This is a genomic window from Paenibacillus sp. NMA1017, assembly GCF_058895805.1.
On record NZ_JBZXYR010000006.1, the window covers coordinates 1 to 57,671 of the forward strand.

55 protein-coding genes, 1 pseudogene and 1 riboswitch are annotated in these 57,671 nt (G+C 47.5%); of the genes and pseudogenes, 13 read left to right on the forward strand and 43 right to left on the reverse strand.

Translation table 11 applies throughout. The features are described from left to right. Both lacA and AC5ELV_RS15945 read left to right on the forward strand, forming a co-directional pair. Positions 1-189, forward strand: a pseudogene (gene lacA / locus AC5ELV_RS15940) (galactoside O-acetyltransferase); the annotation flags it as partial. A gap of 762 nt (positions 190-951) precedes the next feature. Then, complete coding sequence (locus AC5ELV_RS15945) at positions 952-1,551, forward strand: site-specific integrase (RefSeq protein ID WP_493430952.1); 600 nt, start codon at positions 952-954, stop codon at positions 1,549-1,551. Positions 1,552-1,624: 73 nt separating this feature from the next. Here AC5ELV_RS15945 and groL read toward each other — a convergent pair whose 3' ends face one another. The 7 genes from groL to AC5ELV_RS15980 form a co-directional block, all read right to left on the reverse strand. Beyond that, entirely contained in the window at positions 1,625-3,253 is a 1,629-nt protein-coding gene (groL, locus tag AC5ELV_RS15950) for a chaperonin GroEL (RefSeq protein WP_013309215.1), read from the reverse strand. A gap of 73 nt (positions 3,254-3,326) precedes the next feature. Continuing rightward, positions 3,327-3,608 (reverse strand): co-chaperone GroES, encoded by a 282-nt coding sequence (gene groES / locus AC5ELV_RS15955; RefSeq protein ID WP_007429271.1) that lies wholly within the window; start codon positions 3,606-3,608, stop codon positions 3,327-3,329. Positions 3,609-3,967: 359 nt separating this feature from the next. Then, complete coding sequence (gene tatC, locus AC5ELV_RS15960; RefSeq protein WP_493430953.1) at positions 3,968-4,735, reverse strand: twin-arginine translocase subunit TatC; 768 nt, start codon at positions 4,733-4,735, stop codon at positions 3,968-3,970. Positions 4,736-4,847: 112 nt separating this feature from the next. Beyond that, positions 4,848-5,099 (reverse strand): twin-arginine translocase TatA/TatE family subunit, encoded by a 252-nt coding sequence (locus AC5ELV_RS15965; protein WP_493430954.1) that lies wholly within the window; start codon positions 5,097-5,099, stop codon positions 4,848-4,850. 103 nt (positions 5,100-5,202) lie between these two features. Beyond that, positions 5,203-5,685 (reverse strand): MogA/MoaB family molybdenum cofactor biosynthesis protein, encoded by a 483-nt coding sequence (locus tag AC5ELV_RS15970; RefSeq protein WP_013309212.1) that lies wholly within the window; start codon positions 5,683-5,685, stop codon positions 5,203-5,205. A 113-nt stretch (positions 5,686-5,798) separates the two neighbouring features. After that, positions 5,799-6,287, reverse strand: a complete 489-nt coding sequence (moaC, locus tag AC5ELV_RS15975) for a cyclic pyranopterin monophosphate synthase MoaC (RefSeq protein WP_013309211.1) — start codon at positions 6,285-6,287, stop codon at positions 5,799-5,801. A gap of 52 nt (positions 6,288-6,339) precedes the next feature. Beyond that, a complete protein-coding gene (locus AC5ELV_RS15980) occupies positions 6,340-6,972 on the reverse strand; it encodes a 5-formyltetrahydrofolate cyclo-ligase (RefSeq protein ID WP_493431134.1) in 633 nt (210 codons plus the stop codon). A gap of 270 nt (positions 6,973-7,242) precedes the next feature. On the opposite strand from AC5ELV_RS15980, the gene AC5ELV_RS15985 reads away from it, so the two are divergent. Then, positions 7,243-9,207, forward strand: coding sequence for an ABC-F family ATP-binding cassette domain-containing protein (locus tag AC5ELV_RS15985; RefSeq protein ID WP_493430955.1), 1,965 nt, complete (start codon positions 7,243-7,245; stop codon positions 9,205-9,207). Positions 9,208-9,754: 547 nt separating this feature from the next. On the opposite strand, the gene tsaD is transcribed toward AC5ELV_RS15985, so the two are convergent. Genes tsaD through tsaE form a run of 4 tightly spaced genes read right to left on the reverse strand, consistent with a single transcriptional unit; the run spans position 9,755 to position 12,668 of the window. Next, positions 9,755-10,819, reverse strand: coding sequence for a tRNA (adenosine(37)-N6)-threonylcarbamoyltransferase complex transferase subunit TsaD (gene tsaD / locus AC5ELV_RS15990; protein WP_493430956.1), 1,065 nt, complete (start codon positions 10,817-10,819; stop codon positions 9,755-9,757). Then, complete coding sequence (gene rimI / locus AC5ELV_RS15995) at positions 10,816-11,331, reverse strand: ribosomal protein S18-alanine N-acetyltransferase (protein WP_493430957.1); 516 nt, start codon at positions 11,329-11,331, stop codon at positions 10,816-10,818. Before rimI ends, tsaD begins: the two co-directional genes overlap by 4 nt. A 17-nt stretch (positions 11,332-11,348) precedes the next feature. After that, complete coding sequence (gene tsaB / locus AC5ELV_RS16000; protein WP_493430958.1) at positions 11,349-12,185, reverse strand: tRNA (adenosine(37)-N6)-threonylcarbamoyltransferase complex dimerization subunit type 1 TsaB; 837 nt, start codon at positions 12,183-12,185, stop codon at positions 11,349-11,351. Between the two features lie 3 nt (positions 12,186-12,188). Then, complete coding sequence (gene tsaE, locus AC5ELV_RS16005) at positions 12,189-12,668, reverse strand: tRNA (adenosine(37)-N6)-threonylcarbamoyltransferase complex ATPase subunit type 1 TsaE (RefSeq protein WP_493430959.1); 480 nt, start codon at positions 12,666-12,668, stop codon at positions 12,189-12,191. A gap of 134 nt (positions 12,669-12,802) precedes the next feature. Between tsaE and AC5ELV_RS16010 the strand changes: the two genes are divergently transcribed. The 5 genes from AC5ELV_RS16010 (at position 12,803) to AC5ELV_RS16030 (ending at position 17,288) form a co-directional block, all read left to right on the forward strand. Beyond that, on the forward strand, positions 12,803-13,333 hold the full coding sequence (locus AC5ELV_RS16010; protein ID WP_493430960.1) for a cysteine hydrolase family protein: 531 nt from the start codon (positions 12,803-12,805) through the stop codon (positions 13,331-13,333). A gap of 614 nt (positions 13,334-13,947) precedes the next feature. Beyond that, a complete protein-coding gene (locus AC5ELV_RS16015; RefSeq protein WP_493430961.1) occupies positions 13,948-15,132 on the forward strand; it encodes an acetyl-CoA C-acetyltransferase in 1,185 nt (394 codons plus the stop codon). A gap of 55 nt (positions 15,133-15,187) precedes the next feature. After that, the gene (locus tag AC5ELV_RS16020) at positions 15,188-15,928 is read left to right on the forward strand and encodes an acetoacetate decarboxylase (RefSeq protein WP_039269579.1); all 741 of its coding nucleotides are present in this window, start codon (positions 15,188-15,190) and stop codon (positions 15,926-15,928) included. A 41-nt stretch (positions 15,929-15,969) separates the two neighbouring features. Beyond that, positions 15,970-16,635: a CoA transferase subunit A gene (locus AC5ELV_RS16025; protein WP_493430962.1), complete on the forward strand. Its 666-nt coding sequence runs from the start codon at positions 15,970-15,972 to the stop codon at positions 16,633-16,635. Beyond that, a complete protein-coding gene (locus tag AC5ELV_RS16030) occupies positions 16,632-17,288 on the forward strand; it encodes a 3-oxoacid CoA-transferase subunit B (protein WP_493430963.1) in 657 nt (218 codons plus the stop codon). Before AC5ELV_RS16025 ends, AC5ELV_RS16030 begins: the two co-directional genes overlap by 4 nt. A 288-nt stretch (positions 17,289-17,576) precedes the next feature. Here the strand turns inward: AC5ELV_RS16030 and AC5ELV_RS16035 are convergent, their stop codons facing one another. Next, positions 17,577-17,756: an H-type small acid-soluble spore protein gene (locus AC5ELV_RS16035; protein WP_493430964.1), complete on the reverse strand. Its 180-nt coding sequence runs from the start codon at positions 17,754-17,756 to the stop codon at positions 17,577-17,579. A gap of 54 nt (positions 17,757-17,810) precedes the next feature. After that, entirely contained in the window at positions 17,811-18,050 is a 240-nt protein-coding gene (locus AC5ELV_RS16040) for a hypothetical protein (protein ID WP_493430965.1), read from the reverse strand. A 211-nt stretch (positions 18,051-18,261) separates the two neighbouring features. Here AC5ELV_RS16040 and ku point away from each other — a divergent pair, with 211 nt between their 5' ends. Beyond that, on the forward strand, positions 18,262-19,176 hold the full coding sequence (gene ku, locus AC5ELV_RS16045; protein WP_493430966.1) for a non-homologous end joining protein Ku: 915 nt from the start codon (positions 18,262-18,264) through the stop codon (positions 19,174-19,176). Between the two features lie 22 nt (positions 19,177-19,198). Here the strand turns inward: ku and AC5ELV_RS16050 are convergent, their stop codons facing one another. From AC5ELV_RS16050 to AC5ELV_RS16085, 8 genes are all read right to left on the reverse strand, one after another. Beyond that, complete coding sequence (locus AC5ELV_RS16050) at positions 19,199-21,022, reverse strand: ABC transporter ATP-binding protein (protein WP_493430967.1); 1,824 nt, start codon at positions 21,020-21,022, stop codon at positions 19,199-19,201. 142 nt (positions 21,023-21,164) lie between these two features. After that, on the reverse strand, positions 21,165-22,658 hold the full coding sequence (locus AC5ELV_RS16055) for a nucleotidyltransferase domain-containing protein (RefSeq protein ID WP_493430968.1): 1,494 nt from the start codon (positions 22,656-22,658) through the stop codon (positions 21,165-21,167). 28 nt (positions 22,659-22,686) lie between these two features. Next, the gene (locus AC5ELV_RS16060) at positions 22,687-23,172 is read right to left on the reverse strand and encodes a lasso peptide biosynthesis B2 protein (protein ID WP_493430969.1); all 486 of its coding nucleotides are present in this window, start codon (positions 23,170-23,172) and stop codon (positions 22,687-22,689) included. Between the two features lies 1 nt (position 23,173). After that, positions 23,174-23,476: a lasso peptide biosynthesis PqqD family chaperone gene (locus tag AC5ELV_RS16065; RefSeq protein ID WP_493430970.1), complete on the reverse strand. Its 303-nt coding sequence runs from the start codon at positions 23,474-23,476 to the stop codon at positions 23,174-23,176. Then, complete coding sequence (locus AC5ELV_RS16070) at positions 23,463-24,506, reverse strand: serine kinase (protein ID WP_493430971.1); 1,044 nt, start codon at positions 24,504-24,506, stop codon at positions 23,463-23,465. Before AC5ELV_RS16070 ends, AC5ELV_RS16065 begins: the two co-directional genes overlap by 14 nt. A gap of 191 nt (positions 24,507-24,697) precedes the next feature. Next, on the reverse strand, positions 24,698-24,826 hold the full coding sequence (locus tag AC5ELV_RS16075; RefSeq protein WP_134902123.1) for a paeninodin family lasso peptide: 129 nt from the start codon (positions 24,824-24,826) through the stop codon (positions 24,698-24,700). A gap of 52 nt (positions 24,827-24,878) precedes the next feature. Further along, positions 24,879-26,804, reverse strand: a complete 1,926-nt coding sequence (locus tag AC5ELV_RS16080; protein ID WP_493430972.1) for an asparagine synthase-related protein — start codon at positions 26,802-26,804, stop codon at positions 24,879-24,881. Further along, positions 26,801-28,069, reverse strand: a complete 1,269-nt coding sequence (locus AC5ELV_RS16085) for a sulfotransferase family protein (RefSeq protein ID WP_493430973.1) — start codon at positions 28,067-28,069, stop codon at positions 26,801-26,803. Before AC5ELV_RS16085 ends, AC5ELV_RS16080 begins: the two co-directional genes overlap by 4 nt. A 214-nt stretch (positions 28,070-28,283) precedes the next feature. Between AC5ELV_RS16085 and ligD the strand changes: the two genes are divergently transcribed. Next, entirely contained in the window at positions 28,284-29,186 is a 903-nt protein-coding gene (gene ligD / locus AC5ELV_RS16090; protein WP_493430974.1) for a non-homologous end-joining DNA ligase, read from the forward strand. A gap of 69 nt (positions 29,187-29,255) precedes the next feature. On the opposite strand, the gene AC5ELV_RS16095 is transcribed toward ligD, so the two are convergent. Continuing rightward, on the reverse strand, positions 29,256-30,200 hold the full coding sequence (locus AC5ELV_RS16095; protein ID WP_165176433.1) for a YitT family protein: 945 nt from the start codon (positions 30,198-30,200) through the stop codon (positions 29,256-29,258). Between the two features lie 195 nt (positions 30,201-30,395). After that, a complete protein-coding gene (gene cls, locus AC5ELV_RS16100) occupies positions 30,396-31,826 on the reverse strand; it encodes a cardiolipin synthase (RefSeq protein ID WP_493430975.1) in 1,431 nt (476 codons plus the stop codon). A 122-nt stretch (positions 31,827-31,948) separates the two neighbouring features. Between cls and AC5ELV_RS16105 the strand changes: the two genes are divergently transcribed. Together AC5ELV_RS16105 and AC5ELV_RS16110 are read left to right on the forward strand one after the other, a co-directional pair. Next, complete coding sequence (locus tag AC5ELV_RS16105) at positions 31,949-32,980, forward strand: M23 family metallopeptidase (RefSeq protein ID WP_493430976.1); 1,032 nt, start codon at positions 31,949-31,951, stop codon at positions 32,978-32,980. 45 nt (positions 32,981-33,025) lie between these two features. Beyond that, a complete protein-coding gene (locus AC5ELV_RS16110; RefSeq protein WP_493430977.1) occupies positions 33,026-33,487 on the forward strand; it encodes a bactofilin family protein in 462 nt (153 codons plus the stop codon). A 39-nt stretch (positions 33,488-33,526) separates the two neighbouring features. On the opposite strand, the gene AC5ELV_RS16115 is transcribed toward AC5ELV_RS16110, so the two are convergent. The 16 genes from AC5ELV_RS16115 to AC5ELV_RS16190 form a co-directional block, all read right to left on the reverse strand. Further along, positions 33,527-34,612, reverse strand: a complete 1,086-nt coding sequence (locus tag AC5ELV_RS16115; protein WP_493430978.1) for an AI-2E family transporter — start codon at positions 34,610-34,612, stop codon at positions 33,527-33,529. Between the two features lie 242 nt (positions 34,613-34,854). Beyond that, the gene (locus AC5ELV_RS16120; protein ID WP_493430979.1) at positions 34,855-35,637 is read right to left on the reverse strand and encodes an ABC transporter permease; all 783 of its coding nucleotides are present in this window, start codon (positions 35,635-35,637) and stop codon (positions 34,855-34,857) included. Continuing rightward, positions 35,630-36,550, reverse strand: a complete 921-nt coding sequence (locus AC5ELV_RS16125) for an ABC transporter ATP-binding protein (RefSeq protein WP_493430980.1) — start codon at positions 36,548-36,550, stop codon at positions 35,630-35,632. The genes AC5ELV_RS16120 and AC5ELV_RS16125 overlap by 8 nt, the downstream gene beginning before the upstream one ends. 109 nt (positions 36,551-36,659) lie before the next feature. Further along, positions 36,660-37,151, reverse strand: coding sequence for a hypothetical protein (locus AC5ELV_RS16130; RefSeq protein ID WP_493430981.1), 492 nt, complete (start codon positions 37,149-37,151; stop codon positions 36,660-36,662). 129 nt (positions 37,152-37,280) lie between these two features. After that, complete coding sequence (locus tag AC5ELV_RS16135) at positions 37,281-38,258, reverse strand: LCP family glycopolymer transferase (protein WP_493430982.1); 978 nt, start codon at positions 38,256-38,258, stop codon at positions 37,281-37,283. A gap of 14 nt (positions 38,259-38,272) precedes the next feature. Continuing rightward, positions 38,273-39,613, reverse strand: coding sequence for a UDP-glucose dehydrogenase family protein (locus tag AC5ELV_RS16140; protein WP_493430983.1), 1,341 nt, complete (start codon positions 39,611-39,613; stop codon positions 38,273-38,275). Between the two features lie 51 nt (positions 39,614-39,664). Beyond that, positions 39,665-40,474: a WecB/TagA/CpsF family glycosyltransferase gene (locus AC5ELV_RS16145; RefSeq protein WP_493430984.1), complete on the reverse strand. Its 810-nt coding sequence runs from the start codon at positions 40,472-40,474 to the stop codon at positions 39,665-39,667. Continuing rightward, positions 40,452-41,693 carry a glycosyltransferase family 4 protein gene (locus AC5ELV_RS16150; protein WP_493430985.1) on the reverse strand — a complete coding sequence of 414 codons (1,242 nt, stop codon included), beginning with the start codon at positions 41,691-41,693 and terminating at the stop codon, positions 40,452-40,454. The genes AC5ELV_RS16145 and AC5ELV_RS16150 overlap by 23 nt, the downstream gene beginning before the upstream one ends. After that, on the reverse strand, positions 41,690-42,922 hold the full coding sequence (locus tag AC5ELV_RS16155) for a glycosyltransferase family 4 protein (RefSeq protein ID WP_493431135.1): 1,233 nt from the start codon (positions 42,920-42,922) through the stop codon (positions 41,690-41,692). The genes AC5ELV_RS16150 and AC5ELV_RS16155 overlap by 4 nt, the downstream gene beginning before the upstream one ends. A gap of 738 nt (positions 42,923-43,660) precedes the next feature. Then, complete coding sequence (locus AC5ELV_RS16160) at positions 43,661-44,923, reverse strand: hypothetical protein (protein WP_493430986.1); 1,263 nt, start codon at positions 44,921-44,923, stop codon at positions 43,661-43,663. Then, complete coding sequence (locus AC5ELV_RS16165; RefSeq protein WP_493430987.1) at positions 44,910-46,253, reverse strand: flippase; 1,344 nt, start codon at positions 46,251-46,253, stop codon at positions 44,910-44,912. The genes AC5ELV_RS16160 and AC5ELV_RS16165 overlap by 14 nt, the downstream gene beginning before the upstream one ends. Before the next feature lie 122 nt (positions 46,254-46,375). Next, complete coding sequence (gene gmd, locus AC5ELV_RS16170) at positions 46,376-47,365, reverse strand: GDP-mannose 4,6-dehydratase (RefSeq protein WP_013309172.1); 990 nt, start codon at positions 47,363-47,365, stop codon at positions 46,376-46,378. A 21-nt stretch (positions 47,366-47,386) separates the two neighbouring features. Then, a complete protein-coding gene (gene fcl, locus AC5ELV_RS16175) occupies positions 47,387-48,325 on the reverse strand; it encodes a GDP-L-fucose synthase (RefSeq protein ID WP_493430988.1) in 939 nt (312 codons plus the stop codon). 36 nt (positions 48,326-48,361) lie between these two features. After that, positions 48,362-49,060, reverse strand: coding sequence for a sugar transferase (locus tag AC5ELV_RS16180; protein ID WP_493430989.1), 699 nt, complete (start codon positions 49,058-49,060; stop codon positions 48,362-48,364). 87 nt (positions 49,061-49,147) lie between these two features. Further along, complete coding sequence (locus AC5ELV_RS16185; RefSeq protein ID WP_493430990.1) at positions 49,148-49,834, reverse strand: CpsD/CapB family tyrosine-protein kinase; 687 nt, start codon at positions 49,832-49,834, stop codon at positions 49,148-49,150. After that, on the reverse strand, positions 49,815-50,564 hold the full coding sequence (locus AC5ELV_RS16190; RefSeq protein ID WP_493430991.1) for a YveK family protein: 750 nt from the start codon (positions 50,562-50,564) through the stop codon (positions 49,815-49,817). The genes AC5ELV_RS16185 and AC5ELV_RS16190 overlap by 20 nt, the downstream gene beginning before the upstream one ends. Positions 50,565-50,890: 326 nt before the next feature. Here AC5ELV_RS16190 and AC5ELV_RS16195 point away from each other — a divergent pair, with 326 nt between their 5' ends. Continuing rightward, a complete protein-coding gene (locus AC5ELV_RS16195; protein WP_025720479.1) occupies positions 50,891-51,259 on the forward strand; it encodes a helix-turn-helix domain-containing protein in 369 nt (122 codons plus the stop codon). Between the two features lie 52 nt (positions 51,260-51,311). Here the strand turns inward: AC5ELV_RS16195 and AC5ELV_RS16200 are convergent, their stop codons facing one another. The 4 genes from AC5ELV_RS16200 to AC5ELV_RS16215 all read right to left on the reverse strand — a co-directional run bounded on the left by AC5ELV_RS16200 (position 51,312) and on the right by AC5ELV_RS16215 (position 57,377). Beyond that, the gene (locus AC5ELV_RS16200) at positions 51,312-51,494 is read right to left on the reverse strand and encodes a hypothetical protein (RefSeq protein ID WP_493430992.1); all 183 of its coding nucleotides are present in this window, start codon (positions 51,492-51,494) and stop codon (positions 51,312-51,314) included. A gap of 309 nt (positions 51,495-51,803) precedes the next feature. Next, on the reverse strand, positions 51,804-54,101 hold the full coding sequence (locus AC5ELV_RS16205) for a hypothetical protein (RefSeq protein WP_493430993.1): 2,298 nt from the start codon (positions 54,099-54,101) through the stop codon (positions 51,804-51,806). Positions 54,102-54,149: 48 nt separating this feature from the next. Continuing rightward, positions 54,150-55,751 carry a glycosyl hydrolase gene (locus tag AC5ELV_RS16210; RefSeq protein ID WP_493430994.1) on the reverse strand — a complete coding sequence of 534 codons (1,602 nt, stop codon included), beginning with the start codon at positions 55,749-55,751 and terminating at the stop codon, positions 54,150-54,152. Positions 55,752-55,764: 13 nt separating this feature from the next. After that, positions 55,765-55,845, reverse strand: a riboswitch (cyclic di-GMP riboswitch). A gap of 155 nt (positions 55,846-56,000) precedes the next feature. After that, positions 56,001-57,377 carry a sugar phosphate nucleotidyltransferase gene (locus tag AC5ELV_RS16215; protein WP_190298795.1) on the reverse strand — a complete coding sequence of 459 codons (1,377 nt, stop codon included), beginning with the start codon at positions 57,375-57,377 and terminating at the stop codon, positions 56,001-56,003. Between the last annotated feature and the right edge of the window lie 294 nt (positions 57,378-57,671).

Below are 57,671 nucleotides of genomic sequence, written 5' to 3' on the forward strand. Positions count from 1 at the left end.
GGAGCGATTATTGTTCCAGGAGTCACGATTGGCAAAGGGAGTGTAATTGGTGCTGGTAGTGTGGTAACCAAGGATATCCCGGCGAATGTAATAGCTGTTGGAAATCCATGCAGAGTTCTTCGGGAGATTACAGATCATGATAGAGAGTTCTACTATAAAGACATGCGTTTTGATCAAGTTGAATGGTAAGAAAAAGTGACCAATAGTTTTATAGAATAAAAATACGGCTCACATAAAGTCAAATGGAACCATACAATCTTCGATCATCTACCTTCCGGAGAGGAGTTTTTCGATGAATATAATTTATTTTTTTATTACAATAATTTCCTCTTATTTTGTCATTACAGCAATTGTGCATTCACGCAACACTCACTTGGTAGCCGATAAAATGCAAAAACAGTTTGAACATTACTTTAATGAAGATGCGCATCAAAATGATCAGCATATCGTATCAAATTAATAGCAATGCATTATTAGCGAAGCAAAACGTCAATTTACAGTTAATAAGTACTTAGAAATATTCGTTGAATATGGCATCCTTCATCTCGAACAAGATAACGAATAATTAAGCTAACAGGAGACGTTAGTTCAATGAAACAGCGACAGTCTAGGGCTTTATTTTCCCGTCCTAACCTACCGTTGTTTCTTTTATTGTAGTTAGCAAAACTTTATTTTCAACGAACATTTAAAAAGTGGACTCATACCAGTTCCACCTAGGTTCGTCTGTAAGCAATTTCTTTAATTAAAAAGCTCTGCCGACCAATTAAGGTTAGCAGAGCTTTTGCTTTAAAATCCTCCAATGGTAACGTTAGGCTGAATACTATGGTGGTGGTTAAAGGCTTGATCCGGCACAGTAACAATAAACAAAAAGCTAGCCGCGATGGCTAAAAACACCATTTTTTTGAAGGATGGTTACTTAGAAAAACATGAGATACAGCGCAGAAACACGGCTTGGATAATGACCTTGAAACTTTTAGAACTTTAGCTTATACAGGTATACGCGTCGGGGAATTGTGTGCCCTCAAGAAAACAGACATAAATTTTGAGGAGCACAGAATGCGTATAATTAGGACACTTTACAATCCGAATAATAATTACAGGTTGTATAAGTTGAACACGCCAAAAACAACATCTTCTATACGAGAAATTGATATTGAGACAGAAGTTATACAAGATTTCATTAACTTACTTACAATTCAAGAAATTGAAAAGAAAAAGCGTCCATTGACATACCACGATGAAGGATTTATGTTCGCAAAAACCGGAGAGTTCGCAGGTTACCCTCAAGTAATAAAAATGGTAGAGCTAAGAATGAAAAGGTTGTTGAAACTTGCCGGACTAAACCAAGAGTTAACACCCCATTCACTTAGACACACTCATACTTCTCTTCTAGCTGAAGCGGGTATCAGTTTAGAACAAATCATGCACCGCCTCGGTCATTCAAGTGACAGGATCACAACAAAAATATATCTCCATATCACGAAACCAAAAAGAAAAGAGGCTTCTCAAAAGTTCGGAGAACTAATGAGAGCCTCTAAAAAAACGGATTAGTTGTTAACAAATCGTTAACAAATCAATACAGAAATCACCTAAACCCTTGTTACAGCAAGGGTTTTTGGCGTTATTACATCATGCCGCCCATTCCACCCATGCCGCCCATGTCAGGCATTGCAGCCTTTTCTGGTTCTGGCTTGTCAGCGATAACCGCTTCAGTAGTCAGGAACATTGCTGCTACAGAAGCAGCGTTTTGCAATGCATAACGAGTTACTTTCGCAGGGTCAACGATACCAGCGTCGATCATGTTTACCCAGTCGCCAGTAGCTGCATTAAAGCCTACGCCAACTTCTTCGCGTTTCAGACGCTCAACGATTACAGAGCCTTCTTCACCTGCGTTAGCAGCGATGGTGCGGATTGGAGCTTCCAGAGCGCGCAACACGATGTTCACACCTGTTTGCTCGTCGCCTTGCAGTTCAACAGCTGCAACTGCTTTGTATACGTTCAGGAGCGCTACACCACCACCGGATACGATACCTTCTTCAACCGCAGCACGGGTTGCGTTCAGGGCATCTTCGATGCGCAGTTTGCGTTCTTTCAATTCTGTTTCAGTAGCCGCACCGACTTTGATGACTGCTACGCCGCCGGACAATTTAGCCAGACGCTCTTGCAGTTTCTCTTTGTCGAACTCGGAAGTGGTTTCTTCCAGTTGCGTACGGATTTGGCTAACACGAGCGTCGATGTCGGCTTTGTTTCCAGCACCGTCAACCACAATCGTATTTTCTTTTGTGATACGCACTTGACGTGCTGTACCCAGTTGGTCTACGGAAGCTGTTTTCAGGTCCAGACCCAGTTCTTCCGTGATCACTTGACCGCCTGTCAGGGCAGCGATATCTTGCAGCATTGCTTTACGACGGTCACCAAAGCCTGGAGCTTTAACAGCTACAGCGTTGAATGTACCACGCAGTTTGTTAACAACGAGCATAGCCAATGCTTCGCCTTCGATGTCTTCAGCGATCAGAACGAGTGGCTTGCCTTGTTGTACGATTTTTTCAAGCAATGGCAGGATTTCTTGTGTGTTTGTGATTTTTTTGTCTGTGATCAGGATATACGGATTGTCCAGTACAGCTTCCATTTTGTCCGTATCTGTAATCATGTACGGGGAAATGTAGCCACGGTCAAATTGCATACCTTCAACCACTTCCAGCTCTGTTGCAAAACCGCGGGATTCTTCAACCGTGATTACACCGTCTTTGCCCACTTTTTCCATAGCTTCAGCGATCAGTTCGCCTACTTCGTCATCAGCAGCGGAAATACCGGCTACTTGAGCAATGGATTGTTTGCTTTCGATTGGTTTAGAGATGGCTTGCAGTTCAGCAACAGCCGCTTTAACCGCTTTGTCGATCCCTTTACGGATACCGATTGGGCTTGCGCCAGCAGTTACGTTTTTCAGGCCTTCTGTGATGAGGGCTTGAGCCAAAACAGTAGCAGTAGTCGTACCATCACCAGCTACATCGTTCGTTTTGGTTGCTACTTCTTTAACCAGTTGAGCGCCCATGTTTTCGAACGCGTCTTCCAGCTCGATTTCTTTTGCAATCGTTACACCGTCATTGGTGATGAGCGGGCTACCGAATTTTTTCTCCAGTACAACGTTACGGCCTTTCGGTCCGAGTGTTACTTTTACAGCATTAGCCAATGCGTCAACCCCGCGCAGCATGGAGCGACGAGCGTCTTCACTGAATTTAATATCTTTAGCCATTTGTGATAAACCTCCCTATGGATTATGAATGATTTGTTTCAATTCCTATATTCAGGTCTTGTCCGGGTTCCGGTTAACCGATGATCGCGTGGATATCGCTTTCTTTCATAATCAAATATTCTTTACCTTCATATTTGATTTCCGTTCCAGCGTATTTAGAGAAAATGACACGGTCGCCTTCTTTTACTTCCAGAGGAATACGGGCACCGTCTTTCAATGCGCCTGCGCCAACCGCGATAATTTTGCCTTCTTGCGGCTTTTCCTTGGCAGAGTCAGGAAGTACGATCCCGAAGGAAGTCGTTGTCTCTTGCTCAATTGCTTCCACCAATACGCGTTCACCCAAAGGTTTGATCATGAAAAAATAGCCTCCTTATTAAGTGTTTTATCCTGTAATTTGGTTGTTATGTTGTATGTATTAGCACTCGACAGTCGTCAGTGCTAACAACCAACTTTATGATACTCAACTTGAGATTGAATTTCAAGTCCCTAATGTATTTTTTATGGGAATTTTTATGGACAGCCCTTCCCGATTATATCCATCTATCTGAAAAATAACCGTTAACTCAAGGCTAATGGTTATTTTTAAGGCAGCTAAGCTGCTGCTGTTCATACTCTGTAAATAGTTATGATATACAAATGCTATTCATCATCTGCAAGTAGCATGTGCTAGCGGACCCAAATAAATTGTTTACTGAGCATTCAGGTCCTGCCTTATTATTCCGAAGCTACACGCAACAGGGCCTCACGTTCCTCCTGTGCACGCAACTGCTTGCGGTACACGACAGAAGACAAATACACGCTCACTTCATATAGCACCAGCAACGGAATCGCCACTAAAAAATCGGAAATAAAGTCCGGTGGGGTAATGACAACCGCAACGAACACAAGCAGAAAATAAGAAATCTTCCGCCATTTGCGAAGCCGCATTGGTGTTAAAACATGTATCCCCGTCAGAAACATGATAAGCAAGGGGAGCTCAAACAGCAGCGCTACAGGCAACACAATATTAAACATAAAGGTGAAATATTGTGCGATCCCGTACGTTTCCTGTAAGCCCATACTTTTGGTAACGGACGATGTAAACTGAATCGCCATTGGGAAAATAATGAAATAGGCAAAAGCTGTTCCAATGAGGAACAATAGCAGCACATAAGGCACATACCGCAAAGTCGCACTCCGTTCCTGCGGCCTTAACCCCGGGCTGACAAACTTCCACAGTTGGAAGCATGCAAACGGTAGCGCCACCGCAATCCCGATGATCATGGCGATCTTCATGTAAATACCGATCCCGTCCCAAAAGGAAAATGCATTTAACTGAAACGCTTGCGCCGAACCGGAGCGAATGAGCCAGTCATAGACAGAACCCGCCGCGAACAAACCACCGGCCAGCGCCAATACAAATACAATTAGCACATAAATAATTCTGCGGCGAAGCTCACCCAGATGTTCCATTAACGGCATTTCATGCTCTGATGGGGTCAAGTCCATTTCTCCTTTCTGAACGGAACGCAGCAGCGCCTCCTAAAAAATAAAGCCCTTCAATGAAGAAGAGGCTCTTGTTTATTGTACAAGCATCAAGAATTGATAACTAAATCTATAACAAGCGTTTATCCTCAGGCTGAGGTTGAACTTCTGAAGATGTCGTTTGTGATGCTTTGACCACACTATCTTTGCTGTCTTTACGCTCAGTCCGTTCATCTTCTGATAAAATATCGCGTGCTCCGTTTTTAAACTCACGGAATGTACGCCCTACAGCTCGACCCAGCTCAGGCAGCTTGTTCGGACCAAATAGCAGCAGCGCCAGAATAATTAACAAAATATAACCCGGTGCTCCAATATTGGGCATGTGTAGTAATCCTCCTTATGTTGACGGACAAAATAAGAATCTTTGTCCGTATACGGCCTTATAAATTCTTATAGGTATCATACCACACACGATGTGCTGCCTTCTACCGGAACTGGCCTGTCACCATAAGCAACGCTTCTGGAAGCTGGTCCATTATCGCTGCCAGATTTTCATGCACGCCTTTGGGCGTTCCTGGCAAATTGACGATCAGTGTACGTCCGCGTATTCCCACGATTCCACGGAATAGCATAGCCGCTGGATTTTTCTGCATCACGATCATTCTCATGGCCTCTGCCATACCCGGCACTTCCCGTTCCACGACCCGCCGAGTCGCCTCGGGTGTCACATCACGAATGGCCAGCTCAGTTCCGCCCGTAGTTAGTACCAGGTCTGCATGAAAATAATCGGTCATTTCGATTAAAGCTGCAATAATTTCATCCGGTTCATCGGGAACGATCCGGTATTCCACAATCTCTCCGCCCAGTTCTTCTTCGATGAGTTCCCGGATGACCTGTGCGCTTGTATCCTCACGCTCTCCCCTTGCCCCTTTATCACTGGCTGTTAGGATCGCCGTTTTCCACACCATAAGATCACCCTTCTCCTATCATGAAAGAATACTTTCTCTTCTGAAAATCAGAAACAGCCACGCTGCATCCTCCATCACATCACAGTACCCTCTCGGCGACAATGTTATCTATGTCAAGGTTCCCGGTGGTCCTCCCTTTGAAAATCCCCATGCTTGCCACCTGTTTTGGATTGCAGCATGGTAGGGCCGATGATCATATCTTTTTGCAGCGCCTTGCACATATCATACACGGTTAACGCTGCGGCTGAAGCCGCTGTCAAAGCTTCCATTTCTACACCTGTCTTACCTTCGGTCTTCACTTCAACTTCAATATGAAGCACATCATGTCCATTATCGGAAAAAGTAATGTTCACGCCTGTCAGGGCCAGTGGATGACACATCGGTATCCAGTCTGACGTTTTTTTCGCGCCTTGAATCCCTGCGACCTGGGCCACAGCAAGAACATCACCCTTGCCGATTCTTCCTTCTTTTACAGCCGTCAATGTAGCCGGATTCATCGTAATCTGAGTCACGGCAACTGCTGTACGAATCGTAGACGTTTTACCCGAAATATCTACCATCCGAGCCCGTCCCTGTTCGTTAAAATGAGTAAAGGAATCCACGACTCCCTCACAGCTCCTTTCACATACCCAACTTTACTTCATTCATCATTTGTCAATAATCACAATCTAAGCGTCCATCCAGAGTAAACAGCACGTCCACTCGCAAATCCCTTGGCTCCATGGGCACCTGTGTCAGCAATTGTCCCGGCAGCAACAGTGAGACATAAAGCGGACCTGCGTAGCTGTTGTTACGCTTCTCTGCCTCTACCTGTACAGTAAAGCGGTCATAATAGCCTCCGCCGTAGCCGATCCTGCCCCCACGACGATCAAAGGCCAAGCCGGGCACAACAACCCAGTCAATTCCAATCCACATTTCAGGCGACCATTCCTTGCATGTCAAAGCAGGCTCAGGGATGTTCCAGATACCGGGTACAATATCTCCGTACTGATCCATCTCCCTCAGCTCCATCGTCCGAGTTACCGGATCCACTCTCGGGGCCAGGACACGATCTCCCTGTGACCAGCAATGCTCAATGAGAGGAGTCGTCGAAATCTCGCTGCCAAAAGAGAGATAACTAAATAAGGTTAGCTTATCTACGTTTCTGTCTATTCTAAGCTGCTCCCATGCCTCGATTGCATGCCGACAGACCACAGCCGATGCCTTCTGCCTTGTCAGCGGGTCCATGGAGTCACGCGCTTCCCGTTGCTGCAAACGCAGCGCGTTCTTCACATTACAGACATCCATCACATCCGCCCTCCCGCACAATCGTCGATAATCTTTAAAACGTTGCTATTGTTCCATTTGTCAGTAAGTGCTGTACGTTGCAAGTTTTTTTCATTCTTTTTCACTTCTCGTTTAAGTTTATCATTGTTTATACAAATTGACTACACGCGGCTCAAGGGTTTACGGGGTGAAAGCAGTGCAATAGTGGGTAATTTCATGTAAACTGGAAGGAAGGTACCTGCGAAGAAAGCAGGTAGAACTGTGCAAAATGTAATGGAGGAACGATACGCTATGCTATTGCAAGTAACCGGAATTACTAAATCCTATGGAATTGAGCCCGTTCTGGACGGGATTAACCTTCAAATATTGGAACGTGAACGTATTGGCCTAGTAGGTGTGAACGGTGCAGGCAAATCGACCCTGCTCAAAATCATTGCTGGTGAAATATCCTATGACGGTGGACAAATTTTTAAGGCGAAGGAGACCAGCATCGGTTATTTGGCGCAAAACAGCGGCTTGAATTCTGACCGTTCTATCTGGGGTGAAATGATGCTGGTGTTCACTCCCCTGATTGAAGCGGAACGGGAACTGCGGCAAATGGAACAGGACATCGCTGACCTGGCCAATGCTCAAAACGAAAAACGCTACGCAGATCTGCTGGAACGCTATGCACGACGTTCAGACTGGTTCAAGGATCACGGTGGTTATGAAATGGAGACCCGTATTCGCAGCGTGCTGCATGGCATGGGCTTTGGCTCATTTGCACCTGAGACGCCTGTAGCTACTCTGAGCGGAGGACAGAAAACCCGACTTGCGCTAGCGCGCATCCTACTGCTCGCCCCAGATGTCCTTATGCTCGATGAGCCTACCAACTATCTGGATATTCAAACACTGACCTGGTTGGAGGACTATTTGCGCGGCTACTCCGGTTCTCTGCTGGTTGTATCACATGACCGTTATTTTCTGGACCGACTGGTAACGACGATTATTGAAATCGAACGCCATCGTTCTACCCGATATACAGGCAACTACAGTCGCTACATGGAGTTGAAGGCTGCCGAGTACGAAACGAATCTTAAACATTACGAAAAGCAGCAAGGAGAAATTGCCCGTTTAGAAGCATTCGTACAACGTAATATCGTGCGGGCTTCCACGACCAAACGCGCTCAAAGTCGCCGCAAGCAGCTAGATAAAATGGAGCGTATGGATCGGCCCATGGGAGACTTGAAAAAGGCTCATTTTTCCTTTGAAACAGCCCATATGTCAGGTAAGGAAGTGCTGGAGGTACGTGATCTCTCCGTGGGATATGAAGATAAAAAGCCTTTATTCCAGCACGCATCGTTCGACTTAAAACGTGGAGATACCGTGGCGCTGATTGGTCCGAACGGGATCGGCAAATCGACGTTGCTCAAATGTCTGACCGGATCACTTAAACCTGCTGCTGGCTCCATCCACTGGGGCACGAAAATCAAAATCGGTCTGTATGACCAGGAGCAAACGAACCTGAACCCTGCCAATACCGTACTGGAGGAGTTGTGGAGCGAGTACCCTCATATGGAAGAAGCACGTATTCGCACAGTGCTGGGTAATTTTCTGTTTAGCGGTGACGATGTACTGAAGAAGGTAGCTGCATTAAGCGGAGGGGAAAAAGCCCGCGTATCTCTGGCCAAGCTCATGTTGCGCGAAGCCAACGTATTAATTCTCGATGAACCTACCAACCATCTGGATCTGTTTAGCAAGGAAGTGCTGGAAGCGGCTTTGATGGACTATGACGGTACACTGTTGTTCATTTCCCATGACCGTTATTTCCTGAACAAAATGGCGGAACGTGTCATCGAGCTTCATCCTGGAGGGATAGAACATTTCCTGGGGAATTATGATGACTATGTAGCCAAAAAGCAGGAGTTGGAGGAAATTGCGCAGGAAGCTTTGGAGGCAAATCAGGCCGCACGCGGCAAAACATCGGCTACCTCTGCATCCGTGACAGACGAGACCACGCCCAAATCACGCGCCGCCACCTATGCGGCAGACAAACAAGCCAAAAGCGAGGAACGCAGCCGTCAACGCAAGCTGGAGGCATTGGAAAACCAGATCAAAACGCTGGAAGAACAAATTTTAGGGCTGGAGGAACAAATGACCCTGCCTGAGATTTATCAGGATTATACAGCGCTTCAGAATATTCAGGCACAACTCGACACCCATAAACAGGAATTGACTGAAACCTATACCTCTTGGGAAGAGCTGTTAGAAGAATAAACACTACTGCATAAAATCTTAGCCTTAAAAATTTCACATTTTCCCATTCTATATTTTTGTACACAAGATTATCCACAGCTTATGTGTATGAATGAGATTGAAAAATGGCCTTTCGGGCCATTTTTTTATTGATAAAAAGCCATTTTCAAATGAAAACCAAATTTATCCACCCTTTTATCCACATTATCCACAGATTTCACAAGAACTAAAGGTGTTACATATCCCCCAACTTGCGATCTCCAAAAAGTCTTAGCCTGCTTGCTTCGGGCTTGGTTATCCACATTCGAAGCTGTGTATGTGGATAACTTTGTTCACAACTTGACAAATCACATCATTATTCGGGCAATATCAAAATTCCAGATTTTTTTGATGGATCATGAAAAATCGTGAACCATTGTGACGAATCATGCGAGTGAATGAGATGCTGCCATTCATTTGCTCAAACTCCTGTATTTTATCCTCTTGAATTTATATTTTTATGATAGTTAGGGTACGGAACAAAAAAGACACGACTCAACTGTGCCGTGTCTTGCTCATTCTTCTTCAATTAAGTTTGGACAGACCATTCTTCCAGAGACAGCCCTGGATCAGCCTTCATATCCAATGAGGTAAATTCCCCGCGCTTCCATTTGGCGTAGGCCGCAGCGCCGATCATCGCTGCATTATCTGTGCAATATTTCATCGATGGTACAAGCAGCTCGATTCCTTCGCGCTCACAGCGCTCCCGCAATGCTGTGCGCAGTCCGCGATTAGCAGCCACACCGCCACAAAGCAGGAGCTGCTTCGCATCGTATTCACGCATGGCACGAATCGCCTTTTCCACCAGCACCTCGACGACCGACTCTTGAAATCCTCTTGCGATCGCTCCGACATGAACGGTTTCTCCGCGCATTTTCGTCTGGTTAATTACATTCAGCACCGCAGATTTCAAACCGCTAAAGCTAAAATCATAAGAATTCGGCTCCAACCATGCACGCGGCAAAGTAACCACTTCCTCCGATTCATGAGCCACACGATCCACATGCGGGCCACCGGGATACGGAAACCCAATCGCTCTCGCTACTTTATCGTAGGCTTCCCCAACCGCATCATCCCTTGTACGACCAATGAGTTGAAAATGACCTTCGGACTCCATCAGCACCAGCTCTGTATGTCCTCCTGACACAACGAGAGCAATGCACGGATATACGATATCATGCTCCAGCTGATTGGCATAAATATGCCCCGCGATATGATGTGTCCCGATTAACGGCTTGCCGAACGCCAGAGCAGCACTCTTAGCGGCGACAATACCAACCAGCAATGCGCCAACCAGTCCTGGTCCTTGTGTCACGGCAACCGCCGAAATCTCGCGTGGGGTAATTCCCGATGTTTGCATGGCCTCGTCTAGCATGTAGGTGATGCTCTCCACATGTTTGCGTGAAGCCACCTCTGGCACAACACCGCCAAAGGCTTTGTGTGTTTCAATCTGACTGGAAATCAGATTCGAGAGCACCTCTGTGCCATTTTTTATGACAGAAACAGCCGTTTCATCACAACTCGTTTCCACTGCCAGTATATAGCAAGGCTCGCCAGAGGCGGAGCCTGTACCTGCTTTTTCCTCTTGCGTCATTGCTTCTGCACGCTTCCTTCCTGTTCACCAGATGCCCCATGCGCGGGAAGATCCGCCCACATGATCACGGCATCCTCGTTATTATCCGAATAGTAGCCTTTGCGCACACCTGCGGGCTTAAAGCCTTTTTTCTCATACAAGCCCTGAGCGATCTTGTTCGTTACCCGCACCTCCAGCGTCATACGTTCCATCCCTAAATAAGAGGCGGTCTGCATCAGCTCGTCCAACAGCTTATCCCCAAGCTTGCGTCCACGGTAAGCCTCACGAATCGCAATATTCGTAATATGGGCCTCATCCATAATCGTCCACATGCCTGCGTAACCAATGGCTTGTCCGTCTAGTTCCATAATCATGTACTTAGCGAAATGATTCATCGTCAGCTCATTGCGGAATGCTTCCTCCGTCCACGGCAGCGTGAACGCTTCATGCTCAATCTCCAGCACATCGGGAATATCATTCAGTTGCATCAAGCGAAACTCAAGTTTCTCTTCCCGCTGTATGTTCTTTGCCATGTTGTTCACCGCTCTCTTCAGCGCTGACGAAGCAGATTGGCTTCCGCCTCCGCCAGCTGGGTATAATTAGGAACCAGCGTATGTAGCTCGTCATGTTCTTGACGAAGCAGCTTATCCGCCCCAAGGCGGCCAACCCATCTTCCTTCCAGCTCATAAGGTACGATACGAAGCTCGCTCCATGCACGCAAGCGATCGGCTGTTTCGGCGTGAACCGTCGTTTCACCGACTAGCCATATGACTGGGGGACGCTCTTCAGAGGGTAAAGCCTCCAGCCGTTGCAGCAGGTCATCGGTCCAAGCAGTCATCAAACGGATTGCATCTGGCTCCAGCCGTTGCGGACTCTCGACGTCGTCAACTGTACTCACGGCGAACAGCCCCGTGTAAACCTGACCACGGCGCGCATCCAGCACGGGCACAATCCAGTCTGCTGCCTGTGCTCTGGACGAACCGTTATGCACAGACTCATTTTTACCTTCTTGCCCCTTCATCTCGATGCCGCGATTCCAACCCCCCCACGCCAAAGCGTGCAAAGTCGATATGGACGTCACCGGGACACCCCAGGCCCAAGCGAGTGTTTTGGCTGCGGTCACCGCAATCCGAATACCGGTATAAGACCCCGGTCCAACACCAACTGCAATACCGTCTACATCATCTCGTGTCAGCCCTTCTTCATTCAGCAGTCGCTCCAGCTCGGAAATCACATGCACGGAGTGATTACGTTCGCCATAGACGTTGCTTTCTCCCAGCAGTTCTCTTCCGTTCATCAGAGCGGCCGCCATCACGGTCGTCGCTGTATCTAACGTCAAAAACCGCTCACGCGGCTTTACATTCACATCTGTATGCTCTCTTTGCATGGTTCAAACTCCATTCTCCCGCAAACTGCGGCACCATTGTTCATAAGGCTCGCCGTACCCGGTCAGGTGAATCAAGCGCTCCCCGACATCCGTTGTTTCTATATACATGTGAAGCCGCTGCTCCGGCAATATATCCGGTATAATACTACCCCATTCCACCAGACATACTCCTGTCCCGTAAAAATATTCGTCCAGCCCGAGATCCTCTGCCTCGTCCTGGGAAATCCGGTACACATCCATATGATACAAAGGCAAGCGACCCTCGTACTCCTTAATGAGGGTAAAGGTGGGACTATTTACGATACCCGGCACACCTAAATGGCTGGCAAAGGCCTTGGAAAAAGCAGTTTTGCCCGCTCCCAGATCTCCATCCAGCACAATCACCGTTCCGGGAACCGCTTTGGCTGCCAAAACACCTGCCAATGCCCCGGTCTGTGCCTCTGAGACAGAACGGAACGTAAACTGTTCCTGCGAAATTGTCATATATTTTAATCACCTTTCGTCCGAATCGGACCGTTCCAACTTGTTCTTTATTATATAGTTCACCTTATGTCGCCGCAAGGCATGAAGACATGCTATTGTAAGTTAGATGATACACACAGGGAGGGATTGAAACGATGGGGCAAACCGTTTTACTCATGATTGATGTTCAGCAGGCGATGTTCATGTATGATGAGAAGCTGTATCGTGAGCAGGAAGTTGTAGCGCATTTGCAGCAGCTTTTGGACAAAGCCAGAGCTACAGGTACACCAGTGATTTTCGTACAGCATACCGATGAAGCGGATGAGGATTTCCGAGAAAACAGTGTAGGCTGGGCCATCGCCGACGTGGTGCGTCCTCTTCCTCATGAACGAATTGTCCGTAAATCATCCTGGGACAGCTTTTACCAAACTGAATTGGGCCATATGCTGAAGGAACTGGGGGCCGATCAGCTCGTAATCGCGGGGATGCAGACCGAGTTTTGCCTCGACACGACTTGCCGAAGCGCCTATAGTCTGGGATACCAGAACAACGTGCTCGTATTGGATGCGCATAGTACATTTGATAGCAAGGTGCTGAGTAGTGAACAAATTGTAGCACATCATAATGGGATGCTTGGCAATCGTTTTGTGCGTTTGCTCGCTACGGAGGATGTACATTTTTCGTGAGTTGTTGAAGTAAACCTTTACGTTCCATGCCGACTGCTTTCAAGCAAGTCGGCCTCTTTTTTAGTTCATGTTGAAAACCGCCCTTTCGAGTGACACCGTTAACAAGAAACAAGCTGGCACAATATGACGAAGATCATGAATATTGAAAGGCAAAGCCGTCTTCAGAAAATTCTGAAGGCTTTTTTTATTTCCCAGCTGAGTTAGATGATATTTGCGAGGAAAACTTTTTTACGTATGGATTGTAACTTTCATTTTTAACAGAAAATTCAATTTATGATCATGTTTTTCAGAAAAAACAAGAAAATAACAGAAAACGTTAGAATGGCCTAATTATCGTGGCCTATATGACCCTATAAACATCTGTACATAGATATGTGTAAATATTTGGACATTGAGCAAAATCTGCATTAGAACTATGATAAAACTGGTTTTAATTTCCAATGAGAGAAGGCGATCGAACCGTCACACTCACTGTCTTAGGCACCATGATATGCCCGCATGCAAATATATCTTGCAGTCGCTACGTCTCGTAGGTTAAGAGCGGAAATTACCAATTGAAGTGCAATCATGGATGTATTGTGTTTTGAACACAGCGAAAGGAATGTGAGTTTTTAATGAAAAAAGTAGCTTTAGTCAGCCCGTTAAGAACAGCGGTCGGCTCTTTTAACAAAACCCTTGCGCCTCTAAGCGCTTCCGAACTGGGAGCAACCGTGATGACAGCATGCCTTCAGCAAAGTAAATTAGAGCCTTCTTTGATTGATCAGATTTATTTGGGAAATGTTCTTCAGGCGGGCAATGGGCAAAATCCTGCCAGACAGGCGGCATTAAAAGCCGGTATCCCTATTGATGTACCCGAAACAACGATAAACACGGTTTGCGGTTCAGGACTTCATGCCGTTGCTTTAGCTTACAATTCAATATTGGCTGAACAAGGCAACATCGTCTTGGCCGGAGGCATGGAGAGCATGTCGAATGCCCCTTACCTGCTAAGGAATGCAAGAAACGGCTACAAACTTGGTAACGGTGAGTTGGTAGACTCCCTGGTGGCCGACGGCCTTACGTGCCCGATCAACCATTACCATATGGGAATTACCGCAGAAAATGTTGCCGATAAATATGGAATTTCAAGAATGGAGCAGGACGAATTTGCCTATCAAAGCCAGATAAAGGCCGTAGAAGCAAACAACAAGAAGCTTTTTGAAGAGCAGATTGTTCCAGTTATGATCAAAAACAAAAAAGAAACTATTTCTTTCACAGAGGACGAACACATAAGAGGAAATACAACGAAAGAAAAACTTTCTCAATTAAAACCTGCATTTAAGGAGAACGGAACGGTTACCGCCGGGAATGCTTCGGGAATCAATGATGGCGCGGCGGCCGTGCTTGTAGTGTCGGAAGACAAATGTAAGGAACATGCGTTAAAGCCAATGGCATATATCAAGGGTTATTCCCTTGTTGGCGTTGACCCTGCATATATGGGAATGGGGCCAGTGAAAGCCATTTCGACACTTCTGAAGCAGCAAGGTATATCCATCGATGCCATTGATCTTTTTGAAATTAATGAAGCGTTTGCCTCACAAGCATTAGCGGTAGTGAAAGAGCTAGGGGTCAGTCTGGACAAAGTGAATGTCAATGGCGGCGCGATCGCGATCGGGCATCCTGTCGGGGCCAGTGGTGCTAGGATATTGGCTACGTTGGTTCATGAAATGGTGCGAAGATCTTCACGTTACGGCATCGCCTCGTTATGCATCGGAACAGGAATGGGCATAGCGATGCTGGTTGAAAATGCGCTCATTTAAAGTGCGTGTTCAAGATGACTTTTAGAACTACCTCTTAAAAGGAAGGGAGACCGTTATGAATCAAAAAGATGTACTTTCACTCCAATCCATGCCTGCGGCTAGCGGCAGCTACGGGCGCCCGCCATACCGCTTCATCAACCGGGAATTTTTTATCATTACCTATGAGACCGATCCCGCTGCGATTAGACAGGCGGTCCCGGAACCTCTTCAGCCGGATGGAAGCAATACGGTTTCCTATGAATGGATCAAGATGCCCGATTCATCCGGGTTAGGAAGTTATGAGGAAAGCGGTATTGTCATTCCGTGTACTTTTCAAGGAGAACCCTGCAATTTTGTCGCCCAAATGTATTTGGATAACGCGCCTGCTATTCTGGGGGGACGCGAAGTCTGGGGATTTCCGAAAAAATGGGCAAAGCCTCGCTTGATCGTTGAGGAGACGGAGACACTGACGGGTACATTGCATTATAACAACGTCCTGGTGGCCACGGGAACTATGCCTTTCAAATATAACATTCTTGATGAAAAGGAAACGGCAAAAGCCATCGCAAAAACGCAAGTTAATTTAAAGTTAATTCCTGATGTTGACGGTACCCCCAAAATCGCTCAGTTAGTAGCGTATAATCTTGAGAACATTACTGTAAAAGGAGCCTGGTCAGGGCCTGCCAGATTAAGCCTAATCCCCCATGTCAACGCTCCTGTGGCAGATTTGCCGGTTAAATCTTATATTGGCGGGAAACATTTTATTGCTGATTTAACGCTTCCATATGGAAGAGTCCTCTACGATTATCTTCAATAAAGTTTGCTTTCCTAAAAATATATATATAAGGAGAAGGAACCATGAATAACAAAGTAATCTCCGCTGAAGAAGCAGTTAAGAAGGTCAAAGACGGAGACACGGTGATGGTCGGAGGTTTTCTGGCAGGAGGCTTTCCGGAGGAGCTGGTTCGTGCGCTTGTCGACACCAATCCCGCCAGCAATCTTACGATTGTTTCCAATGACACAGGCACACCGGAATTATCTATCTATAAGCTTGTAAAAAGCGGCAGAGTAAAGCGGATTTTTGCATCCTATATCGGCTCCAATCCGGAAACGGGAAGGCTCCTGATGACGAAAGAAGCGGAGGTCCAACTCTTCCCACAAGGCACGCTCGCTGAAAAGATACGCGCAGGAGGAGCCGGTTTGGGCGGGGTTTTAACACCTGTAGGTGTAGGCACCGTTGTAGAGGAAGGAAAACAGAAAATAGAAATTGATGAAAGGGAATATTTGCTCGAACTCCCGCTCAAAGCGGATGTGGCGCTAATCAGAGCCCATAAGGCTGATGAAGCGGGGAATCTTGTCATCAACGGCTCTTCACGTAACTTCAATATGGTTATGGCTACAGCGGCAGAGTATGTAGTTGCTCAGGTAGACGAATACGTAAAGACGGGTGAAATTGACCCCAACCATGTCAACGTTCCCGGAATATTTGTCGACGCAATTGTAAAGGTGGGTGAAAACGCATGAATAACAGAGAATTCATTGCTCGAAGAATAGCCCAGGAATTCAAAAGTGGTGAAGTTGTCAACCTTGGTGTCGGATTGCCTACAATGGTAGTGGACTATATCCCCGAGGACATTCATATTATGCTGCAAGCTGAGAATGGAATCCTCGGTGTAGGCCCCAAAGCGGCTCAGGGAAAAGAAAGGCTCGATTGTATCGATTCAGGTGGAAACTACGTTACAACTATGGAAGGAGCATGCTTTTTTGACAGTGCACTTTCATTTTCCATCATCCGCGGAGGGCATGTGGATATCACCGTGCTAGGCGCCCTGGAGGTCGACGAGAAAGGCAACCTTGCAAGCTGGATGATCCCTGGAAAAAAGGTGCCAGGTATGGGGGGAGCCATGGATTTGGTAGTTGGAGCCAAGAGAGTGATTGTAGCCATGGAGCATGTGAACAAAAATGGTGCGCCGAAAATACTGGAACAATGCAAGTTGCCCTTGACTGCTGTAAATGTTGTAAAGACCATAGTAACCGAAAAGGCTGTCATCGATGTTATTCCAGGTAAAGGGCTGATGCTAAAAGAAATTGCTCCGGGTTTGTCGGTGGAAGACGTTCAATTAGCAACAGAGGCTAAACTGATGGTTTCACCACATTTGAGGGCCATTGCAGTGTGAAGTCATGGGAACGGACTAGCCCTTAAGGGGAGATAGAGACTGACCCCTGTTTGTAAGACAGGGATCAAAACAGCATATCATTATTACAAATAAGGTTCGCTAATTGCTCATTGAGCAATTGCGAGCCTTTTGGTGTTGGAGTGGGACCATTCAAGCAGCATTCTACGATGAAAGCCTACAGCTGTCCAAGATCTTTCTAAAGAGGATGCTTCCAAAAAGAATTCCCGCTAAACCTTGAGCCACCATACACCCCATACTATGGGAAAAAATCTGTTTGGTGCCTCTCTCCTATTGTTCTTCCAGACGATCCACACGGACGGTTTGGGTATTGCCGGGTCTGCTGCCTATCTGTACCGTTGCCATACCGTTCGCTTCGTCCACATGCTCAATCCAGATCGGTTTGCCATCCAATTGTACAGAAATATTTTCAGATGAATCATAAATGGCTTTTGCTCGGTCCACGTTCATGCTATTCTTCCCTCCTGATTGTTGTTGTGTGCATTCATTCAGAAATATAGGTCACTAGTCTTCATCTATAATCCGTTCAACGTCTAATGACGGAAAGCTGTGAGAAGGAGAGGTTGAAACTACAGCCTCCAAATCCACATGAGCCACAGCTACGGGAAAAGGCGGCTGGATTCCATGGGAAAGGGCAAACTCGGGCGGCAATGCATCCTGTTCGCCTCCGGCGGGTCCCCGAAAGGCGATATGGCTTTGACCCACACGTTGCCTGATTTGCCGAGGATAGGATTTTTCGGACATAAATTGTGTACCCCCTTTTGAATCGGATATGCCTTACTATGCACCAAAATTGCTGTAACCATTCGCAAGCGTAAGCAATTCGCAGCCTTCATTCACACCTCATACAATCACTTGTACGAAGCATACTAAGTGAAAATCATATGCTCATATCCCGGGGTGCCCGGAATCGAAGGGTACAAAATGCGGATTAAAGAAAAGGAGGACTGGCGGTATGCATACGGTCTGGAAAGGCGCGATCAGCTTCGGGCTGGTTCATGTGCCTGTTAAAATGTTTTCAGCTACGGAGGATAAGGACATTTCCATGCGTTACATTCACAAGGAGTGTGGAAGCCCACTTAGCTATGTACGAAAGTGTCCCGTTTGCGACAAGGAGGTTGAGTGGGAGGAAATTGGTAAAGGCTACGAGTATGAAAAAGGAAAATTTGTCATGTTCGACAAGGAGGAACTGGAGCAAGTTAGCGGACAAGCGGATAAAAATATCGTGATTTTGGATTTTGTTGATTTGCAGGAAATTGATCCGATTTACTTTCAGAAAACGTATTATTTGTCCCCGGATCAAGCCGGCTCCAATGCCTATAAGCTACTCATGAATGCGATGAAGGATACCGGAAAAATCGGGATTGCCCAAATCTCCATCCGCTCTAAAAGCAGCTTGGCGGCGATTCGGGTGTTGGATGAATGTTTGGCGGTGGAGACGATGTTTTACCCCGATGAAATTCGTCCCATTGCTCAAGTTCCTAACTTGCCGGGGCAGGAAGAGGTTAAAGAGAAGGAGCTGACCATGGCAAAAATGCTGATCGATCAACTATCTACACCTTTTGATGCAGCAAAGTATACGGATCAGTACCGCGAGCGTCTGCTGGATCTTATTCAGCATAAAGTGGCGGGTGAAGAGGTGCGAATTGCCCCAACCCAGCCTCAGACCAATGTAGTAGATTTAATGGCCGCCCTTCAGGCCAGCATCGAGGCAGTGCAACCTGTGGTTACCGATCCCGGCCCTGCCGCAAAAAAACGCTCTGCGCGTAAACCAGCAGCCCCAACAGCACAGCAGGCTGTTGCAGGCGAGAACATCTCTCCGACTCCGGTCAAAAAGAAAAGAAGCACTGCTAAACGTAAAGAAACTTAAGCCGAGTTGCAGAAAAGTCTGGTTAAGGGGTGGCGGTGACACTGCTTTGATACGAGAGTAGCTGACTGAACGCCCCCCGCTCCTCTTGTTCCAGTTGGCGGTAGTTCCCCTGCTGTATGACCTCACCTTGATCCAGTACGACAATTTGATCCGCATGTCTGATGGTCGACAGGCGGTGAGCGATGACGATCAACGTCATTTGACCTTTCATCCGTTCCAGTGCTGCCTGAATTGCGGCTTCATGCTCACCATCCAGCGCACTTGTCGCTTCATCTAGTATAAGTACCGGAGGATGATGCAAGACAGCCCGTGCTAATACTAGCCGTTGACGTTCTCCTCCAGACAGACGAATCCCGCGATCTCCAATTACCGTGTCCAGCCCTTCGGGCAGTCTGGATACAAAGCTGTCTGCGGCTGCAAAATGTAACGCTTCCCATAGCTGCTGCTCACTAGCATCCTTATCTGCCAGCATCAAATTTTCGCGGACAGTCGCATGAAATAGAAATGGGTCTTGTGACACGTAGCCAAACGACTGCCGCCACTGGGGCAACAATTCGTCATCCAGAACAAGCCCGTCTATTGTAATCTGCCCCCCAGTTGGACGTAAAAAACCCATCAGGACATCGACTATTGTACTTTTACCTGCTCCCGATTTCCCTACAATGGCTGTCATTCCCCGGGCGGGTATGAACAAATTAATATGACGCAGTGCAGGCTCTGCTGCACCATCGTAGCGATAATCCAGATGGCTGCATTCAATCCCATGACGAAGGGACAGGGGTTGCCGTGCAGATGCAGATGATAGTTTGGATGTAAGTCCAATCAATGACGGATCTGTGAAAACTTCGCACTCTTGTTGCACCTTGGTGACACTTTCAAAAGCGGAGATCATAGACATGATGTATTCCAGACTCGCTTGAATAAGAGCAAATCGGGGCCATAAGCGGGAAAATATAAGAATCAGCACAATTAGTTTTTCAGGTGTAACATGCAACCACTGCAGCGATATAAATATGACACAAGCGACAAAAACAGCTGCCGCTGTACGATGAAAAAACTGTGTGGTTGCATTTTGCCGGACAAATTGGGTCGTATTATCCTCCATTCGTTGCGTCAGGGAGCGAAACCAATGGATATTGGTCACTTCCAACAGATTGCTTTTTATATCTTTCATGCCGTTCATGTGATCCGTAATTCCAGCAAAATAAACCTGCGACAGCGCAGTCGTACGATCACCTAATTGTTTGGCATTTCGTATGGAGCGGCGGAACACGATAAACAGCCCCAATCCACTCAGAAATACCAGTCCGGTTAAAGAGGGGGATAACCAAAAAGCCAGCGCAATCTGGATCAGCGTAAACATGACGGCTGTAGTCAGTTGAAGAAGCAAATTCGTTCCCTGACTGACACGCGCCAGCTCGGTCGTCATCACATGGCTAAAATCAGATTTACGCTGACGCAAATAAAAAGTCCACTGCGCCTTCATAAAGGAAGTGTACACATCTATTCGAAGAGAACGCATAAAACGCTGCTGAATCCGCGAATTCAGGATGAATTGGTAACGCTGAAGCAAAGCCTGCCCTGTAAGCAGCACTACAAAAACCATCAACATCCCCGGCAACAGCCAGCTTTTAGGTACGAACGGCAAAAAATGATCCAATCCATCAGACAGAAATGGCATCCCTGAATGACCGACAAATACGCCGATGGCCGCCAGCATAGGAACAAGCATATAAATGCCAAAACCCTCCAGCAGACTGACAATGATCATACACCCAATATTGAGAAATAATGCACCGCCGTTCACGCTATACAGCTTTGTCATATATAATCGTAGGTGAACCATAATGCACACTCCTTATCCAGGATTTTGCAAAATTTGATTCCAGTCGCTCCAAAGCGCAATATATAGACGAACTAGACCATTTCGATCTATATATTGTTCATTGAAAGCCGCTTATTGGATTTTTACAAAATCCTCTATCGAGTCAGTGCTTTGAAAATCGCCGCTTCAGCCAGAGAAATGGACGTAAAGGGATATACAAAAAATGCAGCTGGCGAGGCAGTGGAAAAACGATCGAATCGCCCGTAGAAGGAAACAAACGGCTGATAAGATACCATAGTCTGTGTCTTGGCTCTTTTAAGGAAAGCAAGTAAGTGCGGCTGATCGGCTGATAGACAGCCCTGTTTTTGGTCATGACTTGGCTGGAGGCAGCAGCTGGAGTCATCGGGGCACAACTGGCAGCGGTGCTCATCGGGCTATGATCGTCGTTACTGGCATCTTCCGTGATGCTAGTAACGCCACGGGTGGCAAGCATGGCTGCTTCGCCAGAGGTACTGCATACTGAAGGACCGCCATCCGGAGGGGCGGCCTCCGCTTGCTCTGCCAATGCTCTGCTGTGCAGCAGCTCTGATGGAGCAAGCCTACCTGTATCCGACCCGTGGGCAATCGGGTACGGTGCGGGGACGCTGGCCTGCATGAAGGCCAGCGCGCTCAACGCGAGCCTGTGCGCCTGCCGGGTAGCCGATACCGGACGCATCGGCTCCGGTATCGGCGTACCCAACAGCGCAGCGGCGAGCGCCCAAGCCTGCCCGCCAGCAGGCAGGCCCCCGTAACGGCGCATCATCGGCAGTAGCGCCTCCCAATCGACAGCACATACCGCAAGCCTGTCGATGTCAACCAGCCAGCGCAGCCTGAACCATCCGTGACGCGCACCATGCGCACTCAAGTACAGAAATTGATGCTCGCTGCCAAGCGTATACATACAGGACGTCATCGCAGTCCTGTTGTCGGCAGGTGCCAACGGTACCATCCGACTGGCTCCTGTAGCTTTACCCATTTGCCGACAGCTCCACAGCTCGTCAAAAGAGGGTTCCCCACCCCCATCCGGGTGAAGCCGCCAATGCAACTCCATCTCTACCCGTTTTTGCGGATGCAGGTAGGATGCATGATGGTCCTTCCATTTCCAACTGCCAAGGACACGCACTTCTCCGCTCTTGGGCGCATATCCGGCTTCCTTCATCCAATGCTCAGCCTCATCCATATCGTCAGGGGCAATGAGTAAATCGATGTCCTTGGAGGTACGCAGAGAAACATCCCCGTACAATTGCTGCGCCAGAGCAGGACCCTTCAGCATAAGCACACGGATTCCATGAGCTATGAGCAGCCTGGTCAGACGCTCGGCTTCTGCTTGAAGATGGAGCATGCGAAGCGTGTTTCGCTGATACTGTGCCTGAAGGTTTCGTAGCAATTCTGCGGGAATGAACGGATGATTCAATGTTTTCAGTTGGAGATACACCGTAGGTACCACTCGATGGTGCTCAGTTAGACGTAAAAAGCGGACCCAATCCATCTCACGCAGGTGGTAAGCAGCAGTTGTATCCTGCCAATGAGAAACGTCTTTCCCCAATAGAGAGAGTAACAACGTTAATTCTTGATCCTCATTCCAATTCGCAAGTTCCAAAATAGACTCGGTGGGCATGCATTCTTCTCCTTCTTGTCTCATCGCATTAAAGCAAAGAACTACCTTTATATTCCATATTCTTATTTGTAGCCGTCACAGCACGTCTCCCGAATATCCCCACCACCGTAAATGCTTCCATCTCCCGTTTCCCCGTAACATAAATCGGTCCGCTACGTACCCATGCATGTGCAGCCAAGCGTCCAGCGGCATTTTTGGCTGTGCCCAGATACAGTGTGCAGTCCAGTTTTCTGCGCCCCAGCAACGTCATCGCCGCAGCGGCTTGTACAAGACAACTACTGCGCCAAGGAGTATAACGGCTTGCCAACTCCACAGCATGTGAAATCTGCTGAATGGACTTCTCCTGCCCGACATCACACTGCCATGGAGTTTCTTCCATACATATGCCCCAAACCCTTGAGTAATCCACAAAAGAACGACGCTGGCGTAGCCTCGCCCATCCCAGCTCCAGCCAGGCTTCCGGCAACAATCTCCTGACTTCTGGGGACAGGAGAAGAAGCCGTTGTATCCGCATGTTATACCGACTCCCGTAGGATCTTTAACAGTCCTTCCCGCTCCAACTCCGCCACAAAGGTATGTACCTGCTGTCTGCACTGTTCCTCGTCCACCTCATATTCATTAGTCAGGACAGTTACGATATCGCCAAGTGAAGGACTGGATTCTGCCAGTTCCCAGATTCGTCCTCCTGTGAATCCTAAGTTGTAATATTTACCGGTGTTAATGCTCATCATCACTTTTTCTCCGTCCATATCACTGACATAGACCTCTTCATTGTAAATGACGCGATAATAATCCTTAGCTGGATTAGTGGCTGCCATAACTCTTTTCCTCCTTACGAATGAGTTCAAGTACCCGTTGTACAACCTCGGACGCAGTAAAGACGGAACTATCCCTCAGCAGCCGCCAGCCCTCCACTTTCCGAGCCATCCGGGCCGCTGTATCAAACGACCATTCACTCAAACCCATTCGCGGAATAATCACCCTACGATATGTATGTTGTAGTAATGTATGCAAGCACTCCAGAACGTTCAAGGGCTGTTCCGTAACCGCCACTAGCTCCCCTTCGCACATCAACGCACGGGTTGGGGAATCTGCCACTAGCTCGAATACGCCCCCTAAGGGCAGCGGATCGTTATAAAATTCATCTACGGTGGGTACGGCATATTTATTCAGCTCACCTGCAAGCATACGCAGATCTGTGTATTGTGGCATTACAGAATTGTCGTCAGTTAGGGACTGTATGTGCTTTCTTTTGCGTACATGCTTGCTCTCCCGTAAAGCCTCCAGTTGGAGTAAGCTTTCAAGCCCCAGCTTTTGCTGCGGATAAGCTGGATACACGATGACTGAGGAAATCGTAGCTTCTACAGCAATCACGTCATCACTAACCATCTGATAACCTGCCTGTCTAAAAGCAGCAGCCAGTGTCGATTTCCCCGTACCCGATTCACCCACAAATGCGTAGGCCCTCCCCCCGATGACGACCGCACTTCCGTGAATAGGTAATATTCGTCTTTGCATCAGCAGAACACCCATGCATGTACCCAGCACAAACAGCCGCACGGTGTCAGGATCAGCCCCGGAGAATATACTTACCTCGATCTCCTTGCCTCCCCTGACGGCATAAATGGCCGTGCCTGGTATTTGAAACATAAATCGCCCATCCAGCATCACAAAATTGGCCTGCTCCAGCTGACCACTCCATGCAGTCAAATCAGCCTGTCGAAGGACTACATCCTCTACCACTTCTGGTGCTGCCAGCATCAGCTCAGGCAGATTCAGCTCACTCGCAATCCTGAGTCCAAAGGCTGTATATTTCGTCCAACTGACATTTGCACTCCTGTCATGCACGGTAGGACTCACTCCTCTGTCCTTAAAAATCCCGTCTTTATTTCTTGGGCAACACCTCTAACCCGAAAGAAATAAAGACGGCTGTGTATTGAATACGAGTCCAATGAATCATGCTATTCTCGTTCATTCAATCGTTATCGGCCCAGCTGTCTGGCTTCCAGTCCAACATTGGCTGCATGTATAACCATCTATTAGCTTGGATTATAGATATCGGCATCGTGGTCAGACACCCAATCAATCTGTCTCCAGCCTTTACCCGCCATGGTCTGGCTAATATCCAGCACCTCTATCGTCGGTTCCTGCCATTCTTTTTTACTCATTTCATCACCTCCCCTCCAACGAATGGCGAACTGTCTGACCGGATAGGTTCGATCAGTTCAATCCACAGAGAAAACGGTACACGATCAGGCTATGCATAAGTAGTCTTAAATTCGGATCAGACGCCTGCTCAGGGCCGGGGTGGTGAAGTTTCGCCATAGCCGTCTTAATAAACTCAATATTGAGATATTCGGCGGCTCGTAAATCATGACACATCAGTTGAAGCTCTCCCATAAACGTATCCCAGCAAGGAAGCATACGATGTAGCCAATCTGCAGGCTGCACGCCGCGTACCCGCTGGTTCAACCGAACATCATCAGGTAGATGATCACGCATGGCTTTACGAATGAGGGCACGGTCCCTACCATTTTGCACATACTGCTCAAAAGGCACCGATAAGCAAAAGCGAATTACCCGGCTGTCCCCAGTCGGATCACGTTCCCATAGGCCATAACGTAGTGAAAGTTTCGTCGCGACCACACCATTTTTGTTGGCAATCGCCAAATTTGAGAACTTCTCTTTTCTCGTCTGATCGGCATTTTTCATCCAACCTGTTCCGCTCAATACAGGAATATCTTCTACATTCATCCGTTGGGCAAACTCTGGGTGAATCAGTGATGGAACGGGACTTCGATTGCCATGCCGCAGCCATGAACGAGGTTCAAGTGAAGTCGCTTTCTTCAACATCACGGGGAGTAGATGAGACATACGTCTGCCCGTAAGCTTGCTGTACCGCCTCAATCCCTGAAAGGATTGCAACCAGTGCAAACGACGAAACTGACGGGCATAATAGTCCAGTGCAGGGCCCCACGATACGGAAAAATTGCCTCGTGCCCCGGTCAACAGCACACCGACATTGTGTTCCTGTGCTTTTTCATAAAAACCTCTGATCCAGAAGGAGTTTTCAAAATATTTGTAGGGAGCTTCCATCAATTCCAACCAAATATCAATTTCTGAAAACGGACTTTTTCCCTCAAAATCCATATAGTTCTCCTGAATGTTGCCCACATAGCGAGCCGTAGACTGAATATAGCTTCGTTCGTTCGCCAGCAATGTAGGCGGTGTCCAGTCAGTAAAATCTTGAACAGGCACATAGCTGTAGGCATGCAACGGCTTGTGTTGCAAGTGCAGCGATGGCGCGGCAAAGCTGGCAACCGCTCCAGAATCCAGCCCTCCGCTCAAGGCAGCCCCTACAGCGCGATTCGTCCGTAGTCGGGCAGTGACCGCTTGTGTGAACACCTCGCGGAAAGCTTCTATGTACTCGCCCCCTGTTTTGAGCCGCAGTGGCTCTACCTCATCCAGACATGCATATTTATGAAGGGTTCGCTTTCCCTCCTCCATAGTGAACCAATGTGCAGGAGGAAGCTGATTGATATGCTTGTAGGCGGTCGTTCCGATATCGACGGATTCCTGCATGGAGCGGATGGACAAAAATTCGGCCAGCCATGGTTCATGCAGTTCTTTTCGCAGAGAGGACAGGGCTAAAAGCGGAGCGACTACCGTGCTAAACGCGAATCCTCGGTCATGCTGGTAGATGTACAGCGTACGATTGCCTGTCATATCTCGAGCACCATATAATCGATGTTCCTTGGCATCCCAAATGACAAAGGCAAAATCACCTATCAGATACCTGGCTGCCTCCACTCCCCATTTGTCATATGCCAGCAAAATCAGCTCGCTGTCCGTGATATCCTGTCGCCGTTCCTGCTCAACTCCCAGCCGTTCAAACAGCTCGGAACGATTGTCAATAATCGCATCCGCCGTGATTGCCAAATCTCTTATCTCATCATAGAAGGGAAGACGCTCATGGACAGATTCCGGGGTCACATGCTGGGCATGACAACCTAAAAAAATAGAGCCTTCACACCAAGCGCATACGCGGTCAGCGGGATATTTTCGCAGCGCTTGCATCATTTTCCCGCCTTCTTCAGTGCATACGGACTCATGCCCAAAGCTATAGATTCCGGCAATCGCACTCACGTTCTTCCCCCTTTTTCTTTTCCTATACTTGATAACGCTACAGACGCCAAGTGCCTGAGCTTACGGGTAAAGATGCTGCGAGATCGGAGACCTTGATTTGGGCGTTGATAGCTTTGGAGCTGAGCGATAAGACGGTTCCGCTCCTCATAGCTATGTGCCAATCTGTTTTCCAGTGATTGGATCCGTCGATCGTTCGCGATCTGGTCCACATGCATCCTTGCCGGATCTTGAGGTGCAGTATGACGGGTTGCATTTATCATGAGTTCTCTGTTATCTGCATCCTGTTCTTCCAGCATCCGATAAGCTGCCTTCCATTCAAAGCCGCTTTGCTGGAGAAATTGTTGTGTACGTCGACTCAGCAGCTCTATATCCGGCTCATCTTCAAAGCGGACTCCAGTCATCTGTTCTGCCTGCTCCAGCGCTTCCGCGTAACCAAGTTGCTTAAACATGCGGGACCCAATGCTTCTGCAATACAGTTCAATTTCCGTTTTACTCAACAAATGTTGCCAGCTATGTACCGAATCCTGATGCACCTGTTCATGCTCTCCTACGAATGGATCGCCCGCTCCCATACTATAAAAAAGACTGGATTTGGGCGTATCCGCAAAGTCCCCGTACTTTTCCATCCCCGGTTCATACTTGATTCCCAGAAAACCGCACAGCTTCTCGATCTCCATCGTTGGATTGGATACGAGCTGTTCATACCTAAGCGGGTATGCAAGTGAATGAGGTGCAGCAAAATAATGAGCGTAACGGAACAAACCCACCGTAATATCCGTCATTTTCATATTAAAATGCGGACTCCCCAGTTCCTCCAGCAGTTGAAAGCGTCCGTTCCGTAGCTGATTAACCTTTTTGAATGAGGCCACAATGGCCAAAGGATTTCGGATAAGCCACAACCTGCGGGCAGCAGGGAATAAACGGTCTATAAATTCCAGCACCGTATAGTAACGCGGGGATTTGTCGATAAGCATATCTGCTGTTGTTCCTTGAAGCAAACCATTATATATTTCAAGTGCATACGAACGGGAGGCCTGCTCCAATACGTCGGAGGGGACCATACCTTTAAAAAATTGCCGGAGTATCCCTGTTCCTCCATATGGCCGAGCATGTGACTGCGGAAGATCATATAAACTGAGCAGGAACCACATTTCCTGCGTGGCAAACAGGCGGGAATGGTTTTGCAAAATGGCGGTAAGCAGCGAGCTTCCACTCCGAGGGACACTTAACAGGAATACCAGCCCTCCGCCTTGCTTTTCAATCAAGCAAACTCCTCCTCTACCTCTGCTCAAGACACTTTGATAGATACATATCGTATTTTTTATTATAAATTTATGATACATAATGTATCTTGTCAATCCCTTTGATGGATAAATTCAGCACTTCACGTTCATGTTAAACCATATGTAGATCTATAAGCTCAACAATCAGCCTGTAAATAAAGATTTTGCTGCATGTTAGCCAAAGGAGGATAGCACTATGGGACAAGCTGTTAAAGGTACTATTACCATTGAAGGTCAGGAAATTCCTATCACCAACCCGGATAAACCGCTGTGGCCTGAAGCAGGCGTGACTAAGGCGCTATATCTTCGCAAGCTTGCGGTATTAGCTCCCTTCCTGCTCAAATATTGCCATCATCGTCTGCTGACCGTCATCCGCTGGCCACATGGGATTCACGGTGATTTTTTTTATCAGAAAAATGCCCCACGTCCTCGGCCGGACTATATTGAAACCGCTCTGCATGATGGTATTGAATATATCGTGCTCGGCAAATTGCCACAACTTCTCTGGCTTGGTAATCAAGCTGCGTTGGAATTCCACCCCTCTCTGCACGAAGCGGGAAGCAAGCTGCCCTGTGAATGGATGATTGACCTTGATCCATCCAGAGAGGTGGAGCCACGTATTATGGAGGCAGCCTCTATTGTCGGCGAAGTACTGGCTTCGCTTGGTTTAGATTCCGTCCCCAAAACATCCGGGGCCACAGGTGTACAAATTATCGTTCCGATCCGTACAGGCATAACCTTCGACGAGCTTCGCAGCATCGGACTGCTAGTCGGACAATTTGTGACGGAAAAGCACCCGCATCTGTTCACACTCGAACGGTTAAAGAAGGATCGTGGAACAGCCATCTATTTTGATTATTTGCAACATTATCAGGGGAAAACTCTGGCCGCTCCTTATACCCCGCGGGCACGCCCCGGCGCTACGGTCTCCACTCCGCTAACATGGGAAGAGGTACGGCAAGATGTATCACCACTTGACTACCATTTGCTGAATATTGAGGAACGACTAAACCTGGTAGGCGACTTGATCGACAAGGTTCCTCCCCAGCCCGTAGAAGACGTCCTCAAGCATATGCGCACCAAGGCACACCGAACCTGATCCATGCTTGGAAAAACAAAAAAGGGGACGAACCCCGCAGCCATTAGGCTGAGAAATTGTCCCCTTGCGCTAGTGAATTCCTTTTTTCTTAAAACGTCCGCCCTTCACATCGTGAATGTTACCGATCGCAACGAAAGCGTGCGGGTCCCAATCTTCAACGATGCTCTTCAGCTTCGCTTCCTCTAGACGGGTAATGACGACGAAAATCACTTTCTTGCTTTCGCCCGTAAAGCCGCCTTCACCTTCCAGATAAGTTACGCCCCGTCCAAGACGGTCCGTCAGGGCATCCCCGATATCACGATATTTTTCACTAATAATCCAGACCGATTTGGACTGATCCAGACCCTCAATCGTAATATCAATCATTTTCATGGCGATATAATAAGCAATCATGGAATACAGGGCATTCGGCCAACCGAACACAAAACCTGCACTTCCCAGAATGAAGATATTAACGAACAGGACGATCTCACCGACCGAAAAAGGAGTTTTTTCACTGACAAGAATAGCTACGATCTCTGTCCCATCCAGCGAGCCGCCGGACCGAATCACAAGACCCACCCCAACACCGAGAATGACGCCCCCAAAAATAGCGCCGAGCAGCGGTTCGCCAGGAGTCAATGCACTTACATTGTGAAGTAACGCGGTTCCGATGGACATAACGACAATACCGAATAATGTGGATAAAGCGAAGGTTTTACCGATTTGTTTGTAGCCGATAACTAAAAATGGAAGGTTCAACAGGGTCAGGAAAATACCGAGCGGATAGCCAGTAATCTTGGAGGCCATGATGGAAATACCTGTAACGCCTCCGTCAATAACGCCGTTAGGAACCAGAAATATTTCCAATCCCACTGCCATCAGAGCCGCACCAACGACAATCATGGCTGCACGCTGAAACAGGCGTTTTACTTTGTTCTTCGGATTAGCTGGAATTTTGCTGATCTTGGTCAACTCTCCGGTCACATCTGTGATCTCAGACAGATTTTGGACTTCCTTACTCACTACACTCATATATAAATCCCCCCGTTACAGTATGGTATATTGGACTGAAAAAGGGGCTGCTATCCGCAGTCCCCTCTCCTTTACCGCGCTTGTGTTATATGAATAGTATACCATAAAACTGTGATTTTGCGCAAAAAAGTTAGCAAAGAGCACATAAATCACAATAAAGTGGGATTATAGCGATAAAAACGTCGAAAACCGCCTTTAAAGGAGTGGAGAGAGCATGCGAGTTAGAATTTCAGCTATTTTCTGAGATCGAGGCCGTCTGCGGAACACGTTCAAATCTATGCGTGAAGAGTTGGAAATGTCCTCTACAAAATCTGCCGAGAGCCGTTCCAACGCTGAATTAGCAAAAACTATAGCGGTCAACTCAAAATTATAGAAAAAGCTGCGCATGTCCATATTGGCGGTCCCGACCGAGCCGAGTAAATCATCGACAATCACCACTTTGGCGTGAATAAATCCTTTTCGATATTGGTAGAACTCCACCCCTGCCTCCAGCAGTTCTTGCACATAGGATAAAGACGCCAGATGAACCAGCTTCGAATCGGATTGGTAGGGAATAATAATTTTCACATCTACGCCACTGACTGCTGCCAGCTTGAGCGCCTCATAAATCCCCAGATCGGGAATAAAATAGGGCGTCGTAATCCAAATCCGCTTTTTGGCAACTGTGAGCGCACCAAAACACATTTCCTGAATCGTATCCCATACCTGATCGGGACCGCTGCTCAATATCTGTACTTCCTCATCCCCAGTGCAGGTATGTGGAGGAAATAAATTCACATCCATTAACCTCTCGCCTGAGGCCAGCTTCCAGTCGCTAAGAAATGCATTTTGCAGAAAATAGACGCTATCTCCTTCAATCTGCAAATGCGTATCCCTCCAAAATCCCACTTTGGGGTATTTTCCGAGATAATCGTCGCCTACATTTATTCCCCCTACAAATCCGATCATGCCGTCCACCACCACGATTTTTCTATGATTGCGATAGTTAATTCGGCGGTCCAGCGTGGCGAAAAACGGAGGTAGAAAATAATGAAATTCCACTCCCGCCTCACTACAGGTACGAATAAAGGAATAGGGCAAATGGTAGCTTCCTACACCGTCCACAACGAATCGTACCTTTACTCCCTCACGTGCCTTGCGGATCATGACCTCTTGAAACTTTCTTCCGATTTCGTCAGCCCGAAATATGTAAAACTCCACATGGATATGATGTTGCGCTTGTTCCATCGCTTTCAGCATAGCCTCGAAGGTTTCTTCACCGTTCGTCAGCACACGTGTGCGATTACATCCAGTCAACGGGTTTTCCGACATACGAATTAACTGGTTAAACAGACGCTCCTGATGCTTGAAATGAGGATTATGCATTTGCTCCACATGTTCAATCACTTTGGATTGCGCCCACAGACGCTCTCGAAATTCACGAAACAGCTGCGATCCCCCTTTTCGGACCATTTTGCGCTTCTGATAATCCTGTGCAACAAAGTAGTACACGACAAAGCCAATGAGCGGGAAGCAAAACAAAATAAAGAGCCAGGCTACCGCTTTGGACGGCTTGCGAAATTCAAAGAGCAGGATCGTCCCGGTCTGAAAAATAAAAACAATTAAAACCAACAGCAACCACAGCATGTCTAAGCCTCCTTATATATCTCAGTTTTATACTAAGCTCCAATTTTTTTGACATGTTTGCCTCTTAAGCTGAATAGATAGTAACCAAGCACTATAGGAGCGATGTCCGGAAAGGAGCGATTATGAAAAAAGGAAGCCTAAATCGCCGGATGACCCTGCTTGTTATTCGGGATGCACAGCAACCGCCCAAGCAGCTACAATGCTCTACTGCCGCTGTCATTCTCGTCCCGACTCTTGTGATCGCCTCTATCTCTACACTCGTGATCGGGCTGCAAATCCGTTCTTCCCATATTATTTCCCAAATGGAAACGAATCTTGCTGTCCAGAGTTTGCAGATGGAGGTCACGGTAGCGGACAAGGATGCAGCCATTGGGCGACTACGGCAGGAAGTCATGGAGCTGACGAATCAAGCCACCAATATTCGTGAACGCCTTCAGCGCGTAACGGAGCTGGAACAGCAAATGCAGCAATTCATTCGTAAACACGGAAACTCATCTGCCACAAGTAACCATAAAACGACCATGACGCCGCTCTCTTGGGATGCTTCCGACCACATCGGGGGCGAACTGATCGCAGTGCATGAAAATACTGCTCTCCTAACTCGCCAGGCAATGGATGATTTTCAGGAGATCGAATCTCTGTTGGATACGGTGGAACGTACGGTTCCCCGCTCTATTCAGCAAGCAAATGCCGTACAGCAGAATCTGGAGCGCAAACAAGCCGCACAGCTACTCCTGACTCGTAGGCTGGCTCTTGCCGAGCAAGGGAACCCCTCCGTTTGGCCTGTAGGTTCACGGCGAATGACCTCCAGCTTCGGCTATCGCAGCGACCCTTTTACGGGCAGATCTGCCTTCCATTCAGGCGTGGACATTGCCGGACAAACCGGTGATCCTGTCTATGCAGCAGGAGCAGGCACGGTCCTGGAGGCTGCTTCTAGCGGAGCCCGCGGCAAGTGCATTATCATCCAGCATCCTGACGGACTCCAGAGCTGGTATATGCACCTAAGCGGCATGCAGGTGGCTCCGGGAGAACGTGTCCACAAAGGACAGACCATCGGTCTGCTGGGAAGTACCGGGAGAAGCACAGGACCTCATCTTCATTTTCAGATCGTCAAGCATAACCAACCTGTCGATCCATTACTGTATGTACAATGAGGACTTTTCAAAATCCTTATAATAAAAGATTGGGGGAAAACCATCATGTTCAAGGAATCCAAAAGAAAGCTCTCTGCCCCTGCAACGGATACACTGCTCGCTAACGGCACCAGCTTTGAGGGTACGGTTGAGGCAGAGGCCAATATTCGGATTGACGGTCATTTTCAGGGCGATATCCACAGCACTCGTACTGTCGTCATTGGAGAATCTGCTGTTGTACGTTCAGACATCATCGCACGGGACGTCATTCTTGCCGGTAAGGTGTTCGGCAGCATTACTACAGAAGGACGACTGACCATTACGCCGACAGGTGAACTGTACGGAAATACGGCGACCGCTGCATTGGTCATTTCTGAAGGCGGTGTACTGGACGGCACAAGTCAAATGAACCGAACAAAGGATGTAGAATTGTCAACTTCTACAGTTGAGTCAAACGACGAAACCCAATCTAGTTTCAGCAAAGACAGGGAGGACAGCCAAACAGCTCTGCAATCCGAAGCAGGATAAAATCAGTATATACTCCTTTAAATCCAGTGCATTCTCCATTCATTCCATAATATCCTCCACTCTGCGTTCCAAAAATAATTGGTATACCTTGCGTATGACGATTTTTCCGCACATATACAATGGAATCACCAAAATGATACCCAGAATCCCGAGCAGGTCGCCACCAACTAACAGTAAAATAACGACAGTCAACGGATGAATATCCAGCTGCTTGCCAAAAACTATAGGTGACAGCCAATTATCCTGAATTTGCTGTGCAGCGATCACTACGACCAGCGACCAGAGCGCCATCGAAGGTGATTCGAGAAATCCAATAATAACAACAGGTATAGAAGCAGCCACTGCCCCCACATAGGGAATAAAATTAAGAAAAATTGAAATAACGGCGAGCAGCAAGGCATAAGGCAAACCAATAATTAAAAATCCAAGGAACATCATCACACCTAACGCGACATTGATCAGCACCCGACTGACGATAAAGCTGCTGAGTGCACTATCGATATCTTCCATAACCTCCAACGCGTCCTTGTGATATTTTTTAGGAAAGAAGTTTAGCATTTTAGGGCCAAACCTGCTCCCTTCCTTCAGCATGTAATAGAGCAATATTGGAAAGGTAGCCAATACGATAAAAAAGTAGGACACGAACGATACCAGCTTTACCGAATAATCAGACAGTGCGGAAAAAGCTTCGTTCAACGTATCTGACAGTTGTGACAGCGGGTCTTCACCCGGAGGCAGCACTTGTCTCAAGGATTGATTATGCCGCCATTGGCTCAATTGATCAACCAGACTTTTAATGAGCTTCGGCGCATTTTCAAATAGATTGGTTACTTGATCACGCAGCGTAGGCCACACACCCCATGAGAAAACAAACAATAACACTCCAATGACCAAATAAATCAGCAATATGGAGATAGATCGTTTGATTTTCCTCCGTTCCATTACATCTACAATTGGTCTCAATAAATAATAGAGGAAAAAAGATAGCATTAACGGTACCACCAGCAAACTGACCAAGGATACGAGAGGACTAAATATAAAACTTACTTTGGTGCCCAAGTAAATGATGAGTAATAGCATGACGATACCTGTAGTTACACGAAAAAAACGATTATTTTGCAGCATACCATTAGCCCCCTCTGTTCTGTTTCTCTCTACCTCTTTAAACGCAAAATGACCCTATTGATTGATTCTTGCTGAAAATAGATTACAATATACCCCTTGTACGCAGAATGTGTAGCAAAAAATGACCTAGATACAGGATAAAATAGTGTTAAATGAGGATTTTGCAAAATCCTGAAATAACAAAAGGACGTCCAAATGCTAGGCATTTGAACGTCCTTTGTGTAACTCTAAGGCACTTCGATTTAGGTTGAAACATCCCGTTTTACGAAAACCACCCAGGCAATGGCGATAAAAATCACATAATAAGCGGCCAGCACGGTGAGCGAAAAGGTTAGACTGGAACTTACCGTACCCGGTGGCATATCTAGATACTTTTTCAGATCCATATGCGTAAATAGTACGTATTTGGTCCATTCAAAACGATCTGTGCTGAACAAGCCAATAGAGTTATAGACTGTTTTGGTGAACATCATGAACAGCGACAGCCCAATCGCCAAGGCACTGGAACGGAAAACAGCGGACAGCATAAAAGCAAAGGCCATCGTCACGAATAAGGCGATATAGCTATACAAAAAGTTCAGCGTTACGTAAGATATCGGATCACTGAACAGCGGAACAGAACCCGCTGGTGCATCCTTGGATAACATCACCCATGAGGACAGCGTAACCATCAAGATCAAAATGATCGTTCCGAGCAAACTGAACAAAATCACGGATATATATTTAGACAACAATATTTTGCTGCGAGTCCAAGGTCGGATGAGCAGCAGCTTAATCGTTCCCCAAGTAAATTCACCAGCCACCGAATCAGCAGCTACAATGACCGTAAAGGTCGTATTAAGGAAAAATGTAAACAACGTCGTTAACGCAATACCATCCCATACACTGACCTGATCGGAAACCAGGGAAATCAGCATCGGAATCGCAGCAGTGATGACCGCCAGCAACCCCAGCATAATCCATGTGCGCACACGCAGGTAAATTTTCAGATTTTCGTTATGTACCAGCTTGAAGAAATCACCCAATGAACCCGCCTCCCGTCACTTCCAAAAATTGATCTTCCAGCGTACGGGCAACCGGGCGAATCGCATATACTTTAACTCCGTTTGCAGCCAGCAGGCTGTTCATCTCTGCGATCTGTTCCCTCTCCAGGTGAAGCAGCAGTTGATTACCTTCGACGCGCCCTGCTCCAGCAAGCGCATAAGCTTGTTCGGCATCATTTACCTCAAAAGCAATTTCCGCCGTCTGCACTTCCTCCCCTGTATTCTTCAGTTGCTTGATATCAACCAGCCGTCCGCTCTGAATAATGGCTACACGGTCGCACATCAGCTCCATCTCGGACAACAAATGGCTTGATACGAACACAGTAATTCCTTCCGTACGGGTCAATTGACGCAAATAATCCCGCAGTTCACGAATACCCTGCGGGTCCAAGCCATTGGTCGGCTCGTCCAGCACGAGTAGCTTCGGTCGATGCAAAATCGCCTGAGCTACCCCAAGTCGCTGCCGCATCCCGAGCGAGTAGGTTTTTACTTTATCGTGAATCCGGTTTCCGAGTCCCACCAGACGAATCGCCTCTTCCACGCGCTCTTGGGTCACGCCGGGAGACATTCGCGCAAAATGCTGCAAATTTTGATAACCTGTCAAAAACTTGTACATCTCCGGGTTCTCAACAATCGCGCCGACATGGGAAACAGCCTTTTCAAAATCGGTATTAATGCTGTCTCCACAAATATGAATATCGCCCTTGCTAATCGAAATCAGGCCAACCATCATACGGATGGTGGTCGTTTTTCCCGCACCATTGGGCCCGAGGAAACCAAATACCTGCCCCGCCGGAACCTCCAGCGTCAGATCATCCACAATCGCTTTTGAGGAAATGATTTTACTCACACCCTCCATACGTATGACGGGAACCTGTCCTGTCGCTTGCTGCATGCTATGAAACTCCTTCCATCCGGAGTGAAGCTGTTATCCATTTTACTGTACATTTCCGGTTTTGGAAGTATTGTACCATATTTAACCTTTTAGAAACACCACACAACCTCTATTCCTTGTCCCTATATATCCAAAGCACCCGCCATTTCTCATCTTCCTGCGTCACATAACAAGGCTGTACGATATCAAAATTACCGAAACGGGTCTTGTAATGCTGAGTGACCGTAATACGGTAAACTTTCCCTAACTCTTCTCCATTCGGATCGGTACGAATGTCATATTCAGTCTGCGGCTCCCCCAGTTCAAACGTGAACGTATCCGTCCCCATATCCTGCATAAAAACGTGCGCACGCTGCTGTACATACGTAGATTTCTCGAATTTCTTTTTTATTTGCGAATGAAAAAGCTCCCATGAACCTCCGAAATTTCCCGATTGCTCCATCGTGTAGAACTCGTTCAGTGCTTCTACCGCTTGATCGCCCTCGCCTGTAGACATCACCCCACGCAGACCCAGCCACAACAGCCATAACAATCCACATATGATTGCAAAATATAATAGCTTACGGACGAACGCCGAAGCCGCTCTTCTTCTAAACAGCACACATTGCCCCTCCCTCTGTTGGACTATACGAATTCTCTACAGATGTATGTGGGACAAGCCTTTTTTAGAAGACTTTAGAAGAAAATAACGGGTGACCTCCCAATAGGACACCCGCCTACATAAGGCTACCTAAGGCGATATGGCCGTGGTAAGCATATGCTCCTCCAGCACTCCATGGATACGCTGGCGTTCCTGCTCATCCACAATGTAATAATACACGCCGTTGATTTTACGCCCATGTCCGTTCAGCTCAATGGTATCCGTCTGCTTGAGGGACGGGCCGATCCGGGTCAGGAAAGTGGTCATATCGTCAAAGGTAATGTCTGTGCGAATCTGCTCTCCCGCTGCCTCCAGTATCGGTTTTACCCTCAACAGCCCTTCCTTGCTGATGGACTGGGCAAGAATTTGCTTGAGGAGCTCCCGCTGGCGGGCATTTCTTCCGAGATCCCCACGTGGATCATCAAAACGCATACGGGCGTAGGCCAACGCCTCAGCCCCGTTCAAGTTCAAATTACCCTGCGCAAAATGATGGCCCTCATATTGAAAATCAAGTGGGTTATGAACCTCGACTCCCCCCACAAGGTCCACCATTTTCGCAAACCCTTCCATGTTCATCTGTACATAGTAATCTATCGGATGGTTCAAAAAATGCTCTACCGTACGGATCGACATATCCACGCCCCCAAAAGCAAAAGCGTGATTAATTTTGTCCTCACGCCCCCTGCCGATCAACTCTGTTCGCGTATCACGCGGAATGTTGAACATCAACATAGAGCCTTCGGCAGGGTTAACAGACAAGACGATCATCGTATCCGATCGTCCTGGATCGTGAGGCCGCCGATCTACGCCCAGTACCAGCACGGTGAACGGCTTGAACTGGGAGATGGCTGCCGGATTGGGTGTACTTGATCCAGAGTCTGTACCTACAGATCGCCCTGCTCCGCCCGTTGCAAGGGTAGAAACCGCCCCAGGCTGCACGATGCTACGCGGATGATACATCGCATTCGCCGCTGTTTTAAAGGAATGATACACATAAGCGGTGTAGGCAGTAGCCCCTACGACCAATAACGCCGCAGCCCCCAATGTCATCTTCAGCCATCGTTTCATATGCAGCCTCCCCTTTACGGATTTACTACAGACTGATGACGATCTACATCCAGATTGTTCATCTGTGGCCTGCCGACAGAATAGTATGCAAAGGCGGATTGTCTGATTTGCTCTTCGCTGTACACATTGCGTCCGTCAATCATAATTGGATACTTCATAAGCTCATTCAGCTCACCCAGCCCGATTTCGCCAAACTCTTCCCATTCCGTCAATAGACACAGTGCGTCGCATCCCTCTGCCGCTTCTCGTGCGCTATCTGCCCACGTTACTTCCGAGCTGTCCAGCAGTCTGCGGAAGTTAGCCGTAGCGATCGGGTCATATGCACGAATTTCCGCCCCTGCCTCCAGCAGCGACTGCATGATATCCAGCGCCGGGGCATCTCTTACGTCATCTGTATTCGGTTTAAAGGCCAGTCCCCATATACCAATCGTAGCTCCTTCCAGATCACCCAGCGCCTCTTTAAGCTTACGAATCACGTTAAAACGTTGCCCCTGATTCACTTCCACCACAGATTTCAGCAGCTTGAATTCATAGTCCACATTGCCCGCAATTTGGATCAGAGCTTGTGTATCCTTGGGAAAACAGGAACCTCCATAGCCGATACCAGCAGACAAAAAGGAGGAACCGATCCGCTGATCCAGCCCCATACCGTGTGCTACGCGTGTAACGTCTGCGCCCACCTTTTCGCAAATATTTGCAATCTCATTAATAAACGAAATTTTGGTCGCCAAAAAAGCATTCGACGCGTACTTGATCATCTCCGCCGAACGGATATCTGTGGTTACGATATTGGTCGTCAGTGGCTCGTGCAGTGTGGTCAGCAATGCGGACACATGTGGGTCGGAAGCTCCGATGATGATTCGATCTGGCTGTAGGGTGTCTATGACTGCTGAACCTTCACGTAAAAATTCAGGAACCGAAGCCACACCAAAAGGATAGTTTGTGCGGCTCGCAATCCAATTTTGAATACGTTCGTTCGTTCCGACAGGCACCGTGCTTTTGGTGACAATGACTTTGTAGCCATTCATGGCGTCTGCCACCTCGCAGGCGGCTTCTTCAATATAGGACAAGTTCGCTTCCCCACCCGGCAGTGAAGGCGTGCCGACCGCCAAAATAATAATTTCAGCTGCCTCCACCGAAGCTGCCGTATCTGTTGTAAAGCTTAGTCGGCCTTGTTCTACATTATCTTTAATTAGAGCCTTTAATCCCGGTTCATAAATCGGCACCTCACCTGCACGCAGCTGATGTATTTTGTCCTCATTCTGATCTACACAAACGACGGTATTGCCGAGTGCGGCAAAACAGACCCCCGACACCAGCCCGACATACCCTGCACCCATTACACATAGCTTCAAAGCAACTCCCCCTTTTACATGCTGTCTCATTGCATCCTGCTTTTACCGACTTCACTTCTCTATATCTCTTCCTGCAAGCCGATTATGATAGAGCGTAAGCCGTTTGTTTTGTCGATAAGATTTTAGAAAACGGTATACATACATCGGATTGTTATAGGCATACCTCTTCCATAATCGCTTCGGTTCACAGATCAGACGATACAACCACTCCAGCCCCAGCTTTTGTATCGCTAGCGGCGGTCTACGAACCTTTCCAGTGATATAGTCAAAGGCCGCCCCTACTCCAATCATCACGCCATGGATGCGGCCTTTGTTTCGATGCATCCATATTTCCTGCTTCGGGCAGCCTAAGCTGACGAATATGATATGCGCGCCGGATGCATTGATTTCATCAATGATCCGCTCCTCCTCATCTGGATGAAGCTCACGAAATGGCGGTGAAAAGCTGCCCGCGATGCGGATTCCGGGGTAATCCTGTCTTACTCTTTCTTTTAAGCTATCCAGCGTATCCGGCGTACTGCCGTAAAAATATATACTCACCTTCGTCTGTGGCGCACGTTCGCACAACTTGAGCATCAGACTGGGACCATCTACCCGATCCTGACGCTCAAATCCGTACAGCTTAAGCGCCCATACCAACGGCATACCATCCGGAGTACACAAATCGGCTTGAGTGAGCGCTTTGTGGAACTCAGCATGATTCCCGGCTGTGACAATAGAATGCGTGTTGCAAATACATACATAGCCGTCCATTCGTTCGACTGCCCATTGTTCCAGCGTGTGTACCGTTTCCAGAAACGTAAGTGCTGCAATATCTGCATTCGCAATCCTTCCAACTCTATATTGGGGCAGCTTTTTCATAATCACGCTCCTCCATCGCCTCGCTATATATCGCCATCAGCTGCTTCACATTCACTTCTTCCGTATAGCGTGCAGCATAGTTTTCCGACACCTTCTGTCTCATAGCTGCATAGTTTTCATAGGCTACTGCGCGGCGAATCACGGTCTTTATATTTTCCAAATCATCATGTTGAAAATGGAAACCCGTCACTCCGTCCTCCACGACTTCCTCTAGTGCGCCGAGACGGCTGCATAATACCGGAGTTCCAACAGAAAAAGACTCTACAATGGTCATGGGAAATCCCTCATACCAAATGGAAGGCACCATGACATACATGGCCCGGCTCATGCAATCCAGTACCGTGTCTCCATCCTGCTTACCGAGAAACCGAACATCTTCCTGCGGATAAGCAGCGGCCAATTCAGCCTTTTCCGGACCATCCCCAATGATGACCAGTCTCAATCCCCCCCGATCTTCCCACTGTGACCAGGCTTGCAGCAGATTGCGAACCCCTTTTTCAGCTGAAATCCGCCCCACAAACAACAAATAACGATCATTCGGGTCATACTGGGTTTTCACTGTTTTATGATGGATAAAATTCGGCTTTACCGCGATACGATCAAGTGGAATACCGCTTTCGGCAAATTTGTCCCGTGCAAACTCCGTCAGCGCAATATAGCGACTTACCTTGTGCTGCCATGTGCCGATCAGATCGTTGAACTTAATCATCGCCGCCACCGGAATCGTCTGAAGCTGTGAGCCTCGGTAGCATCCATGACGGATGGAGTGCAGCAGCGTGCCGTGCAGGCATTTTTCACAAACCTTATTCCCTCGCATAAAGGTTGCCGCCGGACAAATCAGCCTGTAATTATGCAGTGTCTGGACAACCGGAATCCCCAGCCGTTCACAAGCATGATAGACCGAAGGGGATATAACCGGAAAAAAATTATGCACATGCACCACATCCGGCTTCACCTGTAAAAGCAGCTTCTTGATTCTTTTGAATTCCGGCAGGGACCATGCCGCCTCTACCGCCAGCTTTGCCATGTTCGCTAGCCCTCTGCTTTGAATGCTGTTGTTATGCACATAGTAATGCTCTGTCTCTATTCCTCTGGAACGCAGCATAGCCGATTCTTGCTCGACAACCTTGTCTTCTCCCCCGCTTTGCTGATAAAAGTTATGGATGATCAGCACCTTGCTTACAGGAGAGTTCATCTGTCTGCTGACCTGTTGGCTCACGTGGTTGCCCCTCTTTCCTGCGTTGATTGCATAGCGTGGTTAGAATTCTTGGGCTTGACCCCTAGATGGCTTACGATTTCATCCGCAATACGATCCCACGACATACGCTCGACCGTAAGGAAGGCCTTCTCCGCCATACTTCGTCTCAGCTCAGCATCATCCAGTAAAGTAGTTATTCGACCAGCCCATTCCTCTTCCGAAAAGCTTCTCAGCATCACTCCGCTCACTCCGTCCTCAATCAAGGTAACCGAGCCCCCGTTGACCGAAGAGATAATCGGGACGCGAAACAGCATGCTTTCCAGCAGCACCATGCCAAAAATATCGTATTGGGTCGGAAACAGCATCACATCCGCCGCTCCGTAAACCTGCCACAGATGACGTTGCTCCACTCTTGAAAAATGTATAATACTGTCCGTTATCCCCAGTTCATGAGCATAGGTCCAATAGCGGTCTGTGTCCGTCTTCCGTCCATCCCCGACCATTAACAAAAGGCAGCTAGGATGCTTTTGGAGTACCCTTTTGAACGTACTCAGCATAAAACGTATATTTCTCCGTTCCTCCAGTACACCAACATACAGTAGCACCGGACGATCTCCGATTCGACGCAGCTCATTCGCTACCTCACGGTTTTCCTCACGTTCTCCGCTTATGTCTTCACTGTTGTTACTGGTGTCACTGTTGAATGCTCTCTCTACTTTACTGCGATCCAGTCCGACTCCAATCGTAACCACGTTGTCAAAACCTTTATTCTCCAGATAGCGCTTGGCGAGATCGGATTTGACATAGGTACGGCGTAGAGACTTTGTCACCTTCGGCAGCAGCATAATATCGTACAGTTTGCGGATCAGTGCGTGCGTGTTATCCCGGTATGGGCCGTGATACAACGCCAGCTTATCAGGACATTTGCGGGAAAGCAGATAGGTCATGATCTGGTTGTATTCTGTAGTGATGACCAGTCCATAAGCATCCAGAAAAGAATCTTGGAGAACATCTCTGTAGATGCTGTTGCTTAAGAACTTAAACCCGTGGAGCCAGATAATACGCAAGGTGCAGCCTTCGTGACGGTAGACCTGTTCCAGATGGGTTTCCTTACGATCGTTGTAGTAAACAATATCGCAATCGTAGCCTTTTCGAACGAGTGCTTTGCCCAAACCGACTTCCTGTAAATTGTATGAGTCCCCGTTCACCTTGCTGGCAAAATTGCGGAGATACAATATTTTTTGAATCATCATCAGGGCTCCTGCCATTTCATATTGGGTGAGTTATGAGAGACGGTGGTTTAGAGACCGCTGCGCACTCCATTTGATCTTCCGATCGCTGTTGCAGTGGGATTCCTGGATATATAAAACATTCCGAGGTAGGAATCCCACTGCAAAGGCGAACGCTAGCGCTTCTTCAGATTCAAATGGACCGCTCCGCTGCTGACCGCCGTTTCCATAAAGTCACCACATTTAAAAAAGGGAATGCTGGGTATGAAGTGCCCTTGCTGCGTGGATACGCGAGCAAATGCATGCAGGGCGCTGACCTCGTCGAACAGCTTGTGAGCTTGGTACGGTTATGGCAAGCTCACAAAACAACATGGAACTACTACCGCTAGCTGACCAAGATGCCTTAACTATGGCTAGACTGTCGCCTGCCCAGATTGTTATCCACCGGACGCTGTCACCCTGACAGAGAACTGTACAGAGCATTAATTACGCCGGGATGCATGCCCGGCATAGAAGTTCTAGGCGATATGGCGAAGCTATCGCCAGACGGCTCTTACCTTCCCCACCCAATAGGCTGGGGGAAATTCTTTTCGGTGGCGGTGGGTAGTGGAGGGTAAGGATTTGAATCTGGAGAAGCGTCAGCGTTCGCCTCAAAGCTTTCCGAAGGAAAGCTCGCTTCGAAAGCATATTCCCCGGGGGATTCCGCCCTCTTGCAGGGCCTATAAATCAAGGAATCCCTCGTCAACAGCGATCAGAAGATCAAACCCGTCCCGAAGCGGCCTCCCCCCTCCAACTTGAATGTTCCCGTTGCCTCTCCTCCGTCATCTGCATATTAAAATGATCTGCCCCTTTGAGCTGGGCAGCTGCCATATCTGCCACTAGGGTCACACTCGATTCCATCGGCACAAAGCGATATTTGTAGGCTGTAAGCCGATGATCGGTTTCGTGAAATAAAATATCCTGAGCGTAATTCCCCCATCGGTCCTTGGGCATCAAATCAATGGTCATGCCACCATGCGCAGAGGGCAGCAGCATATTAGAGCCGTGGATGCCGATCACTAATCGGCTGGCTGCATATACCTTGCAGACCCGCAGCTCACTTTCCCGGTCGAAGCGTGTGACACGCTCATCAGAAATCCATGCAGGGAAGCTCCCGGTACGCCCAAGTCCAGCGACTGTAAAACGATGATCTGGGAAGCTTTCTCTCAGCCTGCGAAACAGCCGTATGATTTTACTGCGCTGATGATAAATTAGCGGTTTTAGCCCACGTTTGAGCTGCGGAAATTTCTGTACCGCTCTTGCGATATGATGGCTGCCGCTCCACAAGCGATCTTCCCTCCATACGAAGGTAATGCGCGGCTCCGACTCACGCCCCTCGTCATAGCGGGAGACACCTGTAAACTGCTCAATATCAAACTGATTGGGATGTGAATATGCCGGGCTGACATACACCTCATCAAAACGCATCAGTTCCTCAATCATCCGATGATGTAGTACAGGATAAAAGTTACGTGCCCTGCTGAACGGCACATCAACCGTCCAAATTTCAGACACATATGCTGGCACCATCCACTCCAGCGACTTTTGCACAATGACGATGATGCCCAGATCTGGCGATTGCTCGTATTCCCGTTGCACATTGAGCAGCTTGAGCAACGCATGACCATACAAATAATCCATAGTGTTGACGATGATTACACGTGTAGAAGCTTTCATTTTATGCACGGTCATGCCGATTGCTAAGTCATAGGAAGGATTCATCAACGATTGCCGCAAAGGCTCTCCGAGCCATTTTCTCGACTTCGCATCACCTGTCAGAATATAGTCAGGCATTTCTACACGATAAGGAGAATACGTGGCGTGACCGACCCTCATGTCCTCAAGATATTCGCGTCCGCACCCCTCACACGCAGTGCTGACACATACATGGATTCCCTGCCACAGCACCTCTCCACCACGTACCTTACCTCCACAATGCGGGCACTGTTCCTCATGCCGAACAAACGGTTTAATGGGTATCATGATTGTTCTCTCCAACTTTCGGTACTGTAATATGAACACGCCAGAAGGTCAGGATGGACTTCATCATCCAACCCAAATTAGATTTAACTTCCTTAAATAGAAAATCTAATAGAAATACAGATATCGTAAAGGACAAGATCGTCGCCACTAACGACCCTCGGACACCAAGCAACGGGATTAGCGCGTAATTGAAAGCGATATTCGTAACCGCCCCCACCACCGAGGTCAGCAGCGTGTATCTGAACAAATTTTCATTGGTAATAAACAAGCTTTTAGCAACACTGAAGTTCGTGAAAAACAGACGAATCGCAAACAGTGACAACAGCGAGCCTGCTTCGGTAAATTCTTTCCCATACAGCACAACCACTACCCATTGGGATAGAAAAAATAAAGGTACCGAGGTCACAAGAAAGCATATAAACATCAGCCGATACACCGTAGACAATGTCTGTCTGTATTCGTCGCTTCCTTTCTGCTTGGAACGCGTCACCACCGGAGCATAAGCCGTTGTCAGAACGACCGGAATGAAGCCCAGCACTTCGATAAGTCGGAGTGCAACGGAATATTGCCCAACCGCAGCGTTTCCCAGCAGTTCACCAATAATGACTTGGTCGATCCGTGCCTGTACATATACAGCGGAGGATGACAATATAAGCGGCCAGCTGTGGTTCATAATTCGCCGAGCTGTGGTTAAGCGGAACGTCCATCGGTTCACACGTCGTCCTTCCTTATGGAAGAAATACAGCAGCAGTAGGCTCCCCAACAGAAACTCTCCATGAGCACACAACGCCACCGCCCATATTGGAACACCGGACAACAACAGAATGATTTTGATGGTGGAGCCGAGAACAAAGGCGGTATTCTTGGCAACGACCGTGTATTTGGACAGCATCTGCGCACGAAACCAGTAGTCGATGATATCAAACAATTGAAATACCGAGGCCGTAGCCAGGATCAGATTGATCAACAGCACTGAACTGTCTTCCGGTCTGAGCAGTGAAATGAAGGAATAGGACAGTACAATGGCTATCAGAGTACCTAACAGTTTCAACAGAACCGCCGTACCCAATAGCTCATGCTCATCCTTGGGGTCTTTGACAAGATCGCGTACTAATATAGAATCAAAGCCAAGGGTCGTGAAAATCAGAAACATCCCGAAAAAGGATTCCGCATAATTCCACTTTCCCAGTTCCTCTGGTCCCAACACTCTCGCCATGATGATGCTGACTGCCAGCCCGAACACCATGCGAATCATTTTGTCACCGAACAGCCAGGACGTATTCACCAGCAAACTTCTGCGCGGTTTGGCGCGTTTTTCGACTAATGTCATAGGTTTACTCCATCTTGAAAAATGACCTTGCGTACAGCTTTATAACCTGCTGTTCTGTCAATGCAGCTGCAATCATGTACAGCGAAGAGACCCCCCGCCCAGGCGGATGGCCTCTCCATCTCTTACACGACGACTGAAGCTTCAACTGCAGCCTGCCTTTTTACCCGCTCCAAGTCTGTATCCACCATCATATGAATGAGCTGCTCGAAGCCTACTTCCAATCGCCAGCCCAGCTTTTCTTTCGCCTTGGCACAATCGCCGAGCAATAGATCTACCTCTGCCGGACGGACAAATTGAGGATCGATGACGACGTAATCCTCATAATTTAAACCTACATGGGAAAAGGCTATTTGCAGCAGTTCACGCACAGAATGCATTTCTCCCGTGGAAATGACGTAATCATCCGGTTGATCCTGCTGAAGCATCAGCCACATCGCCTTTACATAATCCCCCGCAAAACCCCAGTCTCGCAGTGAATCCAAATTTCCCATGCGCAGCTCTTGCTGCAACCCCAGCTTGATACGAGCTACCGCATCCGACACCTTACGCGTTACAAATTCCAGTCCTCTGCGTGGCGATTCGTGATTGAACAGAATGCCAGAGCAAGCAAACATATCAAAGCTTTCGCGATAGTTCACTGTAATCCAATGGCCGTACACTTTGGCGACACCGTAGGGACTACGTGGGTAAAACGGGGTCGTTTCTGTCTGCGGTGTCTCCAGCACCTTACCGAACATCTCGCTGCTTGACGCCTGATAAAAGCGCGCTTCCGGTTTGGCAATTCGAACCGCCTCCAGCATATTGGTGACAGATAGCGCTGTAATCTGCCCTGTAGCCAACGGCTGCGGCCATGAGGCCGCTACGAAGGATTGAGCAGCCAAGTTGTAGACCTCATCCGGGTCGGACTGACGGACGGCTTCGATCAGTGAAGCCAGATCGGTCATATCACCGGAAAGCCAGTGGATGTCATTCTGGATATGCGCTACATTTTCAAAGTTCGGTGTGCTGGTTCTTCTGCGCACCCCGTACACCTCATAATCCTTGGACAGCAGCAACTCAGCCAGATAGGACCCGTCTTGTCCGGTAATCCCTGTGATCAGCGCTTTTTTCATTCCAATTCCCCCACCGTTTTTTTATTGTTCAACCAGATCCAGGCCTTGAAATGCCTGATACACAGACCTTAATCCCTCTTCTAGTGAAATACGCGCCGACCAGCCTAGCCCGGAAATTCGGGATACATCTACCAACTTACGCGGCGTTCCATCAGGAGCGGAGGTGTTAAAGGTAATTTCTCCGTCATAGCCGACTACATTCTTCACTCGTTCAGCTAGCTCACGGATGGAAATATCCTCACCTACGCCGATATTTACAATTTCATTTCCCTCATAATTGTTCATCAGGAACAGACAGGCTTCAGCCAAATCATCAGAATGGAGAAATTCTCGCCGTGGCGTACCAGATCCCCATACTTCTACAGTCGGAGATTGATTCAGTTTGGCTTCATGAAACTTGCGGATGAGCGCAGGTAGCACATGAGAGGTCTGGAGATCAAAATTGTCGCCCGGACCGTATAAATTCGTCGGCATCACAGAAATAAACCGGGTGCCATACTGACGGTTGTAAGACTGACACATTTTAATCCCGGCAATTTTAGCAATCGCATAGGCTTCATTAGTAGGCTCCAGTTCACCTGTAAGCAGATATTCTTCCCGCAACGGCTGCGGAGCAAATTTAGGATAGATACAGGTAGAGCCGAGGAATAACAGCTTGCCTACATTCGCCCGGTATGCCGCATCAATCACATTCGTTTGTATAAGCAGATTGTCACGGATAAAATCAGCCGGATATTCGTTATTCGCCAAAATCCCCCCAACCTTAGCCGCTGCCAGAAATACATAATCCACAGGCTCTGTTTCAAAAAAATGATCTACTGCCTCTTTATTGCGTAGATCCAGCTCACGGCTTGTGCGAGTAATAATATGACGGTAACCCGCTTCCTGAAGCGCTCGGACAATAGCGGAACCCACCAGTCCGTTATGCCCTGCTACATATATGTTGGAATGAAGATCCATACTTATCCCCTACCTTCTTCGTGAAAATGAAAGACTTTAATACGCATCCTTGGAGCCTAGCAGCACACGAAATGTTTTCAGCATAATGATCATATCTGTGCGGAAACTGCGTCTGGATATGTACTCCAAATCCAGTTCTACCATCTGGTTAAAGCTCAGATGATTACGACCGCTGATCTGCCATAGACCGGTGCAGCCCGGTGTAACCGTCAGACGCAGCTTATCCCTCACTGTGTAATCATGGACTTCTCTTGGCAATGGAGGTCTGGGTCCTACCAGACTCATCTGCCCACGCAATACATTGAACAATTGTGGCAGCTCGTCAATGCTCGTTCTGCGAAGAAAGCGACCCACACGGGTAATTCGGGGATCGTCCCGCATTTTGAACATCGCACCCTCAATTTCATTTTCCACCAGCAGTGCAGACAATCTGGCTTCGGCATCAGACACCATGGAACGAAATTTGATCATGCGAAACGGCCGCTCATTTTTTCCAATACGTACTTGATAAAATAAGGCGCTGCCTTTTGGGTCCTCCAGCTTAATCAGCAAAATGACAAGCAGAAATATCGGGCATAACACGATGATTCCAATGAAAGACAATATAATGTCCATGCTTCGCTTCACGAACGGGTATACGTTCCATCCTTGCCGCCGTTCAAGCCCATGAGCGACCGAATAAACATCCACTGACGCGCCCAGCACTTCGGAATCGTTCGAGCGGGAAGAAGACACGTCTCATCACCTCGCTCCTTATTGATAAGTATTATTTATACATTGTTAAAAGAATTTTATATACTCTCATTTTCCTCCTTTTTTTATTCATGTCAGATTGCGTTCCTCCATACCCCGCTCGGCGCGGGTATTTGAACGCTTCACATTATTAAGTACTACACCCAGAATGCGCGCCTTTACTCTTTCCAAATTCGCTTTTGCTTTCTTGACGACATCCTTTTTGACTTTCCCTGCCTGCACCACCAGAATGACTCCGTCACACATGGCGCTTATAATGAAGCCATCCGGAAAGGACAGCAACGGCGGCGTATCCATTAAGATCACGTCATAATGTTCTTTTAGGTCAACCAGCAGAGCATTCATTCTGCGGGAACTGAGCATCTCGGACGGATTGGGCGGGTTTGGTCCAGCTGTAATTGCATGCAGATGGTCAATCCCGGTTTCCTGAACCACATCCTGCCATGCCTGTTGATTGGCAAGCACCCGTGTCAGCCCTGTATGATTACGCAAACCAAACATATGGTGCAAAGAGGAACGGCGCAGATCCATATCCATAATCAGCACCTTTTTCCCCTCCTGCGCATAGGTTACAGCCAAATTGCTAATCGTGACCGTCCTGCCTTCACCCGCCTGAGCGGACGCCACCATCATAACCTCAATCGGCTCGTCTATAGAAGAAAATTGGATGTTAGTGCGAAGCATGCGGTACTCCTCCGAAACGGAGGACTGAGCATGTAGTGATGTAACGAGCTGATTATTGATTAATCGCGGCATATTGCCCTTCACCTACCTGTTTAGGAGTTGTAGTGGAGCTGTCAGAGCGTTTATCTTCTCTTTTCATTTTCGTAATCAAGGCTAGGGTAGGCAGACCGAGTTCTATTTCAATATCCTCTTCATTCTTAAATGTATCGTCCAGTACCTCCAGCAAAAACGCCAAGCCTATTCCCAACAATAAAGAGGTGGCAAATGCAATAAATATCTGTATAGTGGCATTACTGTTCACGGGAACTGCTGGATCATTCAGACTGGCTTCGCTTAGGATGGTGACATTGTCCATTTTCATGATAGAGGGGATTTGCCGTTTGAATACTTTGGCTACCGCATTGACGGTTTTCACAGCCTTCGTATACGATAAATCGCGGATTGTTACATCCATGACCTGTGAATCACCTGCGGTGTTCACTCTTAATTTTTGCGCCAATGCTGACGGAGTAACCTTAAGGTCGGGGAAGCTGGCGACCACCTGATCCATAATCGCCGAGGAGATCATAATTTGCTTATAGGAGTTCGTTAAGGCTATATTCGTTTGAACTACACTGTAATCAACGACACCTGCACGATCCGGTCGTGGCGTCTGGTTGATAATGAGCTTTGCGGTAGCTTCATAAATCTGCGGGGTAAAATACATATTTTTTATGCCCACTACAGTACATACCAGCAATACGATGCTACCAATCAACCACATTCTTTTACGGATCAAACGGATGTACTCTTTCAACTGCACAAGACCAGTCCTCCCTGATTGACTTGTTTTCGATGCAATAACGCTTGTACTGATCCTCTGCATAACGGGGAAAAGAACGATGCATGACCCTCTAATCTATAGTAAAATGTTGTATAATAGCGCATAGAAGGTCTAGCCAGCGAATAAGCACAAAATGCTCATCATCGGTGGCCTCTTAGGGTATATAAACGAAGACATAAGTGAATACTATGAAACGCAGATACGTTATGTAACTTACATAACTAATTTATGATACAAAACGTATCTTGTCAAGTGTAAAAATGCTTTTTTACCTTTCTTAACCTTGCCTTCAGGAGGAAAAACGGATGAATTATGGCACCCGCATCGCTGAATTACGAGAACATAAGGGATTAAAACAAGAGGAACTAGCACAATCCCTCGGAATTACGCGGGCAGCTCTTTCTCACTATGAGAAAAATAGGCGCAAGCCAGACTTTGAGATCCTGACCAAGCTCGCTGATATTTTCGGGGTAACGATTGACTACTTGGTGGGACGTACGAGCCATCCGGCGGCAATATTGGATTCAGATGTGAGGGAATTTGTGGACCAACTTGAACTGTCCGACGAGGATATTCTGCAACGTTTCAACCTGACCATTGACGGACGCACCTTGTCTGAGGAAGAAGCCAAACGTTTTATTGCATTTGTCCGAATGGAGCGAATGATGGAATAAAGAAAGCGGCCGGCTGCTTCCGTCTCGCTCAAGTAAGACCAGCCGTTGGAATTTACACGTGCTTGTCCTTCCGGTATGTGGTTCCATCAGCGTCGCTTTCTAGCCATTCTGGCATCGCGAACCCACATTGGAGCAAAATGTCCCGGATGTCCAAGTGGATGGCAGCTTTGTCTGCTTTCCGTACGTTGTTTTGAAAAAGAGGGTTGTTCACCCCTAATTCTGTCTCCTTGTTCATTCAGCACTAACCTCACTTTATTATTCTTGGTCACCGGAAAGAGATTTCCCACAAACCATGTATGTATAGTCATGAACAAAACTATTATATATGAATACATACCTGCAATGTTGTCGTCTTATGACGAGAATATAAAAGGATTTTCTTATTTTTTTCTTCATTATACGTAAAGTATTGGCAAATCAGAACGATTTTCCAACAAAAAAGAACCTGTCAGGTCCTATTTTCTCCTGATAGGTTCTTTTTTGTTTTATTTCGAAATGATGTTAGGTATTCGAACTCTAAGGTCCTATATGCATTCCGATCTGATTAAGCGACCTCGGCTGCCTGGGAAACCTGAGTACCTCCGGTCGCTCGGACTTTGTAGACATAGTGGCCTCCGGCTTTTACCGTGCGGTCTGTATACGTGCTTCCTGCTACTTGCGAGGCAATCACCTGATAGGCCCCGTCGGTCCCGTCAGCACGCAGCACATCATAGGAAGATACGCCTTCTGCCTGAAGCCAATTAATCTCTACCGCCCCATCCTGAACAGAAGCAGCCTTCACCCCTGTTGGGGCTGAAGCTGCGGTCTGATCTGTACTTTTTAATTCCAAAATATATTGTACCGCTTCGCCAGGACCCAGCTTTTCTTCAAAATCAAGGGCAGGAGAAGCCTTGAGCCCTGATATGGAACGCTGTGCCTGACTGTAGGTCGAACCCGCTCCAAAACGTTCACCCGTGTACAAACCGGCTTTCGGCATCGTTACCCGTACACGAACGGTCTGCGGGGTAGCTTCGAAATTCACTAGATTCACCAGCAATTTGTCTGAAGTAGCGCTGCTACCTGCCAGCGGTTTAAGCTTGGACGTATCCACCGCACGGACATACACCATCTTATCCTTAGTATCCTCTGGATTCAGCACTGTATAAGTCAGAGGTTTTCCATGAGTGGCATAGGCTAGGCTCAAGCGTCTCATGATCTTAACGCGGGTGTCCTGTCCTTGCCCGAACGGATAAATTTCTGTGTTGGCCGGGTTATGACTTTGCAGATCGAAGCCTGTTTTAAACAGCGTATAATCTTTATAAAAAGCAGCGTGCTGGATAAACATATCGGCAAACCCAATTTGTGAACGCATAATCCGGTCGAATGCGGCTGCTTGTGGCTGACTAGCCCCGTAATCTGGATTGTCTCGATGCGTATCATTGGTACCGAACTCCGTGTTCAGCATCTTCTTCGCCAGTCCGTCGCTCGAACCGCCGAAGGTTTTCAAATTTTGAACGAAGCTGCCCCCGTCCTCTTCATTATACGATTCACCGTAGGCGTGTCCGTTGGTCAGGTCGGTGACTTCCTCCAGCTGTTTACGCTGCGCCGGGTCCCGCTCCCATCCATCCGGATCACCGCATTTTTGCGTACCTCCGGTTTGATTTTTGCACGCCTTGGTAGAGTACGTCGGCCAGTAGGCCCAGCCCGGCGCTACGGTTTTGAGATGCGGTGCCAATTGCTTGCCTTCCGTATTTAACCACTTGGCCACAGCCAAATTTACCGCCTTGGAGCGATTAAATAATCCAGGTTCGTTATCTACTTCATAATATTGAAGATAAGAACCGTATTTTTTTACATAATCGCGCAACTTTTGCTTGGCCGTCTCTGGCAGAGAACCATCTTTTTGCAGCTTAATATCACCTGTATATAAATACAAAGCAGACGATTGCATATTATACTGCTTTAACGTTTGATAGTAATCATCCACGTCTGTACATGCCTTGCCCACATTGCTGGCACAGGTGACCCTCATGACGTTGCCACTATAAGCAATTCCCAGCCATTTGAGAACGTATGGTAAATGCTTAACTGCACCCTGATCATAATAAAATTCTTTATTGTTCACGTTTGTTCCGGTCAGTATATATTTACCGTGTACCGGTTCGGTCGCAGGTGAAGCTAACGTCTCCAAGCTCAAGTCATCCCAAGTCCACCACACATTTTTATCTTCTGCAGAGGAGCAGTATAGGCAGCGCGCTGTCTTTAGCTTGAGTACGTTAACACCGCTTTGCAATTGCTCTTTAGGTATATACAAATCGTAGTTGTTTTTGAAATTATAAGCACTCCCAGTACCGGATACTCCGGCAATCTGAATAATACCGGACAGCTGATGATTTGAAAATACAGCCATTTGCGGGACTGCTTTGCCCGCATCCAAAATCCGAACACGGAATATCATACCATTAGGAGGAATCTGATTCAGCTTATACTGGAGTGTCAGTTCAGGGTTCGTGGACGCATTCAAACCGGGAGGAATATCTCCACTGCTGAGCAATACTGGAACTGTTGTACTCTCTTCTGCTACCGACAACGCTGACATTGCTCCTTTAGCAGATGATTCGGTAGAGGCAGCTGCTGTAGAAATGTCGATATTATCCCTGCCGACCACACCTTTGAATTCCGCTGAAGAGTCATCCCTCTGCCCCAGCTTCCATACTGGACTGGCAGCTGCTACTTTATCCGTCTGCAATTCTGCGCTTCTTGAAGGCGTGTATATAAACCAAGCGATCATCGCTATAGCTACGACCCCTAATAGTCCAGATAAAACGACTGTATACCTATGGGATAACCATTTTTTTATCATATGATCCACCCTCTCTCCTCAAATTTTTGGACCGGGAAAGAGTATCAATCAAGGAAGAAACAAAGCGTTTCCGGGAATCACCGCTTTCGCTTCATGCTGACTTTCCCACATTAGACGTGCCATTGCGTCGCCTTTTTCATCATAGTATTCCACTTTTAGATCTACCATTTTGCCTGCTTCCAAAGTAATACTGCCTTCACGCTCTGTCCAGCTTTGTTTGAACCAGCTGTCAATAACCAACTTGCCGTCTACCCATACACGGATACCATCATCAGATATCGTTGCGAACGTATAGGTCTCGCTATATTGCGGTTTGATTTTACCCGTCCAGCGAACCGAGAACTGATCGGCATTCACCTTTGGATCAGCTGCATTGGCACGCCAGTTGTAGTCCAGCTTGCTATCAGTACGGATCAAAGCAGGACTTCCATTCAAATTCATATTGTTAAAATATTCGCCACGCAGCCCGTTCACATATACCACATCAGGAACAGAAGGAGGAGTCGGAGCTGGGGGAACGATCACTACTGGCGGAGCCGGGATAGGCTCACTTTGTCCCTCGTCCGGTAAGGTCGGTATATCTGCCCCAGGGGGTTGAATCGTTTCCAATCCATTTTTCACATCATCCCGCGTCAAACTCCTCGAATCATTCATATAATCCTGAATTTGATTTGTTGTGTTATTCTCAGTCAGCATCTTTCCCCAAGTCATGGAATATACCCATTTAGGTTGAGCCTGCAATACCTCAGAACTAGGCATCTCACCGTGCTCCCCAATGGCAATCGGCTTATTCCGTGCCAGTCCGAGCAGACCTTCGTAATGACTTTGCTTAAAATCATTGTTGTAAATGTCTACTGCCAAAATGTCCACTTTGTCATCCCCAGGATATTTCGGGGTATACGGGACAGTATACGAATTGGGCGCATTCGGACTCCATACCCACAGCAGATTGTTCAATTGATGTGTGTTGGTAAAACGGTCATACATGATATTCCATAGCTGATTGAAATTATTTTTGTTTCCCCACCAGAACCAGTCGCCATTCATTTCGTGGTAAGGTCTCCACAAAACCGGAACCCCTGCATCACGAAGCTGCTTTAACGATACAGCGACCTTATCCAGATCGGCAATGAGAAGGTTATACTGCGTAGTACCTGGGGTCACGTATTTGTTGAACTCTGTCTGACTTACTTTCGCCTGTACATTGGCCCAAGTCAGTGGCCTACCTGGTAGCGCTTCATGAAAAGTCATCGTCACAATACCACCGGATCTGTCCCAACGGATAGCACTATCGACGACATTTTTACGTTGCGCTGCTTCTGTAGCGTCAGATTGACCAGAGATAGCTCCCATCTCATAGCCGTGTACACCTACATATGCCTGACTGATTTTTTGGACCTTGTTACTTAATTCATCCGGACTCTCCAAATAATCATGCTGACCGGTGACTATTTTTTTCCCTGAGATGTTGAGTAAATAATTGTATAGTTCACGGGCCTGAGTAGAAGCGTCCGAATTAACAGGTTGTAATGAAGCAGCATTTGCGACAGATAGAGAATCACCAAAACCGACGGGCAACAATGAAAAAAGCATAACAACGGGGAGTACATGACGTATCAGTCGATACAGAGGAATAAAATTGAATCTCACTTTCGCTCTTCCTTTCGGTAGCCAGGCTGCCATCCTTGTGGAAGGCCCTTTAGCTTTGCGTACCTGCCTTTCGACAGGGCTGCGTTTATCGTTGGAAGGAGTTTGGATTCCTTCTTACCCTAAGTATCGACTTTATTTTACCAAAATTTAATAGGTCATGTTCATGAATTTACAGGTTTTCGCCCAAATTCGACAGTTTGGGCCATGAATTTTCATGAATTCGTCTTTTTTTCGTTTTTACGAAAATAATTATGAGATAAATTGGTGACGGGAAATTTCATTCCAATCCATACAAAAGCGGACAATATCCTCTTCAACCAATTCAGAGCCAGTCTGCACCTCAATAAAATCCACATCGGTCACAGCCAAAATGCTATGCTTCGTCCCTTCAGGAATGCGAACTACATCACCAGCCTTTACTTTGTGTAGCTTCTCATTCAAAATAATTTCCGCTTCACCACTAATGATGGTCCAGATTTCACTCCGTTTGAAATGAAGCTGGTAGCTGATATTTTTGCCTTTCCGTACGCGGATTCGTTTGGTCAATACCTCGTTACCCTCGTCATACTTGACATAATCCACAACCCGATACTGTCCCCAACGACGTTCTTCATACATTGGACGCTGATCATGAGCCTTGAGTACTTCCTTAATGCGAGGACTTTCTGCCTTATTGGTCACAAGAATGCCATCCGGGCTAGCAGCTACAATCAGATCATTCGTGCCAATGATCGCCACAGGAATGTCCAACTCGTTAATAAGACTCGTATTGACGCAATCCTCCGTTACTACACCTCTGCCCACTTGTTGATTAGACATTTCTTCTGTGAGCGTATTCCAGGTACCTAAATCCTTCCAAAAACCATCATACGGAAGAACTACGATATCCTTTTCCTTCTCGACTACTTCATAGTCAAAGCTGATTTTTTCCAGAGATGCGTATTGCTTTTGCATTTCTTCATAATTCAGCGGCAACCCCTTGGATGCCAAGATATCCAGCAAATAACTTAATTTGAATGCAAAAACCCCGCAGTTCCATAGAGCATTGCGTTCAATCAGACGCTCCGCCTGCTCCCGGTCGGGTTTCTCTTGAAAATGGCTCACTTCGCGGTAGCCTGTGCTACCTTGGGTGGCATCGTTTTTCGGAATAATGTAACCATATTTCTCTGAAGGATAGGAAGGGACAACCCCGATTAATGCAAGCTTGCCTTCACTCTCCTGAAGCGTATGTTCCAGCTGGGCTACGGAAGCGAAGAAAGCATCCTCAACATAAGGATCTACAGGCAATATAGCTATAATTTCATCAGGTGAAACACCAGCAATGGAATATAGATAAGTCGCTGTCAGCGCAATCGCAGGAAAGGTGTCTCTGCGTTCTGGCTCAACAATGATGCGCGTATTCGACCCGACCTGACTCTGGATCATTTCGACCTGTGCTCTCCCTGTCGCAATAAACGAGGATTCTGATAATCCGTTGTCTCCCAATTGTCTCCATACCCGCTGTACCATGGATTCCGAAATCCCCTCCGGGCTCTCCAGTACCTTCAAAAATTGTTTGGAACGGGAATCGTTGGACAAAGGCCATAATCTTTTACCGGAACCACCAGACAAAAGTACGAGCTTCATAACTCTCCACTTCCTCTCTATATTGGTTGGGTGATCGTTCTGATGATGAGTTGACTACCCGCTACGGAATGCATTTGATCTTACGATCGCTGTTGCCGTGGGATTCTTCGGATTATATAAGACATTTAGTTGTAAGAATCCCTCGTCAAAGGCGACCGCTCCGCTTCTCCAGATTCAAATCCATCCCTGCGCTACTCAAAAATGCATCATGCCGATCATACCGTTTATTGCAAAAGGCACGACCGGACATTATTAAGTCCGGTCAGCCTGTAAAATCTCACACTTGGCGTTTAC

Coding starts and splice junctions, on each gene's coding strand:
- AC5ELV_RS16075 (WP_134902123.1), bottom strand. CDS start 24,826: ATGAGTAAAAAAGAATGGCAGGAACCGACGATAGAGGTGCTGGATATT.
- ligD (WP_493430974.1), top strand. CDS start 28,284: ATGGGACAAGCTGTTAAAGGTACTATTACCATTGAAGGTCAGGAAATT.
- AC5ELV_RS16050 (WP_493430967.1), bottom strand. CDS start 21,022: ATGGTTCACCTACGATTATATATGACAAAGCTGTATAGCGTGAACGGC.
- AC5ELV_RS16020 (WP_039269579.1), top strand. CDS start 15,188: ATGAATCAAAAAGATGTACTTTCACTCCAATCCATGCCTGCGGCTAGC.
- AC5ELV_RS16015 (WP_493430961.1), top strand. CDS start 13,948: ATGAAAAAAGTAGCTTTAGTCAGCCCGTTAAGAACAGCGGTCGGCTCT.
- AC5ELV_RS16205 (WP_493430993.1), bottom strand. CDS start 54,101: ATGATAAAAAAATGGTTATCCCATAGGTATACAGTCGTTTTATCTGGA.
- AC5ELV_RS16030 (WP_493430963.1), top strand. CDS start 16,632: ATGAATAACAGAGAATTCATTGCTCGAAGAATAGCCCAGGAATTCAAA.
- AC5ELV_RS16215 (WP_190298795.1), bottom strand. CDS start 57,377: ATGAAGCTCGTACTTTTGTCTGGTGGTTCCGGTAAAAGATTATGGCCT.
- AC5ELV_RS16110 (WP_493430977.1), top strand. CDS start 33,026: ATGTTCAAGGAATCCAAAAGAAAGCTCTCTGCCCCTGCAACGGATACA.
- AC5ELV_RS16060 (WP_493430969.1), bottom strand. CDS start 23,172: ATGCGGATACAACGGCTTCTTCTCCTGTCCCCAGAAGTCAGGAGATTG.
- tsaB (WP_493430958.1), bottom strand. CDS start 12,185: ATGCAAAGAGAGCATACAGATGTGAATGTAAAGCCGCGTGAGCGGTTT.
- groES (WP_007429271.1), bottom strand. CDS start 3,608: ATGATCAAACCTTTGGGTGAACGCGTATTGGTGGAAGCAATTGAGCAA.
- cls (WP_493430975.1), bottom strand. CDS start 31,826: ATGCTGTGGTTGCTGTTGGTTTTAATTGTTTTTATTTTTCAGACCGGG.
- AC5ELV_RS16135 (WP_493430982.1), bottom strand. CDS start 38,258: ATGAAACGATGGCTGAAGATGACATTGGGGGCTGCGGCGTTATTGGTC.
- AC5ELV_RS16125 (WP_493430980.1), bottom strand. CDS start 36,550: ATGCAGCAAGCGACAGGACAGGTTCCCGTCATACGTATGGAGGGTGTG.
- AC5ELV_RS16065 (WP_493430970.1), bottom strand. CDS start 23,476: ATGGCAGCCACTAATCCAGCTAAGGATTATTATCGCGTCATTTACAAT.
- groL (WP_013309215.1), bottom strand. CDS start 3,253: ATGGCTAAAGATATTAAATTCAGTGAAGACGCTCGTCGCTCCATGCTG.
- tsaE (WP_493430959.1), bottom strand. CDS start 12,668: ATGACAATTTCGCAGGAACAGTTTACGTTCCGTTCTGTCTCAGAGGCA.
- AC5ELV_RS16165 (WP_493430987.1), bottom strand. CDS start 46,253: ATGACATTAGTCGAAAAACGCGCCAAACCGCGCAGAAGTTTGCTGGTG.
- AC5ELV_RS15965 (WP_493430954.1), bottom strand. CDS start 5,099: ATGCCCAATATTGGAGCACCGGGTTATATTTTGTTAATTATTCTGGCG.
- AC5ELV_RS16105 (WP_493430976.1), top strand. CDS start 31,949: ATGAAAAAAGGAAGCCTAAATCGCCGGATGACCCTGCTTGTTATTCGG.
- AC5ELV_RS16055 (WP_493430968.1), bottom strand. CDS start 22,658: ATGCCCACCGAGTCTATTTTGGAACTTGCGAATTGGAATGAGGATCAA.
- AC5ELV_RS16095 (WP_165176433.1), bottom strand. CDS start 30,200: ATGAGTGTAGTGAGTAAGGAAGTCCAAAATCTGTCTGAGATCACAGAT.
- AC5ELV_RS16040 (WP_493430965.1), bottom strand. CDS start 18,050: ATGTCCGAAAAATCCTATCCTCGGCAAATCAGGCAACGTGTGGGTCAA.
- gmd (WP_013309172.1), bottom strand. CDS start 47,365: ATGAAAAAAGCGCTGATCACAGGGATTACCGGACAAGACGGGTCCTAT.
- AC5ELV_RS15980 (WP_493431134.1), bottom strand. CDS start 6,972: ATGGATGTCTGTAATGTGAAGAACGCGCTGCGTTTGCAGCAACGGGAA.
- AC5ELV_RS15970 (WP_013309212.1), bottom strand. CDS start 5,685: ATGGTGTGGAAAACGGCGATCCTAACAGCCAGTGATAAAGGGGCAAGG.
- tsaD (WP_493430956.1), bottom strand. CDS start 10,819: ATGACGCAAGAGGAAAAAGCAGGTACAGGCTCCGCCTCTGGCGAGCCT.
- AC5ELV_RS16200 (WP_493430992.1), bottom strand. CDS start 51,494: ATGAACAAGGAGACAGAATTAGGGGTGAACAACCCTCTTTTTCAAAAC.
- AC5ELV_RS16155 (WP_493431135.1), bottom strand. CDS start 42,922: ATGATTCAAAAAATATTGTATCTCCGCAATTTTGCCAGCAAGGTGAAC.
- AC5ELV_RS16035 (WP_493430964.1), bottom strand. CDS start 17,756: ATGAACGTGGACCGAGCAAAAGCCATTTATGATTCATCTGAAAATATT.
- AC5ELV_RS16195 (WP_025720479.1), top strand. CDS start 50,891: ATGAATTATGGCACCCGCATCGCTGAATTACGAGAACATAAGGGATTA.
- fcl (WP_493430988.1), bottom strand. CDS start 48,325: ATGGATCTTCATTCCAACATATATGTAGCAGGGCATAACGGACTGGTG.
- ku (WP_493430966.1), top strand. CDS start 18,262: ATGCATACGGTCTGGAAAGGCGCGATCAGCTTCGGGCTGGTTCATGTG.
- AC5ELV_RS16115 (WP_493430978.1), bottom strand. CDS start 34,612: ATGCTGCAAAATAATCGTTTTTTTCGTGTAACTACAGGTATCGTCATG.
- AC5ELV_RS15985 (WP_493430955.1), top strand. CDS start 7,243: ATGCTATTGCAAGTAACCGGAATTACTAAATCCTATGGAATTGAGCCC.
- AC5ELV_RS16185 (WP_493430990.1), bottom strand. CDS start 49,834: ATGCCGCGATTAATCAATAATCAGCTCGTTACATCACTACATGCTCAG.
- AC5ELV_RS16025 (WP_493430962.1), top strand. CDS start 15,970: ATGAATAACAAAGTAATCTCCGCTGAAGAAGCAGTTAAGAAGGTCAAA.
- rimI (WP_493430957.1), bottom strand. CDS start 11,331: ATGGCAAAGAACATACAGCGGGAAGAGAAACTTGAGTTTCGCTTGATG.
- AC5ELV_RS16010 (WP_493430960.1), top strand. CDS start 12,803: ATGGGGCAAACCGTTTTACTCATGATTGATGTTCAGCAGGCGATGTTC.
- AC5ELV_RS16145 (WP_493430984.1), bottom strand. CDS start 40,474: ATGAAAAAGCTGCCCCAATATAGAGTTGGAAGGATTGCGAATGCAGAT.
- AC5ELV_RS16160 (WP_493430986.1), bottom strand. CDS start 44,923: ATGATACCCATTAAACCGTTTGTTCGGCATGAGGAACAGTGCCCGCAT.